Origin of the sequence: Candidatus Poriferisodalis sp. (assembly GCF_965198245.1) — a bacterium.
GTDB lineage: Bacteria > Actinomycetota > Acidimicrobiia > Acidimicrobiales > Poriferisodalaceae > Poriferisodalis.
The window spans coordinates 1-55,439 of record NZ_OZ240249.1 but is presented as its reverse complement, the minus strand read 5'-3'; the positions used below and the strand labels follow the sequence as shown (position 1 = coordinate 55,439).

Here is a 55,439-nt window from a genome sequence, read left to right as displayed (position 1 = left end):
GGCATGGACCTCGGCGCAGTCGGGATGATGCTCTATGGCTGGCGCGAGCGCGAGGAGATCCTTCGATTCTTCGAGAGCGTCACCGGCTTGCGGATGAACCACAACTACATCCGCCCTGGCGGTGTGGCGGCCGACCTGTCCGACGGCTGGCAGGACGACGTGGAGCACATCTTGGCGGTGCTGCCCGGACGGCTCTTGGAGTTCGACACGTTGATGACCGGCCAGCCGATCTGGCGAGACCGCACTCAAGGCGTCGGCGTCATCACTGCCGACGAGGCCATCGCCATGTCGGCCACGGGGCCGCTGCTGCGCAGTACCGGCGAGGCGTGGGATCTGCGCCGCACCATGCCGTACTTGGCCTACGACGAGGTGGAGTTCGACGTCGTCGTAGGTGCCTACGGCGACACGTTCGACCGCTTTTCGATCCGCCTGAACGAGATCCGCGAGTCGATGCGCATCGTCGAGCAGTGCCTCGACAAGATGCCGAAGGGTCCCTACCGCACCGAGGACCGCAAGATCACGCCGCCGCCTCGGGCTCGCATCGACGAGTCCATGGAAGCGCTGATCCACCACTTCAAGCTCTTTACCGAGGGCTTCAAGGTGCCGCCCGGAGAGACCTATGTGGCGGTCGAGTCGCCGCGCGGCGAGCTGGGCTGCTACCTGGTGTCCGACGGCGGGCCCAAGCCGCAGCGGGTGCACATCCGGGCCCCTTCGTTCGTCAACCTGCAGAGCCTCCCGCACCTCATGTACGGCGGCCTGCTCGCCGACGCCATTGCCGTCATCTCCTCAATCGACCCGATCATGGGGGAGGTCGACCGGTGAGGGTTCGCGACCGCCGCGTTGTGCAGGGTTCGGTGTCCGACGGAAGTGGGGAGGTCGACCGGTAAATGGGTTTCTTTAGTGAGGAGAATCGCACGCTGGCGCGCGAGATCATCGGCCGCTACCCGAAGCGTCGCTCTGCGATGATCCCGCTCTTGCATGTCGCGCAGGCACAGGCCGGCTGGGTCTCCGAAGAGGCAATGGTCGAGATTGCTGAACTCGTCGACACCACGCCGGCCGAGGTGCTCGGCACCTGCTCGTTCTACGAGATGTTCAAGCGTGAGCCGGTCGGCAAGTACCTCGTGAACATCTGCGCCACGATGTCGTGTGCACTCGCCGGTGCTGCCGATCTCATGGAACACGCCGAGGAACGCTTGGGCGTGCGGATCGGCGGCACCACTCCCGACGGCATGTTCACACTGGCCTCCGCAGAATGCCAGGCCGCCTGCACCGAGGCCCCATGCCTGCAGGTGAACTACCGGTACCGCTACCGGTTCGACGCGACGCAGTTCGATCAGCTGATCGACGACTTGGCGTCGGGTGCCCTCGATGACGAGATCCCGTCGCACGGCGTCACCGCACGCATTCGGCAGCGCATCCCGGCCGAGCGAGCGGTCAGGGCCGTGCCGCCAGACGAAGTCCACGAAGCACCCGTATGGCTGGCGCCTTCAGCAGCAAACGGAGCGTCCGGCGGGGGAGCGGGCTGATGGCGTCGTACACGATTCCTCATGCACCCGGATTCGTGGCGAACGACTCGCCGCGCATCGTCACCGAGCGCTTCGACCATCCCGACAGCTACACGCTCGAGCGCTACCTGGCCACGGGCGGCTACGAAGGTTTGCGTGCTGCGCTGGAGCGCGCGCCGGCCGATGTCCACAGCGAGGTACGCGACGCGACCTTGCTGGGCCGTGGTGGTGCCGGCTTCCCTGCGGGGGTGAAGTGGGGCTTTTGTCCGCCAGGCGTGTGGCCCCGCTACCTCGTCGTGAACGGCGACGAGTCCGAACCAGGGACCTACAAGGACCGCCTGCTCATGGAGCTCGATCCGCACCAGCTCATCGAAGGTTGCTTGATTGCCTGCTACGCGGTGGGGCTGTCGCAGTGCTTCCTGTACATCCGCGGCGAGATGGCGCTGGCACAAGAACGTGTCGCGCGGGCTCTCAACGAGGCCTACGACGCCGGCTGGGTGGGCCGCAACATCTGTGGCACCGATTTCTCGGTGGACATCGTGCTGCACTCCGGTGCCGGTGCGTACGTCGTGGGCGAAGAAACCGCCCTCATCGAGAGCCTCGAAGGCAAGCGGGGCATGCCGCGGCTGAAGCCCCCGTACTTCCCGGCCGCGATCGGGCTGTACGGCCAACCCACCATCGTCAACAACGTCGAAACCCTCGCGAACCTGCCGTGGATCCTGCGCAATGGAGCGGCGGCTTTCACCGCCATCGGCACCCCCACCTCGCCCGGCACACGGATGGTGGCCGTGAGCGGGCACGTCCAGCGCCCCGGCGTCTACGAGATCACTAACGGCACCACCACGTTCCGCGATCTCATCTATGGCCCCGACTACTGCGGCGGTCTGCGCCCGGGCAGGGAACTGAGAGCCTTTGTGCCCGGCGGCGGTTCCGCGCCGTGGTTCACGCCCGCGCAGCTGGACCTGCCCTTCGAGGCGTCCGAAGTGGGTCCGCAGGGATCGATGCTGGGTTCGGGAGCGGTGATGGTGATGGACGACACCACCGACATCTGTGCCGCGGCGCTCACGCTGACGAAGTTCTATGCCCATGAGTCATGCGGCAAGTGCGTGCCGTGCCGGGAAGGTGCGACCTGGTTGGAGCGGGTGCTGCGGCGAGTCTGCGACGGCACAGGCACGCCGCGCGATCTCGACCTGCTGTTCGAGGTCGGAGCCTCGATCTGCCCCGGCGATTTCCCGCACGCTGCCGTGCCTGAACGCGGCCTCGAACCGAAGCCGTTCCCGTACCAGATGACGACCATCTGTTTCGTGGGCCCGTCGGCCTTCGCACCAGTGCACTCAGCGATGACGCTGTTCCCGGAGGAATTCGAGACCCGGGTGGCGCCGAACGCCCACCTCGACGCTGAGTTGTCGGGCAGCCCGCAATCGAACTCAGTCTCGGAGGTGGCCATCCGTGTCTGACGCCACTGCTGCCCAAGCGGCACCGAGCACGATCGAGGTGACGATCAACGGCATCGCCGTCGATGCGCGGCCGGGCGAACTCGTCATTGCGGCTGCGGACCGCGCCGGGGTGCACATCCCGCGGTTCTGTTACCACGAGCGGATGAGCCCGGTGGGCATGTGCCGCATGTGCCTCGTCGAGATCGACACCGGTCGTGGGCCCCAGCTGCAACCCTCCTGCGTGGTCTCGGTCTCGCCGCAGATGGTGGTCGACACCACCAGCGAGCGCACGCAGCGGGCACAAGAAGGCGTGCTGGAGCTGCTGCTCATCAACCACCCGCTGGACTGTCCGGTTTGCGACAAGGGCGGCGAGTGCCCGTTGCAGGACCAGACCATGGCCTACGGCCCGGGCGAGTCCCGCTTCGTCGAGGAAAAGCGGCACTTCGAAAAGCCGATCCCTATCTCCGACCTGGTGCACCTTGACCGGGAGCGCTGCATCCTGTGCGACCGCTGCACCCGATTCGCAGACGAGGTGGCTGGCGACCCGCTCATCGATTTCACCGAGCGTGGCAACGAGACCCAAGTGCTCACGTTCCCCGGCGAGCCCTTCTCGTCGTACTTCTCGGGCAACACGGTGCAGATCTGTCCCGTCGGCGCGCTGACCGCAGTGCCGTACCGCTTCAAGGCGCGGCCGTGGGATCTGATCCAAACCGAGTCCACCTGCACGACGTGCGCAGTCGGCTGCCGGATTGCGGTCCAGTCGTCGCGAAATGAACTGGTGCGCTATCTGGGGGTTGACATCGACCCGGTGAACCATGGCTGGCTGTGCGACAAGGGCAGGTTCGGCTACGGCTCGGTCGCAAGCCCCGATCGGGTGACGACGCCGCTGGCTGCCCGTGCGCCATCGGCTGCCGGTACTTCCGAACTCGCCGATGCTGAGCCGCTGCGTCGCTTTCAGCCGACCGACTGGGCGAGCGCCCTTGGCGCTGTGGCCGCCGCCGTGACCGCCGCCCGACCGGGAACGATTGCCGTTCTCGGCGGAGCCCGCGGCACCAACGAAGACGCGTACGCATGGTCGAAGCTGGCACGCACGGTGCTGCGAACCGATCACCTCGACGCTCAGCTGGGCGACGGTTTGCCCGCGGAGCTTGTCGTCGGCCTGCCGGGCGCGACGATCGACGACGCATGCAGCGCTGACACCACGCTGCTGGTGTGCGGCGACCTTCGCGAGGAGCTGCCGGTGCTGCACCTGCGGCTGCGCGGCGCAGCACGAGCGGGCACGACTCGCCTGGTCGAGATTGCTCCGACCGAAACCGGTCTGACCCGCAATGCAGCGCGGAGCGAGGAGTGCCGCGGCGGCGAGGCCGCATCGGTGCTGCGGGACTTGCTCGACGGCGACGATCCGTTGGCTGCCGAGCTGGCGTCGGGATCGGTCGTGGTGGTGCTGGGCCGTTCGTCGGTCGCGGAGTCCGCCGAGGCAACGGCCGAGGCGGCTTCGGTCATCAGTGCTCGCGTCCCCCACGCCCGCTTTCTCGTTGCTGCACGCCGCGGGAACGTTCGTGGCGCGCTCGACATGGGCCTGGCGCCAGGGCTGCTTCCGGGGCGCACGCTGAGCACTAGCCCGTCGCCGACTTTGACGGCAGCGTGGGGCGAGCTGCCCACTGAACGCGGGTACGACGCAGCGGGGATCCTCTTGGCGGCCGCTTCAGGAGAGATCGACGTGCTCTTCCTGCTCGGCGCGGACCCCCTGACCGATTTCCCCGACAGCATGCTGGCGCGCCTCGGCGTGGCGGGCGCGGGCACGGTCGTGGCGGTGGATTCGTTTGTGAGCCAGTCCGTAGCAGAAGCCGACATCGTTCTGCCTGCCGCTGTGTTCGGAGAGAAGTCAGGCACTACGACCAACCTGGAGGGACGCGTCTCGGCCGTCGGCGAGTTGGTGACTGCACCCGGCTCGGCCCGTCCCGACTGGATGATCGCCGCCGAGCTGGCGGTGCTCTGCGGGGGGGACCTGGGCTTTTTGTCCACGGAGGACGTCACCGCCGAGATTGCCGCCCTGTGCGCCACGCACGCTGGAGCGACCGGCGCTGAGCTTGGGGCTGACGGCGTGGTTGCATCGGGAGCGGCTTTCGAGCCCGAGTTCCCGGCTGAACACGTCGCACCACCTCGAGACGCATATGGCCTCCGGTTGGTGTGCGGTCGCAAGCTCTACGACGGAGGGGTGGCCGTCAATCAGACGCCGGCGTTGGCGTCGCTGCAAGCCGACACGGTCCTGCGCGTGCACCCGGTCGACCTGGAGCGTGTCGGCGTCGACTCGGGAACTGAGGTCGAAGTTCACTCTGAGCGCGGTGCGCTGCGGTTGCCGATCGTGGCTGATTCCGGCGTCGCTCGTGGGAACGTCGTGCTGGCGTTCCCCTCGTCTGATGTCGACGTGGGCGCTCTGATCGACGCGACTGCTCCGGTCACCGACGTGCGGGTCGAGACCCGAGCGGGCGGTGGGGCCTTGCGATGACGGGTGACCCTCTGTTCGCGGACGGGGTCGACTGGGGCGACATCGCCGTCATGGGCGTCAAGATCCTGGTGGCCTTCGGTGCCCTGCTGGTCGCCACCATGTTCATGATCTGGTTCGAGCGCAAGCTGATCTCGGACATGCAGCACCGCATCGGTCCCAATGTGGCCGGACCGTGGGGCCTGCTGCAGGCCTTCGCCGACGGTGTCAAGTTCTTCTTCAAGGAAGATCTCCGCCCGGCCAACGCAGACCCGCTTGTCTTCCGGCTGGCGCCCTACATCTCAGCGGTTACTGCGTTCGTCGCATTCGCGATCGTGCCGGTCGGCGGCGTGTTCACCGACACCGGGTCCGCAGCAGGTGCGCCCCGCACGGGCACGGTCACGCTCTTCGGCAAGGAGACCATTCTGCAGGTGGCCGACCCGCCGGTCGGCATCTTGCTGCTGTTGGCCATGTCCTCGGTGGCCGTGTACGGCGTGATGCTGGCGGGCTGGTCGTCGGGATCTAAGTACCCGCTCATCGGCTCAGTTCGCGCGTCGGCGCAAGCCATCTCCTACGAGGCGGCGTTGGGCATGGCGGTAGTGGCGGTGGTGATCGGCGCAGGGACGCTCTCCACCCAGGGAATCGTGGCGAAACAAGCCGGTGGTGTGAACACCTGGTTCGTGATCTCCAGCGGCATCGTGCCGTTCGTGGTGTTCCTGATTGCTGCAACTGCAGAGCTGAACCGCCCGCCGTTTGATTTGGTCGAAGCCGAGCAGGAGCTGGTCGGCGGATTCCACACCGAGTACTCGTCGATCCGCTTCGCCCTGTTCTTCCTTGCCGAGTTCATGAACGTCATCACGATGTCGGCGATCATGGTGACGCTGTTCTTCGGCGGACCGGCCGGACCCGTCTTTTTCGGCTGGACCTGGCTGTGGCCGACAGTGTGGTTCTTGGTCAAGGTGCTGGCGTTCCTGTTCATGTTCGTCTGGTTCCGAGCCACGCTGCCGAGGCTGCGTTACGACCAATTGATGTCGCTGGGCTGGAAAGTGCTCATCCCCGTGATGCTGTTCTGGCTGATGTTCCTGGGTCTGCGACAGCTGGCCAACGAGGAGGGCTGGAGCCAGATTTGGACATTGATCGCAAGTGCGATCGGATTCGCGATCGGATGGGCGCTGCTGTCGGCGGCGCTGCGGGCCGCCAAGCGAAATGTCGGCGACGTCACAGACGAACCGCCACCCCGCCTCAGCTCGAGAGAGGGACGCTGATGGGCTACCTCGACGGCTTCAGGGTTACGTTCGCCAAGCTCTTCGATGAACGGGTCACCACCGAGTACCCGCACGAGAAGCGACCGAAACCGCCGCGCTTCCACGGGCGTCATGTGCTCAATCGGTACCCGGACGGCATGGAGAAGTGCATCGGGTGCGAGTTGTGCGCCGGGGTGTGTCCGGCTCGTTGCATCTACGTCCGTGGGGCGGACAACCCGCCTGACGACCCGGTGTCTCCGGGGGAGCGCTTCGGCTACGTCTACGAGATCAACTACCTGCGCTGCATCCACTGCGACCTGTGCGTGGAAGCGTGCCCGACCGAAGCGATCACCGAGACAAAGGTCTTCGAGTTCAGCTTCCCCACCCGGCGCGACGCCATCTACACAAGAGACGAACTGCTCACCGACGACGACGGTCGGCCCCGGCGCCAGCCGTGGGAACTGTGGCACGAAGGCGACGACGAGCACACCTCGGGCTGGATGCGGGCTACGTCGCCCTCAGGCCAGCCGGAGTACGAGGGGCGCGTTGGGTGGAGCAGTGAGCTGGGATACGGCGTGAGAGCGCCCGAGCAAGGCCAGCACGCCGACTACGACGTCGCCGATGACGATGAGACTCCTGAAGACGACGGGTCCTCCGACATCGACGAACCCTCCGACACCGACAGTCACAGCGGCAGCCATGCAACGGGGGGCCACCACTGATGGTTGAAGTGGTCGTGTTCGCGGTGGCTGGTGCCGCATGCCTCATCGGCGCGCTCGGCGTGGTGCTGTCGCGCAATCCGGTGCATGCGGCGCTCATGCTCGTGATGACGCTGTTCGGAATAGCTGTGTTGTTCGTCGCGCAGCAGGCGCACTTCATCGCGGCTGTGCAGGTCATCGTCTACGCGGGCGCCATCGTCGTGCTCTTCCTGTTCGTCATCATGCTGCTCGGCGTCGATCGAGCGGCCGAGCTGTCACTGGGGGCGCTGCCGGCGCAGCGCTGGACTGCAGCTGCGTTCGGCATCGGCGGCGCCGCTGTGCTGGTCTGGCTGGTTGCGGCTGTCGACCGTCTGTTCATGGGTGCTCATTCCTATGAACTCGAGAAAGCGGGTGTTCTCGGCAACGAGGTTGAGCCCGCCGCCACGAGCTACCTCACCGACGTCGGCGCCATCGCCCGGTCGCTGTTCTCGGAGTACGTGTACGCGTTCGAGCTGACGTCACTGCTGCTCATCGTGGCGGTCATCGGCACGGTGATCCTGGCCCGGCGCAGCGGATACGGCGATGCGCACAGCGCGCAGAGTGACCCGACACCGCAGGAGGCTCGTCGATGAGCGGCCTCGAGGTAACGACCGGCTGGTACTTGACGCTCGGTGCGATGTTGTTCCTCATCGGCGGCACCGGGCTGCTGCTGAGGCGCAACCCGCTGATCATGCTCATGTGCGTCGAGCTGATGCTGAACGGTGTCAACCTCAGCTTCATTGCCTTCGCCGATCGTTTCGGCGATGTGCATGGGCACACGGTGGTGCTGTTCGTCTTGGTCGTCGCAGCCGCCGAAGTCGTCGTGGGTCTCGGCTTGGTGGTGGCGGTGCTACGAGCCTCGCCCCGCGCGACGGCGGACGATCTGTCGGCTTTGAGGGGCTGAGGCAATGGTCTCGGTGGTCTGGCTCATCCCCGCGCTGCCCCTCGCGGGGTTCGCGATTCTCCTGCTGGCAGGCCCGCGTCTGGGCGAGCCCCGGGCTGGCTGGCTGGCCACTGCAGCTAGCGCTGGGTCGTTCGTGCTTACCCTCATCACGTTCGGCGGGCTGCTGGGTCTCGATTCAGCGGCCGAGGGCGGTGCCGGTGGGCACGGCGGGCGCTGGTTCATCTCGACGCTGTTCGAGTGGATGCCAATTGGAGGTCTCGAGGTAGACGCAGCGCTGCTGGTGGACCCGCTCTCGATGACGATGGCGCTGTTCGTGACCGGCGTCGGGACGCTCATCCACCTCTACTCAGTCGGCTACATGGCGGGCGACCCGAAGTACTCCAAATTCTTCCTGTACCTCAACCTGTTTCTGTTCTCGATGCTCATGCTGGTGCTGGGCGAGAACCTCGTGGTCACTTTCCTGGGCTGGGAAGGCGTGGGCACCTGTTCGTACTTGCTGATCTCGTTCTGGCACGAGCGGCCTACTGCTGCAACCGCCGGCAAGAAGGCGTTCGTCACCAATCGCATCGGTGACTTCGGCTTCATGGTGGCCATGTTCCTGCTGTGGACCACGCTGGGCACGGTGTCCTACACCGGGCTCGCGGCCGCCGCGCCATCGCTGGCCACCGGAACCGCAACCGCGGTGTCGCTGCTGCTCTTGCTGGCCGCTGCGGGCAAGTCGGCGCAGCTGCCGCTGTACGTCTGGCTGCCCGATGCCATGGAAGGCCCCACACCGGTCTCCGCGATGGTGCATGCCGCCACGATGGTGACCGCCGGCGTGTACCTGCTGGTGCGGCTCAACCCGGTGCTGACCGATACGGCACTGCTCATCATCGCCATCGTGGGTGCGGCCACAGCGCTCTTTGCTGCGCTGGCCGCCGTGGCTCAGCACGACATCAAGAAGGTGCTGGCGTACTCCACCATCAGCCAGCTGGGCTATATGTTCCTGGCGATCGGCTCGGGAGCGTACGTGGCGGCGATCTTCCACGTGGTCACGCATGCGTTCTTCAAGGGGTTGCTGTTTCTGGGCTCCGGCTCGGTCATCCATGGCCTCGGAGACGAGCAGGACATGCGCCGCATGGGCGGCCTGCGGTTAGCCATGCCCATCACCGCGGTCACGTTCATCGTGGGCTGGCTGGCGATTGCCGGTGTGCCGCCGCTGTCGGGCTTCTGGTCGAAGGACGAGATCCTGCTTGCCGCGTGGGAGCAGCCCGACATCGGGCCCCTGCTGTGGATTGTGGGCCTGGTCACCGCCCTGCTGACCGCCTACTACATGAGCCGCCAGACCTTCCTGGTGTTCTTCGGCGGCCAGCGTTGGGACGATGACGTCCACCCGCACGAGTCGCCGGCCACCATGACGCTGCCGCTCGTGGTGCTGGCCGGTGCGGCGGCCATCGGCGGTGTCGTGAACCTGCCGCTGGTGGGCGACTGGCTGGTGCTTGAGCACTTCCTGGAACCGGTCCTCGCTCACCCGCTCCACTTCACCTCGGGTCCTGTCACGAAGGTGCTCTTGGCGTGCACTGCGATTGTCGTGGCACTCATCGGTGTCGCCATTGCGGTGTTGGCGTGGCTGCGCTCGCGTATCCCGACCGATCAGCTCGAACCTGCTCTGCTCGAGAACGTCTTCTACGTCGACGCCACGATCTCCAACTTCGTGGGCGGGTCCGGAACTGCCGCATTCGAAGCAGCCGCCACTGCTGACCGGCGTTTCGTGGACGGTGCCGTCAACGGGGTCGCGCGACTGGTTCGCATGATCGGCGAAGCCGTTCGGCCGCTGCAGTCGGGCTACCTGCGGCACTACGCGTCAGGTGTGGCGGTCGGCGCGATCATCCTCGTCGTCTGGCTCGCGTTGCGGGGCGTCTCATGAGCATGAGCAGCCTGCTCGCCGCTTCGGGTTCGGGCAGCGATTTCCCGCTGCTGAACGCGCTGATCTTCGTGCCGGTCGTGGGTGCGCTGGTGGTGGCGCTGCTGCCGCGGAGCCGCCCCGACCTCGCCCGCCCGATCGGCACGCTCTTCGCTGCGATCGGCGGGGCGCTGGCGTTGGCGCTGGCATGGCAGTTCGACACGAGCGCCGCAGCCGCCCAGCTCAGCAACGGCGATCCGGCGTTCCAGTTCGAAAGCACGGTGTCGTGGATCCCGGCGCTCGGCATTTCGTGGAAGGTCGGCGTCGACGGCATCTCGTTGTGGCTGGTGGTGCTGACCAGCGTGATCGTGCCGATCGTGCTGGCGGGGGTAGACCCGCATCACAATCCCAAGCCCTACACGGCGTGGATGCTGCTGTTGCAGGCCGGTTCGGTCGGCGCGTTCGTGGCGCTCGACCTGTTCCTGTTCTTCGTGATGTTCGAAGTCGTGCTGGTGCCGATGTACCTGCTGATCGCCGGCTGGGGCTACGAGGGACGCCGCTACGCCGCCACGAAGTTCTTCATCTACACGATGTCTGGCTCGGCGCTGTTGCTCGTGGCGATCGTGGCCACCGCCGTGCTCGGCAAACCCGACAGCGGCATCACCTTCGACCTCGTGACGCTGGCTGAAGGCCAGCACCTGGCGACCAACACCGCACGCCTGTGCTTCGTGGCGTTTGCGATCGCCTTCTTGGTGAAGGTGCCGGTGGTGCCGCTGCACACCTGGCTGCCCGATGCGCACACCGAAGCACCCACGGCGGGTTCAGTGGTGCTGGCGGCCGTGCTGCTGAAACTGGGCACCTACGGCCTGCTGCGATTTGGCCTGTACCTGTTCCCGGAGGCTGCCGACTGGGCTGCGCCCGTGCTGGTCACCGTGGGCGTAGTGGGTGTCATCTGGGGTGCGATCACGGCTGCCATGCAGCGCGACCTCAAGCGGCTCGTGGCGTATTCCTCGGTGGCGCACATGGGCTTCATCGTGCTGGGCATCTTCGCCTTCACTGCCCAGGCCGTCGGCGGCGGGGTGATCCAGATGGTGAACCACGGCATCAGCACCGGTGCCTTGTTCCTGCTGGTCGGGATGCTGTACGAGCGGCGCCACACCCGCCAGATCGACGAGCTGGCGGGCATCCAGTCGGCGGCGCCGGTCTATGCCGGTGTGTTCACGCTGATGATGCTGTCGTCGGTCGGCGTGCCGGGCCTGAACGGTTTCGTCGGCGAGTTTTTGATTTTGATCGGTTCGTTCGAGACGCGGCGCTGGTGGACGATCATCGCTGCCACCGGGGTGATCCTCGCGGCGCTGTACCTGCTGTGGGCGTACCAGCGTGTGTTCCACGGCCCGCCCACCGCGGCCGACCGCCAGACCGCCGATTTGCGCCGGGGCGAGTTGCTCACGCTGGCACCGTTTGTCATTGCCGTGGTTGCCCTCGGCGTGTATCCAAAGCCGCTGCTCAACGCCGTCGAGCCCGCGTCCGACAACCTGCTCGAGCACTTCGCCGAGCACAGCGGCTTCGACCTGCCCGCGCCCAATGACCCGGTCGAGGTTCCTGCTTCAAGTGAGCACTCTGATGCTCCCCATTCCGATGCTCCCCACGACGAGGACCGTCACTGATGACGTCGCTCGAAGGGCCGTTCGTCGCTCCGGCGGTCGACTGGTGGGTGCTCGTCCCGCAGATCATCCTCGTCGGCGCCGCGCTGGGACTGCTGCTGGCGTCCTCGCTGACAACCCGGGCGTTGCCTGGATGGGTATCCACGGTCATCTCGATCTCAACCGGCGCGGCCGCGGCCATCGTGGCAGCCATCCAGTGGAGCCTGTGGGGGTCCACGCCTCGACTCACGCTGGCAGGCGCATTCGTAAGCGACGGCTTCAGCCTCCTGCTCACGGTGCTGGTCGGCGCGGGCGTGGTCATGACGGCGCTCATCGCCCATTCCGCGCTCGACCGGTACGCCATGTCGCCTCCCGAGTTCGCAGCGCTGCTGCTGGCGTCTGCAGCCGGTGCCGTCGTCATGGCTGGCGCGAACGACCTCATCGTGCTGTTCCTCGGCCTCGAATCCCTGTCGATTGCCCTGTACGTACTGATCGCGCTGGCAGGCCGGCGAGCCTCGGCACGCGAGTCAGCGATGAAGTACTTCGTGCTGGGGGCGTTCAGCTCGGCGTTCTTCCTCTACGGCATCGCGCTGGTCTACGGCTCCACGGGCAGCACAAACCTCAGCAGGATCGGCGACTTCCTCTTCGACTCGGTTCGGTACGACGCCGACTACCTCCGCCTGCAATACGACTACCTGCTGCTCGCCGGTATCGCGCTGCTGCTCGTCGGCTTGGGGTTCAAGGTGGCCGCTGTCCCATTCCACTTCTGGGCACCCGACGTGTACGAGGGTGCGCCCAGCCCCGTGACCGGCTACCTGGCATCGATCGCCAAGGCAGCGGGCTTTGCCGCGATGGCGCGCGTGCTGTACGTGGCTGTCGGGGAGCAGAGCGTCGCCTGGACCCCGATCCTCGTCGGTTTGGCGTTCGCCACCCTGGCAGTAGGCGCGGTCATGGCCATCTGCCAGACCGACGTCAAGCGCATGCTGGCGTTCAGCTCCATCAGCCATGCCGGATTCGTGCTCGTCGGATTGTCAGCAGTCGAATCGGGAGATGGGGTCTCGTCGGCCGTCTTCTACCTGGTCGCCTATTCGTTCATGGCGATGGGCAGCTTCGCGGTGCTGTCGGTGTTCGGTACTGAACCTCGATCACTGGAACCCGACCCGAGCCCCCATTCCCTCAGTCACTACAGCGGGCTGGCACGTCGCCGACCCGTTCTGGCGCTCGCCTTTGCGGTGCTGCTGCTGGCACAGGCAGGTGTGCCGCTGACTGCGGGCTTCGTGGCGAAGTTCGAGGTCATCCGCGCAGCGATCGGCGCTCGTGGCTACATCCTGGCTGCGGTTGCCATGGTCACTGCCGTTGTGGGCGCCTTCGCCTACCTGCGCGTCGTGCTGACCATGTACGCCCCTGAGGGACCGGTTGATGACGGCGACAGCATTCCCGCCGCCCGGGCCAGCCGACCGCGCTGGGGAGGCCTGCCCCTCACCTCTGTGTTGGCCATCACGCTTGCTGTTGCAGTCACCTTGGTTGTCGGCGTCCTTCCCCAGACGCTCCTTGAGTGGAGCAGCGATGCCGTCCTGTCGATCATCCCGTAACCAGTCGATGTTCCGAGTTGAGGTGCGGAGCCAAGCCCCCAACGACAGAGAAACCAGCCGATGGGTGCCATCGCGGGACAAACCGGCCCTGGGTGTGGCTACACAGCGCATCACCGTCGTCGCGGTGCTGGCGCTAGTCGCGGTGCCGCTCACCCGGTCCTGATCGAAGCGAGTCCTGCCGGGGCTCATCCGCTGGAGCACTGCTTCTTCGGATGGACCGAAGTAGATGGCGTCGCCGTCAACGGGAGCCCTGAGGAGCCTCGACACAGCTGTCGCAACGAATACCATCGTCACGCTGATCGGTTGGCGCCTATGGGCGCGCAAGCGGCGGCCGGGCGATGCAGCGGCGACGGTGCGCACCATGACCCGCGGCGAGACGCGTTCGGCCGTTGATAGCGAAACATCTTGACATCAAGTAAATGAGACATCATGATGTCTCACATGAGGACGACGTTGACGCTTGACGATGACGTTGCCGATGCCGTGCGGGAACGGGCGCGGTTGCTGGACCAGCCGTTCAAGCGGGTGGTGAATGAGGCCTTGCGGCGCGGCTTGGGGCCGGCAGCGTCGGTTGAACGGCCCGTCTACCGGGTCAAGCCGCATCGCAGCGCGTTGCGTGCCGGAGTCGATCCGCTCCGGCTGAACCAGCTCAACGACGAGATTGACGCAGCGGCATCATTGGGCGAGACGGGCGGGTGATCGTCCCCGATCTGAATCTGCTCGTCTACGCGCATGCTGATGGAATGCCGTCGCATGAGCCGGCTCGGCGGTGGTGGGAGGACCTCGTCAACGGCACCGAGCGCATCGGCGTTCCATGGGTCGTGGTGGCGGGTTTCGTGCGCCTGCTCACGCACCCGAGCGTCCTGGCCGACCCGGCCCCACCTCGTGCAGCCGTGGATCTCGTGCGTGAATGGTTCCATTCCCCGGCAGTCACAGCTCTGAACCCTGGTGCGCAGCACCTGGAGATCTTCGGGCGCTTGCTGGCTGATGCTGGTGTCGGGGCGAACCTCGTCACCGACGCGCACATCGCAGCGCTGGCCATCGAGCACCAAGCCGAGGTGCATTCCAACGACACCGACTTCGCTCGATTCGCAGGCCTGCGTTGGCGCAACCCGCTCTGACGGCCCCGGATCTCTGAAAGATGCATGCCTTTGGCTAGGCGCACTCGGCTCGTTGTCAAATTGGAGCGTGATAAATCGACTGCTGGTCGCTGTCGCGCTCTTGGCGACCGCTGCTGCCGCGCTGTGGCTGTACAAGCTGGCGCGGCAGCATGGCCTGTTTCGGCGCCGGGGTGTGCCAACGCATGCCGAGGCGCGTGCTGCCGCGGATTGCCGGGCTGTTGCTGCGGGAAACTTCCCGCGGGTCAACCCCGGCGACCGCGCTTCAGCTGTCTGACGCCGGGCTGAGTTCCAATGTCAGAAGTAGAGACCATTCGACGGTTGAAGTCTGCGCGTCGCGATTTTGGCGAGTGGAGCGGGGCAGCTGAGGAGTTGCGACGCATCTTTCCCCCGGCCGGCCGGCACAGGATCACTCGAGACGGGCGACGCATCGGGCGCGACGGAAGGATCAAGCCACGCACGAAGATTAAGTCACGCAAGTTGCCACGACGTGCGCGTCGCGCAGTGCGTCGGGCCGCGCAACCGTCGATGCGACGGTTACGCGGCCATGATGGGTCTTCTGGTCAGCAGCTGTGCGCTCGTCGATGGAGGATCGGCCGGGTGTGAGTCCGCGGCGTGGGCACAAGCCGACGCTGAGCAACGCTGGGGCCAAGCGATAGAAGCACACGATGCGGCGCAACTTGGTGTGGGCCCGAGCCATGCCGGCTTCGTGAGTTGCGATCATCGCAAGCACTTCCACCAGCAGGCGCCCGTTGTGTGTTCTAACGCCGTCGGGAGCGTCGAGAGTGAGGATCTCCCAACCGGATCGCTCTGCGCGGTCGAACAGCAGGAGCGTCTCCAGTGTGTCGCGGGCGAGGCGGTCGATGGGCGTAGCGATAAGCGCATCGGCGTCGCCTCGTTCGAGCTGCGCGAGCGCGGTACTCAGCCCAGGGCGTTCGCCGACGGGCACGGATCCCGACACTGCTTCGTCGGTGACGCACGCGACCACCTGCCATCCTCGAGCGGCTGACGCGTCGGTCACCGCTCCGTGCTGGGCGGCGATGCTGAGCCCGGAGGCTGCTTGGACGCCCGTGGACACGCGGGCGTAGGAGATGATCCGTCTTGCTTCTTTTGCATACATTCGTTCATTCACACAGCGCAACGTAGTGGATGCGAACGAGTGATTTAAGAATGAATGTTCGCAAGCGACAGGTCGGAGCAGGGACGTGTGTGGCCCTACGGAGGCATTTGGGTGTCTCGCCGTGGTCGGAACCAGTGCCTCGCAACTGCCGCGAAACCCCTCGCGCTCAGCCGTCTGACCTGCGCTCGACAACGAGGTCGTTGATTCGGCGCAGGCGGTCCCGCAGTCGCTAGCGTTGCGGTCCGTGTCCGATCTCTTGCGGAGTTATCTGACTGTCGCAATCTTCGGCGCAGCGGCAGTCCTGATGGCCGGGGCAATGTTCGGCGTCGCCCGGATCCTGCGGCCGCAACGACCGACACCTCAGAAGCTGATCGCGTATGAGAGCGGCGTCGACCCGGTCGGCAGCGACTGGACTCAAAGCCAGATCCGCTACTACGTCTTCGCGGTTCTCTTCGTCTTGTTCGACGTGGAGGCCGTGTTCATTTTCCCCTGGGCGATGCGGCTCGACGTCTACGCCCTGTTCGGCCTGGTCGAGATGGCGATCTTCATCTTCATCCTGGTCCTTGGCCTGTTCTACGCATGGCGCAAAGGCGTCTTGCGCTGGGTGTGAGCGGGAGCGCGTAATGGCACTGGTCGACAAGGTCAAACTGCCCAAGCCGCTCACCTGGCTGCTGAACTTCGGCCGGGCCCGCTCGCTGTGGGTGTACCAGTGGGGCTTGGCTTGCTGCGCCATCGAGATGGGCGCCGCGTTCGGCTCGCCCCGCTACGACGTCATGCGCCTGGGCGTCATCCCGTTCCCCGCCAGCCCCCGCCAGGCCGATCTGGTGGTGATCTCGGGCACGGTCACCGACAAGATGGCACCGGTCATCCGACGCCTGTATGAGCAGATGCCCGAGCCCAAGTACGTGATCTCGATGGGCTCGTGTGCGAACTGCGGCGGTCCGTACTGGGACAGCTACTCGGTCACGAAGGGCGTCGATCAGATCATCCCCGTCGACGTGTACGTGCCCGGCTGCCCACCCCGGCCCGAGGCACTGCTTGAGGGCATCGTGCTGCTGCAGGAGCGCATCCAGCGCGAGGACATTCAAGAACGCTGGCGAGGTGAGCCCATCGTGGTGCCGCCCTCGGCACCAGCGCCGGCGTTGCAGGCCAACCCCGCTCGGGTGCCGGCGTAGCCATGGCGGACGACACCGACGACGGCACCGAAACGCCTGGCGACGAGGCCCGCGAAGCCCTAGCTGCGGAGCTGGCAGAGCTGCTGGGTGACGCCTTGGTCGAAACCCACATCGAAGCGGGCCAGAACCTCTGGCTGCGCCTCGAGATCGAGCACTGGCGCACTGCGATGACTGCGCTGCGCGACGCCGGCTTCGTCTATTTCGGCTTCCTGTCGGCCATCGACTGGACGGATGCGCCTGAAGGCCGCTACGAGGACACCGAGTTCGACGGCGCTGGTGTCGGCCAGGACGAAGAAGAGACCACGAGCGCCACCGCCTCCGACACCGTGCGCTTGGGCGGCGGCGACACACGCTTCCAGCTGCTTGCACATCTGCACGCCCCGGCACGACACGCCGCCGTCATCCTCAAGGCCGACGTGACTGATGTCGACGGTGCCCCGGCATCAGTGCCGTCGATCATCGACGTGTTTGCCGGTGCTGACTGGCACGAGCGCGAAGCCCACGAGATGTTCGGCATCCGCTTCGAGGGTCATCCGAACCTGGAACACATCTACCTGCCGAGCGAGTTCGAGGGTCATCCGCTCCGCAAGGACTTCCCCCTGCTGGCGCGTGCGGTCAAGCCGTGGCCCGGTGTGGTCGACATCGAAGAGATCCCGCCGGAGCTCGAAGCCCAACTCGAGGCCGAGGTGATGGCCTCCTTTGAGGCGTCGGGAGCGGGCGCATGAGCCCCGCAACTGCGTCCGATGGTGCTCGCAGGTTCGCATCCGGAGCCGCCGCGCTGCGCGAACAGCAGGCCTACGTGGCAGGGCAGGCTGCCGATGCTCGTGTCAACGTCGAACTCGACACGGGCGACATGACGCTGAACATCGGACCGCAGCACCCCGCCACCCACGGGACGCTGCGCATCGCCTGCCGGCTCGACGGCGAGCAGGTCATCGCAGCCGAGCCGTTGATGGGCTACATGCACCGAGGCTACGAGAAGCTCTGCGAGGTCCGTACCTACCCGCAGTGCACCACGCTGATCAACCGCATCGACTGGTTGGGCAGCTTCGCGAACGAGGTGCCGTTCATCCTGGCCGCGGAGCAGCTGATGGGCGTCGAGGCCCCGCCGCGTGCGCAGTGGATCCGAACCATCCTGTTCGAGCTGAGCCGCATCGCGAATGTGTCGCTGTTCCTCGGCGACATGGGTGTGCAGATCGGCGCCCTCACCCCGGTGTTCTTCGCCTTCCGCGACCGCGAGCGGGTGCTCAACCAGATCGAAGAAGTGACCGGCGGTCGCTTCCATCCCAACTTCGACCGCATCGGCGGCCTCAAGGACGACCTGCCACGGGGCTGGATCGCCGAAACCCATGCCGTCATGGCCAAGATGCGCGGCTTCTGTGACGAAATGGAAGACCTGCTCATGGGCAACGAGATCTTCCAGACTCGCTGTCGAGGCGTCGGCGTGATCCCCAGTGATGTGGCTCTGGGCTATGGCCTCTCGGGCCCCAACCTGCGAGCCAGCGGCGTCGACTGGGACCTGCGTCGCGACGCCAACCCGGGCCTTGCCTGGGATCAGATCGACTGGCGGGTGTGGACGCACCCCGACGGTGACTCGTTCGCCCGCTACTGGGTGCGGATGCAGGAAACCCGCGAGGCCACCAAGATCGTCGACCAACTGCTCGACGCCATCCCGTCGGGGCCGATCATGGCCAAGGTGCCGCTCATCATCAAGGTGCCAGCCGGCGAGGCCTATGTCTCCACCGAGAACCCGTTGGGCGAGATGGGCTACTACGTGATCTCCAAGGGCGGCCTGGGGCCGTTCCGGGTGAAGATCCGCACGCCCAGCTTCAGCAACATCTCGATCGTGCCCTGGGTCATGCGGGGCACCTACGTGCCCGACATCATCACCATCTTGGGCTCGCTGTACTTCATCCTCGGGGACATCGACCGGTGAGCGCGATGGGAGACCTGAGCGCCCTGCTGGGATTGGCGTACTGGGCGGAGACCAGCATCAAGCTCGGCGTCGCGCTCATCGTCATCCCGACGGCTGCGCTGATGCTCGGCTACCTGTTCCTGCTCAAGATGATGGCCTTCATGCAGAGCCGGCTGGGTCCCCAGGACGTGGGCCCTTCCGGCTCGCTGCAGCTCATCGCGGACGCGATCAAGTTCCTCCAAAAGGAAGACATTCACCCCGCCGCCGCCGACCGGCGCGTTTTCCGTGCAGCACCGGTGGTGGTGCTTGCCTCGTCGTTCCTGCTCTTCGTCGTGCTGCCCACCGGCCCCGACGCTGTCGTGGAAAGCCTCGACACGGGCATCTTCTACGCGCTGGCGGTCTCGTCGCTGTCGGTGCTGGGCGTGCTGATGGCCGGCTGGGCCTCAGCCAGCAAGTACGCACTGCTCGGTGGCCTGCGAGCTGCTGGCCAGCTCATCGCCTATGAGCTGCCGCTGATCCTCGCCGTCATGGGCGTGGTCATCCAAGCCAACTCTCTCAACCTGCAAGAGATCGTGCGGGCACAGGCCACCGGCGAGATCTTCGGCTTCGGCCTCATCGGAAACCCGTTCATCCTGACCCAGTTCATCGGCTTCTTGATCTTCATGATCTCTGCCCAGGCCGAGCTGACCCAGACGCCGTTCGACATGCCAGTGGCCGAGACCGAGTTGGTCGGCGGCTTCCACGTCGAATACACGGGCTTCCGCTTCCTGCTGTTCTTCATGGCCGAAGTGGCCACAGCCTTCGCCTTCTCGGCGTTGGCCACCGTCATGTTCCTGGGTGGTTGGTGGATTCCTGGCTTCGACATCGACGCTCCGATACTCAATGTGCTCGGCCCGGTCGTGATGCTCGTCAAGATCCTGCTGGTGGCCTTTGTCATCTTCTGGATCCGCTTCACCTATCCCCGCCTGCGCGAGGACCAACTCCAGAAGTTCGCTTGGAAGGTCCTCATCCCGCTGTCGCTCGCCAACATCGTCGTGACCGGAATCTTCAAGGTGGTGCTCTAGATGCCGCAGCTCCCCGGATTGCTGAAAGGCCTTGGAGTGACGGCGCGCACCGCAGTGCGCACGCTGTTCCCCAAGCGAGGCATGCGCACGCTCATCCCCGCGCCGCAGCAGGGCTCGGTCACCGTGCAGTATCCGCACGAGAAGGAAGCCCCGCCCGACCGCGCCCGGGGCGTGATCGCACTGCACGAGGAGAACTGCACCGCCTGCATGCTGTGCTCGAGGTCGTGCCCCGACTGGTGCATTTACATCGAAGGCCACAAGGTGAAGGCTCCGCCTCGCCGAGCCGGCGGCAAAGCTCGGACGGTCAACGTGGTCGATCGGTTCGACATCGACTACGCGCTGTGCATGTACTGCGGCATCTGCGTGGACGTGTGCCCGTTCGACGCACTGTTCTGGACGCCCGAGTACGAGTATTCCGAACCGCACATCGCCGACCTGCTGCACGACCGGATCCGGCTCGGCGAGTGGATGGAGACCGTGCCCGAGTTCTTGGCCTACGAGCCGGGCTCGGAGCAGAAAGTGCGCACGGTGCCCGACTTCGGCCCCGACGACATGGCGCCGGTGCGCAAGCTCGGCGCCGGTGAGGCAGGGCCGGTGCGCAAGCTCGGCGCCGGTGAGGCCAGCGCCACTGGCGGAGCTGGCGGCTAGGCGGGCACCATGGTTGCGCAGAACATCGCCTTCGGCATCATCGCGGCCGCCACCGTGCTGGCCGCGCTCGGGATGGTGACGACGCGCAACATCGTGCATGCGGCCCTGTTCCTGGTGGCCGTGCTGGGCGGTCTGGCAGCGAACTACATACTGCTGGCGGCCGAGTTCATCGCCACGACGCAGGTGCTCGTCTACATCGGCGCCGTGATGGTGCTGTTTCTGTTCGGCATCATGCTCACCCGGGCGCCGATCGGGCGAATGCCCCAGATGACCGGGGCCACGTGGCCGGTAGCGGCCCTGTCGGCGCTGGCGCTGGGCGGGGTCACCGTCTACGCCCTCATTGACCAATTCGGCACCGACTCGCTGGCCACCGACAACACGGTCTTCGGCACTGCCGACGTGGCGGACTCAGTCTTCTCGCAATACATCATTCCGTTCGAAGCCATCTCGGTGCTGCTGTTAGCCGCGCTGATCGGTGCCGTCGTGCTGGCGCGCAGGGACTGAAGCAGGAGACGGGTCGATGCTGCTGAACCAGTTCCTGCTCCTGGGCGCGCTGCTGTTCGCCGTGGGCGTTTACGGCGTGCTGGCACGCCGCAACGGCGTCATGGTGCTGATGTCGATCGAGCTGATGCTGAACGCGGTCAATCTCAACCTGGTGGCGTTCGGGCTGCAGCACGACGTCGTGTCTGGGCAGGTCTTCGCCCTGTTCATCATTGCGGTCGCAGCCGCCGAGGTCGGCGTGGGCCTGGCCATCGTGCTGCTGCTGTACCGCAACCGCCGATCGATCGCGGTCGACGAGTTCGACCTGATGAAGGGCTGATCGCACGCGCATGTGGATCCTTGAGAACGCGTTCCTCATCCCGCTGATCCCGGCGGTCTCCTTCGTCGTCATCCTGCTGTTCGGCCGCACCGTCATCGGTGTCGAGCGGGTCCAGAAGGTGGGCATCGCCGCCGTAGGCATCGTGTGGATCTTCTCGATGATCGCGGCGGTCGCGTGGATCACCCAGGTGGAGGATGGTGCGTCCTCATCGAAGTCGAACGACGCCGAGCACGCGCTTGTCGAGGTCAATGAAGGGCTGAGCGCGTCGAGCTCGAGTGCTGGCCTCGACGGTGAGCTGCATCTCGCCGCCGAAGACGACGGGCACGCCGAAGACGACGGGCACGGCGCGGCGGGCCCCGAGCCGGTCATCTCCACGTTCACCGGTTGGTGGTCGACTGGCGGCGTCGACTTCGCCGTGGGCACGCTCGTCGACGGCCAGACCGTGCTGCTGCTGGTGGTGGTCACGTCCATCTCACTGCTCGTGCACATCTATTCCAGCGAGTACGTGAAGGGCGACAGGCGCTTCGTCCACTATTTCGCCTTCTTGAGCCTGTTCACCGCCGCGATGCTCTTCTTCGTCATGGCCCAGAACCTGATCCAGATGATCGTGGGCTGGGAGCTGGTGGGCGTCTGCAGCTTCGTGCTCATCGGGCATTGGTGGGAGGAACGTCCCAACTCCGATGCCGCGGTGAAGGCGTTTCTGACCAACCGCGTCGGCGACATCGGCCTGATCGTCGGCGTCATCATCCTGTTCGGCACGTTCGGCACATTCGGCATTCACGACATCAACGTGAAGATCGGCGAGGCGAGTCGCGTCGCGAGCGAAACCGGGACCGTCAACCCGTATCACTTCGCCCTGTTGATGGCGTCGATCGCGCTCATGGCAGCGGTGTGCTCCAAGTCGGGCCAGTTCCCGCTGCACACCTGGCTGCCTGACGCCATGGCCGGACCCACGCCGGTCTCAGCGCTGATCCACGCGGCAACCATGGTCGTAGCCGGCGTGTTCATGATCGGCCGGCTGTACCCGGTCTTCTACGAGGGCTTCTCCATCGGCACCTCGTCGATCAACCTCATGGCGTTCATCGGCGGCTTCACGGCCCTCGTCGGCGCCGGTCTGGCGTTCGCCCAGTGGGACATCAAGAAGGTGCTGGCGTACTCCACGGTGAGCCAGCTCGGCTACATGGTGATGGCGCTGGGCGTGGGCGCATGGACCGCCGCCATGTTCCACCTGTTCACGCACGCCTTCTTCAAGGCCTGCCTGTTCCTGGGGGCCGGATCGGTCAGCCACGCAGCGCATCACACCTTCGACATTCGCGAGATGGGCGGCCTGCGCAAGTACATGCCGCACACGTACAAGACGTTCGTGATTGCGACGCTGGCGCTGGCGGGCATCTTCCCCTTTGCGGGCTTCTGGTCGAAGGATGAGATCCTGCTCGGGGCGCTCGCGGGCCAAGAGAACGCCTACCCGCTCATGCTGATCTTCGGCTGCGTCGTGGCGCTGCTCACCGCCGCTTACATGACCCGGGTCATCTGGTACACGTTCTGGGGCGAGTACCGGGGCCTTGGCCACCCCCACGAGTCACCCAAGGTCATGACCGTCCCGCTGTGGATCCTGGCGGGCATGGCTGTGGTTGCGGGCGTGTTCAACCTGCCCACCGGGGTGCTCTCGCCCTTCGGGCTCGAGGGCTTCGCCCACCGTGTCCAGACCTACTTCGAGCCGTCGCACTACCTCAATGCCATCGGCCTGTCACATCCGGACCCGTCGCTGGTGTTGGCCCTCGTGGGCCTGGCGCTGGCGCTGGCCGGCATCGCCATCACGTTCATGTACTTCTGGCGCAACGCCGGACCGCACGGACTGACCGAGCGCAACCGCTACGCCAAGGCCGGGTACACGTTCCTCGAGAACAAGTACTACCTCGACCACCTCTACACCGACATCGTGGTGGGCTCGATCAAGGCGCCCATCGCTCGGGCTGCCAACTGGGTCAACGACAACGTGATCGACAAGGTCGTCAATACCGCCGGTGAATCGGCCCGCGACGGCGGCAAGTGGGTGTATCGCTGGATCGACCAGGGCACCATCGACAACACCGTCAACGCGCTCGGCACCGGTGCCGATGCTGGCGGTCAGGGTCTGCGGGTGATGCAGACCGGCAAGGTCCAGAACTACGGCTCGCTGCTGTTCGGCACCGCGGCCGTGGTTGCCATCGTGTTCGTGATCGTCCTGTGACCAGTGAAATGACGCAGAGACATGTATCAGAGTCCTAAGCAAGAGGGAGCTTCGTAGTGGACGCAACTGGATTCGACGCTTGGGCGCTGAGCCTTGCGGTGTTCCTGCCGGTCATCGGCGCGCTCGTGATGATGCTCGTGCCGCGTGCGCGCGAGGTCGAGCTGAAGCTGATCGCGCTCATCTCGTCGCTGGCAGCACTGGCTGTCGGGGTGTACCTGCTGTTCGCCTTCGACTACGGCAATGCGGGGTCGCTGCAGTTCGTCGTGGAAAAGGGATGGATCAACGCGATCGACGCCGACTACATCCTGGGTCTCGACGGGCTGTCGATGCCGCTGTTGATCCTGTCGATGGTGATCATTCCGCTGTGCGTCATCTACTCGTGGGAGCACATCCCCGAGCCGGGCAACGCCAAGGCGTTCCTGATTCTGATACTGATCCTGGCATCGGGCATGAACGGCACCTTCGTGGCGCAGGACCTGATCCTGTTCTTCGTCTTCTTCGAGGTCGTGCTGTTGCCGATGTACTTCATGATCGGCGTGTGGGGCGGCGAGAACCGCCGCTACGCCTCGCTGAAGTTCTTCCTGTTCACGCTGTTCGGCTCGGCGCTGATGATTGTCAGCTTCGTGGCGCTGTACTTCGTGTCGCGCAACGACAACGGCCTGCTGCTGCATACGTTCGACATGCGCGAGCTGGCCGACGTCGCTGGCGTCGGCTTGACCCGGGGCACTCAGGCGATCATCTTTGCCGGCCTGTTCATGGGCTTCGGCATCAAGGTGCCGATGTTCCCCTTCCACACCTGGTTGCCCGATGCGCACACTGAGGCACCCACGGTGGGCTCGGTGATCCTGGCGGCGATCTTGCTGAAGCTCGGCACCTACGGCTTCGTGCGGATTGCGCTGCCGTTCCTGCCCGAGGGTGCCGCAGCGTGGGCGCCGTGGATCGGCCTGCTGGCGGTGATCGGCATCATCTACGGCGCGTTGGGATGCCTCGCACAAACCGACATGAAACGGCTCATCGCGTTCAGCTCGGTGGCCCACATGGGATTCGTGATGCTGGGCATCTCCACGCTGACTGACTTCGGCATCAACGCCGCAGTGTTCGGCATGGTGGCCCACGGGATCATCACCGGGATGCTGTTCTTCCTGGCCGGTTCGGTGAAGGAGCGGTACCACACGCTGGAGATCAGCCGCTTGGGCGGGCTGCTCAAGGCAGCGCCCCGGATGGGCTGGATCCTGGGCATCTCCGCCATGGCATCGCTGGGCCTGCCCGGCCTGGCCGGATTCTGGGGCGAGTTCCCGGCGATCCTGTCGGCCTACAACCCCGGCGCAGGACTGCCCGAAGAGACCTTCCGCACCTACATGGTGATCGCGGCCGTGGGCACGGTGTTCGCCGCCGGCTACCTGCTGTGGCTGTTCCAGCGCAGCGCCTTCGGCGAGCCGCAGGCCGAGTGGGAGGGTCACGCGATTGCCGATGTAAACCGCTACGAGTGGGCGGCGTGGGCACCGCTGATCGTGGCGATGGTGCTGTTCGGCATCTTCCCGGGCCTGATCTACGACATGGTCGATGACGTGTCGGTCAACATCGTCGACAAGATCAACGCTGCCGTGGCGCGGAGCTGACGATGGACCTCGGGGCGATGCTCGCGTTTGTACGGCCGGCACTTGACTGGCACGCGCTCGCACCCGAGCTGACCCTGCTTGGCGTCGGCACGCTCGTCACGGTCACCGACATCGCGTTCGACGATCGCGCCAAGCGGATCATGCCGACGCTGGCCGGCATCGGCCTGCTGGTCACGCTGATACCGATCCTGACCCTCGCGGCCGACGGTGCGGAGCGGTCCATGTTCGGTGGGGCCTACGTTGTCGACGACTTCTCGCTGGTGGTCAAAGCGCTGTTCATCGTGGTCGGCTACATCGTGGTGCTGATGTCAGTCGACTACGTGCGTGACGGCGACTACTACGAGAACGAGTACTACACGCTGCTGCTGACGTCACTGCTGGGCATGGTGATGATGGCCAGCTCGCGCGACTTGGTGAGCGTGTTCGTGGCGCTGGAGCTGCTGTCGATTCCCGCGTACATGCTGGCTGCGTGGCGCAAGGGCGGCCCGCGCTCCAACGAGGCCGGCCTGAAGTACTACCTGATGGGGGTCTTTGCCTCGGCGGTGATGCTGTACGGCATGTCGCTGCTGTTCGGCGTGTCCGGCGGCACCGACTTCGGGACGATTGCAGCAGCGCTCAAGGGCGAAGGTTCGAGCCCGATCGTCATCGTGGCGATCCTGTTCGTGCTGATTGGCTTCGCGTTCAAGGTGTCGGCCGTGCCGTTCCATACCTGGGCGCCCGACACCTACGAGGGTGCCCCGACGCCGGTGACAGCGTTCCTGTCGGTGGCATCCAAGGCGGCGGGAATGGTGGCGCTGCTAGCGCTCGTGTTCGCGGCCTTCGAGGGCGCCAAGGACGTCGTTCAGCCGTTCTTCTGGGCACTGGCTGTGGTGACGATGACGGTGGGCAACCTGATTGCGCTGCGCCAAACCAACATCGTGCGGATGCTGGCGTACTCGGGCGTGGCACAGGGCGGCTTCATGCTTGTGCCGTTTGCGGTTGCCTACGAAGAGAGCACCGCGGGCACCCTGGCGAGCGCCCGCGAGGCCGTGATCGTCTACCTCATCATCTACGCCTTCATGAACCTGGGGGCGTTCAGCGTGGTGCTGGCGGTGTCTCGTCGCACCCGCTCTGGCGCGATCGACAGCTACGCCGGACTGTTCAGCTATGCGCCTGGCATGGCGGTGCTCATGACCCTGTTCCTGGCGGCACTTGCCGGCATCCCGCCGGCAGGCGGATGGTTCGCCAAGTTCGTCGTGTTCCGGGCACTGGCTGATGCGAGCACACCTGCGGGCTGGGTGCTCGCCGCGATCGTGGCCGTGAACGCAGTGATTGCCTTCGGCTACTACGCCCGGGTGCTGGTGCAGATGTGGATTCAGCCGGTGCCCGAAATGGTGGAACTCGGCGTGGACACGCGTGACGACACCGATGACGAGCTGGCTGTCGAGTTGCCAGCCGAGACAGGTGCCGACGAGGGTGGCCTTGTTGCCGTCGAGACTCGCCCGGCCACGATGGTGAGGTTCACCCCAGGACCGATACCGATGACTGGGGCCCTGGCGGCGGCACTTGCCATCACCGCGATCGCCACGCTGGCGCTCGGGATCTTCCCCGGGTTGGTCAGCCACTTCGGCGACATCGCAACATTCGACTTCGGCGGCTGAGCGCTGGCGGAGCGCTGTGCTCCGCTGTGCAGACTGATGTCGATGGCTGGGGCTCAGCGCTTCGACGCGTACATGGACGAAGCGCTGTATGGCGATTCGGGCTTCTACGTGCGAGGGGGTCATCCCGGAGCGCGCGACGGCGATTTCGCCACCTCGGTGGAACTGGGATCGCTGTTTGCTCGGTGCCTGGCTGGATACTTGGACCGCACGTGGCATGAGCTGGATCGCCCCGACCCATTCGTCGTGGTCGAGGGAGGTGCCGGCCGCGGGACGCTGTGCAGCAATGTGCTCGCCCATCTTGGCGAGTGCCGTGAAGCGCTGCGCTACGTGATGGTCGAGCGCGTGGGCTCTCAGTGTTCCGAGGCTGAGGCGCGGGTCGGCGCCCAGGATGTCGAGCAGCCGGTAGCGGCGGTGCCAGATCTTCCGTCGGGTCCGCTGGTGGGTGTGGTGCTTGCTAACGAGCTGCTCGACAATCTGCCGTTCCGCCTGCTCGAACGGTCCCACGACGGGTGGCAGGAAGTGCACGTGCAGCGCAGCGAGTCTGCTGCCGTCGAGGTGCTTGTTGCCGCCGGGGCGGACGCCGTCAACATGGCCGCTGCACTGGCTCCCGAAGCGGGCGTCGGCGCACGAATCCCATTGCAGCTGCGGGCAGCTGTTTGGATGCGACGTGCGCTGGGCCTGCTGAGCCGCGGTCGCGTGTTGATCTTCGACTACGGGGTGCGCAGGACTGCCGAACTGGCAGCGCGGCAATCGGGCGACTGGCTGCGGACCTACCGCTCCCAACGCCGAGGGCACGACCCGCTGCGCGAGCCCGGCACTGCAGACATCACCTGCGAGGTGGCCTTCGATCAATTGCCGCCCGGTGCCGCATTGAGCTCCCAGGCCGACTGGCTCAGCGCAGCCGGCATCGCCACGCTGACCGCCGGGGCACGGGCACTGTGGGAACGCAGCCGGACGGCCCCCACAGCCGAAGCCCTTGCTGCGAGGGCCCTGCTTGACGAGGCATCGGCGCTGACCGATCCCGATCGCTTCGGCGCCTTCTGGGTTGCTGAGTGGCGCACCGGCTGACCAGATTTGGGATATCTCTCATGCGTTGCGTCTCGCTGTGGGCCGCTTGGCGGGCGGCAACTACTCTGCGAATCTGACTGAGCAGCCCGGGCGTTGCCGATCCGGGTCATTCGGATGCAGCACGACGAGACAGGGGTACCGATGGCTGACGCAACTACTCAAGCGACGATCGAGGACTACTACGTCGAGGACCGCGTCTTCGAGCCCGCCGGGGAGTTCCGATCCGCTGCGCTTGTGGCAGACCAATCGCTGTACGACGAGGCAGCCGCTGACCGGCTGGCGTTCTGGGCGCGACAGGCACGCGAGCACGTCACTTGGTTCCGCGATTTTGACACCGTGCTCGAGTGGGATCTGCCCTTCGCCAAGTGGTTCATCGGCGGCACGCTGAACGTCTCGTACAACTGCCTCGACCGTCACGTCACCGCCGGCCGCGGCGACAAGGTGGCGTACTGGTGGGAGGGCGAGCCCGGCGACACCCGCACTATCACCTACGCCGACCTGCTCAACGAGGTGTGCAAGTTCTCCAACGTGTTGAAGAGCCTCGGCGTCGAGCGCGGCGATCGCGTGTGCATCTACATGCCGATGATCCCCGAACTGCCGGTGGCGATGTTGGCGTGTGCCCGCATCGGCGCCGCCCATTCGGTGGTGTTCGGCGGGTTCTCGGCCGACTCGCTGTCGGACCGGATCGACGACGCCTCGGCCAAGTTGCTCATCACCGCCGACGGCGGCTACCGCCGCGGCGAGCCGTTCGGTCTCAAGGACACCGCCGATGCCTCGGTGGCCGCGACGAGTTCCATTGAGAACGTGGTCGTCGTGCGCCGCACCTGCCAAAACGTCGCTTGGAACGACAGCGTCGATCACTGGTATCACGACCTGATGGCCGACGCCTCGGCCGACTACCCGCCCGAGCACATGGACTCAGAGGATCTTCTGTACCTGCTGTACACCTCGGGCACCACGGCCAAGCCGAAGGGCATCATGCACACCACTGGGGGCTATCTCGCGCAGGTGGCGTTCACGCATCGCTACGTGTTCGACCTCAAGCCCGACGCCGATGTGTTCTGGTGCGCGGCCGACATCGGCTGGGTGACCGGGCACAGCTACATCGTGTATGGGCCGCTCGCCAATGGCGCCTCGTCGATCATGTACGAGGGCACACCGGACACGCCGCGCCCGGAGTTCCGCGACGGCGACCGAGCGGCCTGGCCGAAGGACCGGCTGTGGGACATCATCGAGCGCTACGGGGTGACCCAGCTGTACACAGCGCCGACAGCCATCCGCACGTTCATGAAGTGGGGTTCAGCAGAGGTCGAGCGGCACGACCTGTCCAGCCTGCGGGTGCTCGGCACGGTCGGCGAGCCGATCAATCCCGAAGCCTGGATGTGGTACCACTCCAACATCGGCGGGGGCACCTGTCCAATCGTGGACACTTGGTGGCAGACCGAGACTGGCGGCCACATGATCACCCCGCTGCCGGGCGTCACCACCACCAAGCCCGGTTCTGCCACCCACCCATTGCCCGGCATCTCGGTGGAGCTGGTCGACGATGCCGGCAATGTCGTGGAGCGCGGCGGCGGCTACCTGACCATCACCGAGCCGTGGCCGTCGATGCTGCGTGGCATCTGGGGTGACCCCGAGCGCTACCGCGAGACCTACTGGAGCGCGTATGAGGGCCGCTACTTCGCCGGGGACGGCGCCAAGATCGACGATGACGGCTACCTGTGGCTGCTCGGGCGTGTCGACGACGTGATGAACGTCTCTGGCCACCGGATCTCGACCACCGAGGTGGAATCGGCGCTGGTCGACCATCCGTCGGTTGCCGAGGCCGCCGTGGTCGGCGCGACCGACGCCACGACCGGTCAGGCCATCGTTGGTTACGTCATCCTGCGCGGCGGCCACGACGCCACCGACGAGCTGCGAGAGGAAGTCCGCCAGCACGTCTCCACCAAACTGGGGGCCATTGCCCGCCCCAAGGCGGTGGTGCTGGTGCCGGACCTGCCCAAGACCCGCTCGGGCAAGATTATGCGCCGCCTACTCCGTGACGTTGCCGAAGGGCGCCAGCTCGGCGACACCACCACGCTCGCCGACGCCGGCGTGGTGGACGAGATCCGCACCCGCGCGGCCGAAGCCCCGAGCGAAGACTGAGCTACGACGCCTCGCTTCTCCGGCTTCGAGGTCACTGACGTGCATCACGACGGTCACTTGCCGGATCGACGCCGTGCGTGCGCGGCGATGGATGTCCGGTGAGCCCGTGGTAACCGAGCAGGACGACTGGCCGTCGTACTGGTGGTGGCGGGCCGATCCAGTGCCGCCCGGCGATTGCGTCATCGTCGACATTGACGGCGTGCTGGCCGACGCTGCGCACCGCCAGCACCACCTGGACGGCCCCTGGCGCGACTGGGATTCGTTCTTCGCCGACGTCGGCGGCGACGACGTGCTCGAAGAGGTGGCCGAGCTGCTGGTACTGCTGGTCCCCAAAATGGTGGTGGTGGCGCTCACGTCACGGCCGACATGGGTATCCGACGCGACCCTCACCTGGCTGGTACAGCACAAGGTCCGTTGGGACCTGCTCATCATGCGGCCGATGGGCGACTTCCGCCCCTCGCCCATGTTCAAGAGCGACCAGACCATTGCCTTGCAGGAACAGGGCTTCAACCCCCGCCTCGCCATCGACGACGACATGCGCAACGTGCGCATGTACCGAGACCTCGACCTGCCGACCCTCTACATCGACAGCGGCTACCACCCCCACTGACCTCGAAACGCGGTTTGTGAGTCGGGTCTTCGACCACGGGCATCGAGGACTGGTCCCGTCCAGCGCGCGAGCGAGAATTCCTGCTGATCGTCCTCAGGCAGCGCGGTACCCTGCGGTTTCGAGCGAAACCGGCGGTCCGACATGTCAGACGACACCGACACAAACGGATTGCACTTACCGTCGCTGTCGATCCGCGGTTTCCGCGGCATTAACCGCCTCGACATAGAGCGCCTCGGCCGGGTCACTTTGTTCGCAGGCAAGAACGGTGTCGGCAAGACCACCGTTCTCGACGCAGTTCGCCTTTTCGCGCAACGCGGTCATGTACTCGCGCTTCACGACGTCCTCACACGACACGAAGAAGTCGAAACGAATTCGAATGATGACGATCCCGATGAACGCGCAACGTTCGAAGCCCTCTTTTTTGGCCGCCGACCCTTGCTCGGGAACTGCATTCAAATTGGTTCAGGCACGGCGGACTGCGAGCTGCGGGTGGGTATCGCGGCGGTGCATGAATTGAGCGAAGATTGGCAGAAGCACCTGCGGCAACGCGTACCCGTGCTCGACGGTCCCGTACTGCAGATTTCGTTTTCCGATCACTCCGAGTACCAGCCTGTGTTCGATGAGGACGTCGGAGTTCGGCGCGCCCCTTCGATGCGCCATTGGTCAATGCGACGCGGAATGATGCGGGGCGACTGGCCCGAGGAGGCTGCGCACGTACTCGTGGGTCCTGGTCTCATGGATAGCTGGGAAGTTGCCCTGCTCTGGGATGATGTGGTGGCCACGCCCAACGAAGACATGGCACTTGAGGCGTTGAGCATTGCGTGTGGGCGAGGTGTGGACCGAGTTGCCGCAGTAGCCCGCAAACGCGAATCATTCGGTCGTCGCCTGGTCGTCGGCCTCTCGGGGGGTGATCGGGTGCCACTGCGCAGTCTTGGCGATGGCGCCGCCCGCATCTTCGCCGTGATGGTGGCGGTGGTGAGTGCCGAAAATGGGTTTCTGTTGATTGACGAAGCCGAGAACGGCATCCATCACACGCTGCAGCGTGACTACTGGGCCATGGTGTTGCGCGCTGCACGGAAGTTCAACGTCCAGGTGCTTGCAACGACGCACAGTTGGGATTGCGTCGCTGGGTTTGCGCGCGCAGCCTCGGACGATGAGGAATCGGAGGGCCTCGCGGTCCGGCTAGAAGCCGACGATGACGTGGGCGGCGTACGCGCTGTCGAATACACCGAGCGGATGCTGAAGGTCGCCGCTGAACAAGGCATCGAAGTTCGATAAGAGCTGAGATGTCGATGCTGAATGCTGGACCCCAGCAGGTGCTGCTCGTAGAGGGCGATGATGATGACAGCGTCATCTGGCACCTAAACGACAAGTCCGGGCAGCCCCAGAGTTTCGAGATCGTCAACAAGCGCAGCGTCGAGCAGGTTTTGGGGAGTGTGGCAACCGAGGCCGTGGCACCGGGCCGGACTGCGCTCGGCATCGTCGTGGACGCGAATTCGAATATCGCTGGTCGATGGCAACGCATCGGAGACCAACTGGGAGATGCCAAGATCCGGTTGCCACGACAGCCGGATCCACTGGGCACCGTCGTGCCGCCGAGTCAACCTGGCAAACCGAAGATCGGTGTGTGGTTGATGCCCGACAACGTGAATCCGGGTGAGTTGGAGAACTTCGTCAGCGATCTCATTCCGGCTGGGGACGGAGTGTGGCCGCAGGCACAGAACTACGTGGCACAAGTTCCCGCGGCTGATCGACCGTCGAAGCCGGCGAAAGCCGAAGTCCATGCCTGGCTCGCCGTACGAGCTGAGGGTGACCGTATGGGCACGTCCATTGGTGCAGGAACATTCGATCTCCAGCGACCTGCTGCGCAGGCATTTCTGGACTGGCTGAGGCGAGTCTTCGGCTGACCAATCCAGCTCGACATTCGGCGCCTGGCGAGGCATTTGTATTGCCAGTCGGATTAGCCAGTACGAGCCGATGTGAACGGTTTGCCAGCAAGCAACGAGCGCAGCCATGTGATCGCGGCACCCGCGCCGGATCCTGCGCTGAGCACAACGATCATCGCGACGATGCGGAACCCTGAGTGGTCGGGCCACGTCAACAAGGCCATGAACGCCATAATGATCGCCCCGACGCTCAGAACGAGCGTCGTCCCGATACCTGCCTTCGATGTCCACCATCCGCTGAGCGCGACGCCCTGTCGGCCGCGAGCTGCGGCAGCGACGACCTCGAAGCGTGTACCCATCACGACGCCAACCACGGTGATGACTGCGACGGCGATCACGACCCGGCCGACATCACTTGGGGAAGATTTGACGAAGTCCATCAGATAACCGAAGAGCCCCATTCCTACGATCATCGTGACCCAATAGCCGGCCGACAGTCCCGTGGAGTGCCGTGTCTCGCGCCGCGAGAGGCCCGAGTCTCGAGCGTTCCGGACCCACTGTCTTCGCTTGCGCAAGTTAGGGATGACGCTGACGACGACTACTCCAAGTCCGATGAACCGAAGCGCAGTCGCCGAGCCCGACGAGATTTCGCCTTCTAGGAGCCAACTGCCGAGCATCATGGCAACCCCGACCCAGATACTGACGAGCACCCAACGCTGCCGGTTCGGCCGGTGACCGTCGGGCGGAACTGACAGCATGAGCCGATGGTATCTACGGCGTTGGTGATCGGAGGCACGGGGCCGACGGGTCCCGGCGTCGTCAATGGCCTGATCGAACGCGGATACGAGACGAAGATCCTGCACACCGGGCGCCACGAGGTGGACACGATCCCGCCGAGCGTGGAGCACATCCACACGAACCCATTCCGCGCCGCCGAGGTCGAAGCAGCACTCGACGGTGCCACGTTCGATGTCGTCTATGCGATGTACGGGCGGTTGCGCGACTTGGTGCCATTCTTCGCCGGTCGCTGTGGGCAGTTCATTGCCGTCGGAGGAGTGCCGGCCTACAAGGGCTTTGCCCGCCCCAAGCTCAACTGGCCGCCCGGCATGCTCGTGCCGATCCGTGAGACCGCCGAGCGCGCCGTCGACGATTCCAACGACAAAGTGGCCAAGATCGTCGCCACCGAGGACATCGTCTTCGACCATCACCCCAGCGCCACCATCTTCCGCTACCCACTCATCTACGGACCGGGCCAGATCAACCCTCGCGAGTGGCTGATTGTTCGGCGCATCATCGATGGTCGCAGGCGGGTCATCATCGCCGATGGCGGTCTCACCCTGCGCACCGCCGCCTACGGCCCGAACGCCGGGCATGCGCTCACCCTGGCCGTGGACCGTCCCGAGGTGGCTGCCGGCAAGGCGTACAACATCAGCGACGAGCACGTCCTCACGGCTCGTCAGACGGTCGAGATCATCGCCGCCGCGCTCGATGTCGAACTCGACATCGTGAACCTGCCCGAAGACCTCGCCACCCCGGTCCGACCGTTCCTGGGCGGAGAGCACTCGCTTCACCAGATGACCGGCCCTGACCTGCTCATCAGCGAACTCGGCTACCGCGACCTGGTGCCTGCCGTTGAAGCCATCGCCCTGACGGCCCGCTACCTGCGCGACAACCCCATCGAACGAGGCAGCATCACCGAGATGCGACTGCAGGACCCCTTCGACTACGACGCCGAGGACGCGCTCATCGACGCCTACCGGGCTGCGGTCGGCCGCGCCAGCGAGCTCGCAGCCAACTATGACCCCGAGTTCAGGGACCGCTACGCCCCGGGCTCTGACGACTGGCGCCTGGTCGAAGCGAAGAACTGACCAGCACCCACAGCGGCGCCGGCACTGTTGCTCACGACCACTTCGAAGCTGGTCGTCATTAGCCTGAATCCCGACCGGCGCATCCACCGCGGAGCGACGGAAAAGAGGCAGCGAACAAAGTGCGCAACACGGCCAAGACCACCGTTCTTCTTGCTGGCCTCGCCGGCCTGATCCTGTGGATCGGCAGCTTCTGGGGCCAAAGCGGCCTCATCATCGCCGTCATCATCGCCCTGGTCATGGTGGGCGGCAGCTACTGGTTCAGCGACAAGCTGGCGATCCGCTCCGCCCGGGCTCAGGAAGTCCAGCCGCATCAGCTCCCTGAGTACCGGACGATCATGCGCGAGCTCACCGAGCTGTCCGGCCTGCCCATGCCCCGGCTGTATGTCTCGCCCGACCCGCAGCCCAACGCCTTCGCCACTGGCCGCAATCCGCGCAACGCGGCGGTGTGCGTCACCGAGGGGCTCATCCGCCACCTCAGCTGGTACGAGATCCGCGGCGTGCTGGCGCACGAGATGGCCCACATCCGCAACCGGGACATCCTCATCGGCTCGGTGGCCGCAGCAGTCGCCACAGCAATCACGTTCGCAGCCCGCATGGCGTCATTCGCCTTGATCTTCGGGGGCGGCGGACGCGACAACGACCGCAACCCGTTCGGCGAGATCCTGCTCATCATCCTTGCGCCGATCGCCGCGATGCTGCTGCAGATGGCCATCAGCCGCAGCCGCGAGTACCAGGCAGACCGCACCGCAGCCCGGATGATCGGCGACGGGGAGCCACTCGCGCAAGCGCTTGCGAAGCTGGACGTGGCCTCGAAAACGGTCCCTAGCCTGGCCGACCCCAACCAGGCCCAGATGTACATCGCCAACCCGTTGGCCAGCCGCCGGATGGGCTTCAAGGGGCTGTTCACCACGCATCCGCCGATGGAAGAGCGCATCCGCCGCCTGCGTGACGGTTCCTGGCAAGAAGCGATCTGAACCGGCTTTCTCGACCGGCGAGCTGAGACGGCGAGCTGAGACGGCGAGCTGAGACGGCGAGCTGAGACGGCGAGCTGAGACGGCGAGCTGAGACGGCGAGCTGAACTCGGGCGTCAGTCCCGGAAGTTCTCGAACTGCAGCGGCACGTCGAAATCGCCAGCCTTGAGCTCGGCGATGACCGCCTGCAGATCGTCCCGCTTCTTCGACATCACCCGCAGCTGATCGCCTTGGGTCTGCGACTGCACGCCCTTGATGCCCAGCCCCTTGATGAACTTGTTCAGTTCCCGGGCCCGGTCCGATGAGATGCCTGCTTGCAGAGCGGCTTCCTGGCGAACTGTCCCACCGGAGGCCTCCTCGACGTTGCCGTAGTGGACGGCCTTCAAGCTGACCTGGCGGCGCACGAGCTTCTCTTCGAGCACGACCCGCATCGCCGTAAGCCGATCTTCAGTGCTTGAGCGCATGGCGATTGCGCCTTCGCCCAGCTCCACGGCACTGCCGGTGTCGCGGAAGTCGTACCGGTTGGCGACCTCGCGGGAAGCCTGATCCACGGCGTTGCGGATCTCCTGCATGTCCACTTTGGAAACGACGTCGAATGAAGGCACAAGCGCAAGCTACCGACGCGAATCAGGCAGCAGACCGTGGGTCTTGTGGTGCTCTGGGCCTTACCGACGGTGTCGCGTGCGCCGGTAGCCTGCCCACCTCTGGGGTCGGTGCCCGAGCGGACAAAGGGAGCGGGCTGTAAACCCGTCGGCTACGCCTACGGAGGTTCGAATCCTCCCCGGCCCACCAGTGTGATTCAGCGGCCGGCGGTGAAGCCGCCGTCGATGGGGTAGAGGCTGCCGGTGATGTAGCTGGCTTCGTCGGAAGCCAGGAACGCCACCAGCGCAGCGACTTCGTGGGGTTCGCCGTAACGCTGCACGGGCAGGCGTTCGGCGAATCTCTTGCGGATGTCGTCAGCGTCGTCGCCACCGATGTAAGCCTCCAGCGACCGCATCATGCGCGTCTCAATGGGCGCAGGGCACACGGCGTTGACCCGCACGCCAGAAGTCGCCAGTTCCAGCGCGGCCGACTTGGTGAGCCCGGCGACAGCGTGCTTGCTCGCCGAGTACGGAGAGATGCCCCGGGAGCCAAGCAGGCCAGCCACCGATGCCGTGTTCACGATGGACCCGCCGCCGCTTGCGATCATCGCCGGGGCGGCGTACTTGATGCCGAGCCACACGCCGCGCACGTTGACCGCAATGACTTGGTCGAAAGACTCTTCGGAGTACTCGATCATCGGGGCGTAGGTGCCCTCGATGCCTGCGTTGTTAAACAGGACGTCGACGCGTCCGAAGGCCTCACGGGCAGCGTTGACGTAGCCGGCGACTTGGGCGGAATTGGTGACGTCGGCGGGCACGGACAGCGCTGTGCCACCAGCGCCTTCGATCGCTGCCACCGCGGCGCCAAGGTCGGCAGAGGCCAAGTCCACAGCCACCACCGACGCCCCTTCTGAGGCAAACCGGGCACAAGCCGCCAGTCCGATCCCTCCGGCCGCTCCCGTCACAATCGCCACCCGACCCGTGAACCTGCTCATCAATGAGCTCCCTGTCGTCGATCCAAGGATCCCGCCGACCGTACTGCCGCTATCAGACCCGCGTTGGCCTAGTCGGCGTGACGGCAGAGGACCATGCGTGTGGGGGAATACACCATCACGAGCTTGCCGTGCTGGTTGAAGACCTCGTTGCGGGTGGTCACGATGCCGCGGTCGCCCCGTGAGGTGAGTCGGGCCGCGGTGACCTCGGCGACCACCTGCAGGGTGTCACCGACGAACGTGGGCCCCTTGACTTCGACAGTGGCGCCCAAGTAGGCCACTCCGGTGCCGGCAATGGCGCCGCCACTGATGATCAAGCCCTCAGCCAGCGACATCACCAGGCTGCCCGGCACGAGTCTCCCGTCATAGCCGGCACGCTCGGCGGCGGTGGCATCCAGGAAGAGCCCCTCGGCGAAGCCGAACTGCGTGGCGTACACCACTAGGTCGGTTTCGGTGATCGTTCGGCGGCTTGTGCTCCAGCGCTTGCCGACGGGTTGCTCGTTGAAAGTCCAGCCCCGATGCGGCCGAGGCGGGAGTCCGGGGATCGCCCCCGAACCACTGCTGCTGCTCTGATCGTCGCTCATGTCGCCTCCTCGCCCTGAGTCTGGCAGTGCGGTGCACCCATCGTGTTGACTTGGTGCTGACGACAGGGGACGACGATGAGCGACACAGTGCTTGATCGATCGGGGCTTGATCAACCGAGGCTTGATCGACCAGCTCAACCGATCGTCGACGAAGAAACCATCGAGCGGTTTCGCGCCGATGGTGTCGTCGTACTCCGCAATGTTGTCGACGCCGAATGGGTGGAGCGACTGCGCGAGGGCGTCGCGCAGGAGATGGCGAACCCGAGTCCGACTGCACACGCCTATGAGTCGACCGGTTTCTTCGGTGGGCTGGACCTGTGGCGGTTCCGTTCGGTGTTCGAAGAGTTCGTTCTCCGCTCGCGTTTGGGCGAGTACGCGTCGGCCATGTTCGGCTCGCCGACGGTGCGCATGTACTACGACCAGCTCTTCGTCAAGGCACCTGGCGCGAGCCAGCCGGTGCCGTGGCACAACGACCAGCCTTACTGGCCGATCTCGGGACGCCAGGTGATGTCGTTCTGGATCGCCCTCGACGAGGTAGACGCCACCAGCGGCCGGGTCGAGTACGTGCGGGGTTCGCATGCCTGGGACCGCTGGTTCCAGCCCCGCACCTTCGCACCGACCAACGCTCACGACTACACGCAGAACCCTGACTACGAGCCCGCGCCCGATGTCGAGGCTGACCGCGACGCCTACGACATCGTGTCGTTCGATCTTCAGCCGGGTGACGCCATCGCGTTCTGGGCGATGATCCTGCACGGTTCGCGGGGCAACTCGAACCCCGGCCGCGCCCGCCGGGGCTACGCCGTGCGCTACATCGGCGACGACGTCCGCTACGACCCCCGCATCGGCACGGCCGACGCGCTGCACTATGCCGAGCTGGAACCCGGCGCGCCGATGGCGACCGACCACTACCCGGTCGTCTGGCCCCGCCCGGTCTGAGCGGCCACGCCGTCAGTCCGACGGCGCTCGGCGAGCCGCCGGATTCCACCCCTTCCACGAACTGAACAGGAGCTCTCGTGCACAAACACGCTTCGACCGCCCAGATTGACGCCGTTGCGGAAGGCGACCCCGACGAGCCGGTCGTGATGCTCAATCTGTTGCGCTACCGCGAGACCGCAGAATCGGGCTATGGCGTCGACGGCATGTCCGGCGAGGACGCCTACCGGGAATACGGACGCCGCTTTGCCGAGCTGCACCCACGCTTCGGTGGCGAGCCGATCTGGATGGGGCATGCCGGGCACACGGCGATCGGCCCGAACTCGGAGCAGTGGGACATTGCCATCCTGGTTCGCTATCCCACGCGCGTCCAGTTCGTTGCGATGTTCCGCGACCCTGACTACTTGGCCATCGCGCCTATCCGCGCGGCAGCGCTGGAAGATTCCCGCATCATCGAGACCACCCAGCTTCTGCCAAGGGTCTGAGCGCGACGGCAGCTCCGCCGACCCTGGGCTGTCAGCCGATGCGGACTGCTACGCGTTGACTAGAGCGCTGTTGTGGCTGCCGATGGTGCCGGACTGCATCGTCACGGCGACCTGAAGCACCGCGTCGCTGCCGCCGGCGAAGTTCTCACCGAGACTATCACTCATGGCGAACATATCGATCCCCTTGGCCCCGTAATCACGGGTATGAGGCCGAAATGAGTGCGGGCGCGATGCCGCTCAGCATGTCCGCGGGCACGCGTTGCTCACAGGGTCCAGAATGACGAAATGGACGATGCGAATGAAGCGACGAGCAGTGCACTGACACCGTCCGACGAGACGCTGATCGACCGATTGGGGGCTCGCGGCATCGAGCCGATGGAACCGATCATCGCCAGCGTCGCCGTGGTGGCCCCGCCTGCCGACGTCTGGGCGGCCATCAGCGAGTCCGGCAACCTCACCAACATTCACCCGTTCTGCGAGCGCAATGAGGTGAAGCGCTGGGACGGTACACGCAGCCGCGATCACGTCTACTACTACAGCGGCGTTCACTACCAGCGCGAGTTCCTCGACTGGTTCGACGGCGCCGGTTACGACCTGGTGCTCGGCCCGCCACAAGCCCGCACTGCGCTCGTCCGTTGGCGCATGACCGAGCCGGCGCAGAGTAGGACGTCGGCGGACAGCGCCGGATCACCCGGGTGCGAGTTCACCATCAAGGTCGTGGCACTGCTGCGCGACGACGTGCCGGCCGCTGAGCGAGACCACTATGCCGAGCACATGATCCGGCGAGCGCTGCCGTCATATCTCGACTCGGTCGTGCGCGGCACGGCGTTCTATGCCGAGACCGGCACACCCGTCACGAAGAACCAGTTCGGCACCCACCCCATCTACTCGCCAGCCGACTGATTGCGCCGGTGCCCCGCAGCGCCACCAAACCGACCCGCGCCGAGAACGCGCCGGCCAACGCTGAGCGAAGCCGAGAGGGGACTACTAAGTTCGCCCGGCATGGGTGAATTCTGTTATTCGGAACGCGACGGGCACCTGTTCGTCGTGACGATCAACCGGCCGGAGCGGATGAATGCACTGCACCCGCCGGGCAATGCCGAGATGTCGGACCAGTTCGACGAATTCCAGAACGACCCGGATCTCTGGGTCGCGATTGTGACCGGCGAGGGTGACCGGGCGTTCTGCGCAGGCAATGACTTGAGGTACCAGGCCGAGGGTGGTGATCGTTCGGCTATGCCGTCGTCGGGTTTCGGCGGATTGACGTCGCGCTGGGACCTCGACAAGCCAGTGATCGGAGCCGTGAACGGCGTAGCGATGGGCGGCGGCTTCGAGATCGCGCTGGCCTGCGACATCATCGTCGCATCGGAGAACGCGCTGCTGGCGTTGCCAGAGCCGAAGGTCGGTCTCGCTGCGCTTGCGGGTGGCGTTCACCGGCTGCCGCGACATATCGGGCTGAAGCGGGCCATGAGCATGATGCTGACCGGCCGCCACGTGCCCGCAGCTGAGGCTAAGGAGTTGGGCATCGTCGCCGAGGTGGTCCCCCAAGGCGAGGCGTTGGCATGCGCCCGCCGCTGGGCCGAGATGATCCTCGAGTGCTCGCCGATGTCCATCCGCGCGACCAAGCAGGCCGCGATGCAGGGCCTCAACGAGGCCAGCGTGCGAGCCGCGCATGAAGGCCGGTACGAGGCGGTGCGAGCCATGAACAGCAGCGCCGACTACATCGAGGGCCCGCGCGCATTCTCCGAGAAGCGCCCACCCCAGTGGCAGGGCCGCTAGCGGATGTTCGCAGGCCTGGGCCGAGTCAATTGACGCCGGGCACCCAGCTCGTGCCGGCCAGCGGCACCTTGGCCATGGCGGCAGCCTCGACTGTGAGCGCAGCGAGGTCTTCGGGTTCCAGGTTCAGGACGTGGGACTTGCCGTTCGCGCGGGCCAGGATCTGCGTCTCGATAGTGAGCACCTGCAAGTAGTTGGCCAGGCGCCGCCCGGCCAGCACCGGGTCGAGCCGGGCCGACAGCTCAGGGTCTTGGGTGGTGATGCCGGCCGGGTCGGTGCCGGCTTGGAAGTCCTCCCAGAAGCCAGCTGAGGTTCCTAGCGCCTGGTATTCGGCTTCATAGGCGGGGTCGTTGTCGCCGATGGCGATCAGTGCAGCAGTGCCGATTGACGCAGCGTCGGCGCCCAGCGCCAGTGCCTTCGCCACATCCGCGCCCGAGCGGAAGCCGCCTGCTGCGATGAGCTTCACCTCACGGCGGTGAACGCCGAGCTCGCGCAGGGCCCGTACGGCTTCGGGAATCGCAGCGACCGTCGGGATGCCGACGTGCTCGATGAACACGTCCTGTGTCGCGGCGGTGCCGCCCTGCATGCCGTCGACCACCACCGCGTCCGCGCCGGCCTTCACCGCCAGCGCTGTGTCGTAGTAGGGGCGGGCCGCGCCCACCTTCACGTAGATCGGCACCTTCCAGTCGGTGATCTCGCGCAGCTCGCCGATCTTGATCTCCAGGTCGTCGGGACCGGTCCAGTCAGGATGCCGGCACGCCGAGCGCTGGTCGATCCCGGTGGGCAGGGTGCGCATCTCGGCAACCCGTTCGGTGATCTTCTGGCCGAGCAGCATTCCGCCGCCGCCCGGCTTGACGCCTTGGCCCACCACTACCTCGATGGCGTCCGCCGCTCGCAGATCGTCCGGGTTCATGCCGTAGCGAGACGGCAGGTACTGGTAGACGAGCACCGACGAGTGCTCGCGTTCCTCGGCGGTCATGCCGCCGTCGCCGGTGGTGGTGGAGGTCCCCGCCGCCGACGCGCCCCGGCCGAGCGCTTCTTTGGCTTGGGCCGACAGCGAGCCGAAGCTCATGCCGGCGATGGTGACCGGGATCTTCAGGTGCACTGGCCGCTCGGCCCGGTCCTCGCCGATCACCACATCGGTGCCGCAGGCCTCGCGGTATCCCTCCAGCGGGTAGCGCGACATCGACGCCCCGAGGAACACGAGGTCGTCGAGGGTGGGCAGGTGGCGCTTGGCCCCCCATCCCCGGATGCGGTAGATGCCGGTGTTGGCAGCCCGACGGATCTCGGCGATCACGTTGCGGTCGAACGTGTACGACTCGCGCAGGTGCCAGTAGTCAGGGTCAGTGTTGGCGAGAGGCGCCGAGTTGCCGGTCGGTGTGGGGCCGCCGTTCGGTGTCCCAGCCGGTGTCCCAGTCATCGGATGGCCGTCGCCGTGCCGGCTGCGGCGGCCGCATGCAGTGCGTCCACGTCGTCGATGATGAAGTTGTAAAGGCGCCGGGCCGAGCCGTAGCGGCGAAAGTCGCCGGCGTTAGCCCCATCGGTCGCCCCGCCAGCCGCGGCCAGCAGCCGGGCCAGCGTGTCGAGATGTTCGGGCCGCATCTCCTTGGGTACACAGTCCGCGCCCAGCGACTCCACGTCGCCCCGTACAAAGATCTGCGCCTCGTAGATGGAGTCGCCCAAGTCCGCCGCAGCATCGCCACACACCACCAGGTTCCCGGCTTGGGCCATGAACGCACTCATGTGGCCGACGTTGCCGCCTACCACGATGTCGACGCCCTTCATGGAGATGCCACACCGGGCGCCCGCATTGCCCCCCACAACCAGGAGGCCACCGCAGCCCGTCGCGCCCGCTGACATGGTGGCGTTGCCGGTGATGCGCACCACCCCGGACATAATGTTCTCGGCCAGCCCAGTGCTGGCATTGCCCTCCACCAGGATCCGGCCGCGCTGGTGCATGCCAGCGCAGTAGTAGCCCACCGAGCCGCGCACCACTACGTCGATCGCGGCAGCGATGCCGCACGCAACCGCATGGGCGCCGCGGGGATTGACAATCTTGAAGGACTCTCCGTCGGGGGCGTTGTGCAGTGCCTGATTGAGTTCTCGCCGGCTCACCTCGGCGAGATCGAAGACGCGCGCGGCCCCGCTCATGCCGCCCGGCCCCTCACGCCGCCAGACTCCACGCGTAGATGCGGGCCGGCTCCGGCTCCCATATTTCGGCATCGGTCGCGCCGGGCAGGCGCGCAATGGCTCGGTACTCCGACGACATGGCCACCCAGTCGTCCGTCTCGGCCACCACCGCAGGCTTGCAGGCGATGGGGTCGCGCAGGATGGCGAATCCGTCGGCCACGCCAATCGCAAACGTGTAGAAGCCGTCCAGGTCGCCCAGCGCACCCTCAAGTGCCTCGGAAATGGTGTTGCCCGAGCGCATCCGCCACGACAGGTAGCCGGCCGCCACCTCGGAGTCGTTCTCGGTCTGGAACGATTCGCCCTGGGCCTCCAGGAATCGCCGCAACCGGTTGTGGTTCGACAGCGATCCGTTGTGCACCAGGCAGGTGTCTGCGCCGGTGACGAACGGGTGCGAGCCGTTGGTGGTCACCGCCGACTCGGTGGCCATGCGGGTGTGGGCCAAGGCATGGGTGCCGGTGCGCCCGGCAAGGTCGTAACGCTCGGCCACCAGGTGCGGGTCGCCCACCGCCTTGTACAGCTCGATCTGGTCGCCGTAGCTCAGCACCGACGCGCCCGCCACGTTGTCGATGATCCATTGGCGGACGGTGCGGCCATCGCCGCCAGTGGTGAACACGGCGTGGTCGTGCACCGCCCGTACCGTCACCTCAGCGTCCAGCACCACTTCCAGCGCGGCCGCAACCGGGCCCCAGTCCACCTCGCGCCCCTCGGCCAGCACGGTGACACGGGTGCGACCGTCGGTGCCCGGGTCGTAGACGGCGAACCCGGCACTGTCGGGGCCGCGGTCGCGCATTTCCCGCAGCATCACTGCCGTGAGCCGGCCCAGCTCGTGCCGGTGGGTCTCGGTTTTGCAGAACAGGCCCACGATGCCGCACATGGCGCTCCTCCGCCCGACGGTCCTCGTCGCCGTCAGTCCAGCCCCGAACCGTAGCGCCCAGCCAAATTCGGCCACGCCGTTGAGTACTGTCGGCGGCGGGACAGCGCTCAGGTCGGGCCGATGAGGGTTCGGACAGTGAGGGCACGATCACAGGGGGAACGCCATGAGCAACGGCACTGACGCAGTCGACGAGATCCGCAGCCGAGCCGAGGCCGAGGGCGTGGAGTTCATCTACGCCATGTTCGTGGAGATGCACGGAAAGCCGTGCGCCAAGCTGGTGCCGATCAGCGCCTTGGACGGTCTGATGAGCGACGGAGCCGGCTTTGCAGGCTTTGCGGCTGGCCCGATGGGCCAGGACCCCTCCAGCCCCGACATCCTGGCCCTGCCCGATCCGTCCTCGTATACACAGTTGCCATGGCAGCCGAACGTGGCCGCAATGCAGTGCGATCCCACCGTGGAGGGCGAGCTGTGGCCATATTCGCCCCGGGTGATCCTGCGCCGGGCGCTTGAAGCGGCGGCCGAGCGCAACCTCGTGCTGAAGTGCGGCGTGGAGGCCGAGTACTCGCTGGTGGTGCGCAACGACGACGGCTCCATCTCGGTGGCCGACGAACGCGACAACATGACGCTGCCGTGCTACGACGCCAAGGGCCTCACCCGAATGCTGCCGCACCTGGTGGCGGTGTCGAAGAACCTCGACGCCATGGGCTGGGGCAACTACGCCAACGACCACGAGGACGCCAACGGCCAGTACGAACAGAACTGGCTGTACTCCGACGCGCTCACCACTGCCGATCGGCTGATCCTGTTCCGGCTGATGGTGCACACCCTGGCTCAGCGCGATGGCCGCTACGCCACGTTTATGCCTAAGCCCTTTGCTGACAAGACCGGCAACGGGCTGCACACCCATCTGAGCCTGTGGACTGCCGACACGGACGAGCCTCTGTTCATCGGCGGCAGTGGCGGCGGGCCCGACACCAAGGGACTGGGCCTGAGCGACCTCGCCTACAAGTTCGTGGGCGGGATCACCCGCCACGCCCGCTCGCTGGTGGCGGTGGTCTGCCCGATCGTCAACTCCTACAAGCGCATGGGGGTGGGCGCACCCACCTCAGGAGCCACCTGGGCACCGGCGTACGCGGCGTACGGCGGAAACAACCGCACGCAGATGATCCGCATCCCCGAGCCCGACCGGATCGAGATACGTCTGGGCGACGGCGCCGCCAACCCGTACCTGATGTTCGCGACGTACCTGGCCTGCGGGCTCGACGGCATCGACAACGACATCGACCCGGGCGATCCGAACACCGACAACCTGCATGCCCTGTCTGCCGAAGAGGTGTCAGCCAAGGGGATCGAGGTGCTGCCGCCCACCCTGCTGCACGCCGCCGAGGAACTCGCTTCCTGTGACGTCATCGGCGCCGGGCTGGGGGACACCGCCGAGGGTCCTTATCGCGACTACTTCGTGAAGGTAAAGAAGGACGAGTTCCTTGCTCACCACAGCGTGGTCACCGCTGGCGAGGTCGACCAGTACCTCACGCTGTTCTGAGGGGAGAGCCATGAGCGCAACAGATATGGCGGCAGAACGGGCTACCGAGCGCGCTGTCGCGGTCGCAGACGCGATGGACGACATCGCCAAGATCGACGCGCACGGCCGTGAGCACGGCGGTATCGACCGTGGCGGGGTTGAGCGCATCCGCGAACGGCTGCTGCAGCTGGCCGAGCGCGACGACCTGTTCCCGCTCGAGGACTTCCCGCCGCCGACCGAGGGGCGCAGCACCCGCATGTACCGGATCGCACAGAACGACGACGACGAGCTGGCGCTGTATGTGCAAAGCGTGCGCGACGGCACCGCCGCGCCGCCGCACGAGCACACCACGTGGGCGGTGATCGTGGGCATGCGCGGCCAGGAGCTGAACCGCTTCTACGACCGGTGCGCCGGCGAGGGAGAACCGCAGGCCGTCCGTGAGGTCATGGTCGAACGCTGCACCGGCGTGGCAATGCTGGGCCACGATCTGCACTCGATCCATATCGAGGGCGCGTCGACCAACTTCCACTGCTACGGCTTGGCGCTGGAACGGCTCAAGGGGCGACGGTTCTGGCACGCCGACCAGGGCGAGTGGCGTGAGTACTACGACGTGGGTCACATCGTCGAAGCCCGCCCGAGCCATCGGTCGACCGCCGTTGCCTGAGGTACGCATGCGCCCTGGCGCAGCCCCGACCCGGAGAACTTGATGGCTGACGTCCGCGCCGTGACGGCGGCTGAGCTGATGGAGCGGCACCGCGGGTTGCTGCGCCGCGACGGCACTGAGTTGGCGCTGGTGGATGCCCGCGAGCCCACGGAGTTCACCCGCCGGCACCTGCTCTATGCCGCGAACCTGCCGCTGAGCCATGTGGGGCTCGAAGTTGCGGCGCGCATCGGACGGCCAGGTACATCGGTCGTGGTGTGCGACGACGGTGGGGGAGAGGCCGCGGCGGCGGCGCTGGAGCTCACCGTGCTCGGTTACACCGACACCGCGGTGCTCGACGGCGGCATCGACGCCTGGGCGGCTGCAGGTGGCGAGCTGTACTCGGGCATCAACGTGCCGTCGAAGCTGTTCGGCGAGTTGGTCGAAGGACACTTCGGCACTCCGCATGTGACCGCTGAGGAGCTCTCGGGCTGGCTGGTCGACGGTCGGGACTTGGTGGTGGTGGATTCGCGCACCCGCCGGGAGTTCAACCGCATGAGCATCCCGACCGGCCGGTCGTGCCCGGGCGGCGAATTGGTGCGCCGGGTCCACGAACTGGTCGACGACGGCACCACGGTGGTTGTGAATTGCGCCGGGCGGACCCGCAGCATCATGGGAGCGCAATCGCTGCGCTCGGCTGGGCTGGAGCGAGTCGTGGCGTTGAAGGACGGCACCATGGGATGGGAGCTGGCTGGGCTGCAGCTGGAGCATGGCTGCGACGAGTTGGTTCCCGAGCCGGGCGTTGGCGGGCGACAGCAGGCGCTCGCAGCGGCTGGGGCAGTGGCCGAACGGTGCGGCGTGCGCACGATTGACCGCGACCAGCTGGGGGTCTGGCTGGCCGAGAGCGACCGCACGACGTACTTCATGGATGTACGCACACCCGGGGACTACGCCGCCGGGCACCTGGCGGGAGCGCTGTGCGCACCGGGCGGCCAACTCGTCCAGGCCACCGATGAGTACCTGGTGACCCGAGGGGCGCGGGTGGTATTGGCTGACCACGACGGCATCGGCGCCACCATGTCGGCCTCGTGGCTCATCCAGATGGGCTGGGACGCCTGGGTGCTCGAGCCCGATTGGCTGGACGAGCCAGGGTTGGTGACCGGCAGCAACGACGACGCTGAAGCAGCGCGCCGCTCACGTCAGCCGCCGCTGCCCTACGACCCCGAAGACGCCGAAGTGGCCCGAGCCGCCATGCAGGCCTACCTCGACTGGGAAGTGGCCCTGCCCGACCAGTACGCCCGCGACGACCTGGTCGAATTCCGTTTCTGTTCGTGATCCGTCCGCGTCTACGCTGGCGTCATCGCGCGATGCGAGCGGGACGGCCCCGGGCGCACGGCTCTATGAGATAGCCCGGGTCCGTCCCGCCGATCGCGCAACGTAGTTCTTGCGCACTATTGGTGAATCTCGATTTATTTCGAGCTACCCCAAACAGCGGCGGCTCTTATAGACCCGCGTAGCGCTGGATGGTCTCGGCCCACGAGCTGGCGTCGTCGGGCGTGGCGATCACGGTCTGCAGACCGGCCATTGGTGACACCGGCACCGCGATCCGGCTGACCCCCCGACGGGCGAGTTCCGGTATCTCATCGAGGTCCGCAGGCACTGACACCGTGATCTCCAGCGCATCGGGATCCCGTCCGTGCTCTACGGCGGTCTGGCGGGCCAAGTCGATGAGGTCCCAGGGCGCACCGCGGGCGGGGAAGTAGCCGTCACCGAGCCGCCCCGCCCGTCGCGCAGCAACTTTGGAATCGCCGCCCACGATGATCGGCACCGAGCCGTTCACCGGCTGCGGCCGGCAGTACGCGGCATCGAAGTTCACGAACTCACCCCCGAATGTGGGCCGGTCGGCCGACCACAGCTCTCGCATCGCGGCCACGTACTCGTCGGTGCGCCGTCCGCGGTCGTCAAAGTGATCGCCGACGCCGATGGCTTCGAATTCCTCGCGCATCCATCCCACACCGATGCCCAGCAGGACCCGGCCGCCGGACATGTGGTCGAGCGTGGCGATCTGCTTGGCGCACACCACCGGACTGTGCTGGGGCACGATCAGGATGCCGGTGGCGAAGTTGATGGTGGACGTGATCACCGGCCATGTAGGCCATCCACATCAGCGGATCGGGCAGCAGCAGGTCCTCCACGCCGCCGGCCATCTTGCCGTCAGGGCTGTAGGGGTACTGCGACTGGTAGCCCGACGGAATCACGGTGTGCTCCACCGTCCACGCCGACTCGAATCCGGCGGCCTCGCCGGCCTGCACGAGCTCGGTGGCAAGCGCTGTGTCCATGGCGAACTTGCCGGTGTTGCAATACCTGAGCCCGAAACTTCATGCCACTTGTCCCTTCGATGCAGGCCCATCGCTGGGCGCCGAGTCCGCAGTCTCGCGCGCAACCCCGCTCGCCGACCGCTCAACCACTTCCTTCCGGGGCCACGCGGGCCACGGCTTCGCCCATCGGTTCAGCCTCGTGCCCGCAGCGACCGGTGCGGTGTCCCGATCCAATACCGTGCCCTCGTCGCCCGCACCGGGTTCACTGCGCTCACCCGGCCGGCCTTGGAGCACCCATGCCGTTCTTGCCACACGTCTCGGACATCTTCGATCCCTCACGATGGGATGACGTCGACGGTTTCGATTTCACCGACATCACGTACCACCGCAGCACCGAGCAGGGCACAGTTCGCATCGCGTTCGACCGGCCCGATGTGCGCAACGCGTTCCGGCCTCACACGGTCGACGAGCTGTACCGGGCGCTCGACCATGCCCGCATGACGCCCGATGTGGGCTGCATCCTGCTGACCGGGAACGGTCCGGCGCCGGCCGACGGGGGTTGGTCGTTCTGTTCGGGAGGCGACCAGCGCATCCGCGGCCGGGACGGGTATCGCTACGCCGACGGCGAGACCGCTGCTGACATTGATCCGGCCCGCACCGGGCGCCTGCACATCCTGGAGTGCCAGCGCCTCATCCGGATGATGCCCAAGGTCGTGATCTGCGTGGCGAGCGGCTGGGCGGCAGGCGGCGGCCACAGCCTGCACGTCGTCTGCGACCTGACCATCGCCTCGGCCGAGCACGCTCGCTTCCGCCAGACCGACACCAACGTGGCCAGCTTCGACGGCGGCTTCGGCTCGGCCTACCTGGCCCGCCAGATCGGCCAGAAGAAGGCCCGGGAGATCTTCTTCCTCGGCCGCACCTACACCGCCCAGGAGCGTTTCGACATGGGCGATGTGAACGCGGTGGTGCCCCACGCCGAACTGGAGTCGGTGGCGCTGGAGTGGGCGGCCGAGATCGTCTCCCGTTCGCCGACGGCTCAGCGGATGGCCAAGTTCGCGCTCAACCTCATCGACGACGGGCTCATCGGCCAGCAGGTGTTCGCGGGGGAGGCCACCCGGCTGGCCTACGGCACCGACGAAGCCGCCGAGGGCCGTGATGCCTTCCTGGAGAAGCGGGACCCCGAATTCGAGCAGTTCCCCTGGCACTTCTAGGCTGGCAGCGGTCAGAGTTCACCATGTACGAACAAGCGCGCGCTATAACTCGTGATGTGCCGTCAATTGTCACCGCGCTGGCGGTTCTACACGCAACTGCAATTCGTGGCCGCCTATGCTGCGCCGCCGCCTGCCTCAATTTGGGCGGGATCGGCATGACCCGAGGACTGCGATGATGACTCAGCAGATGCCCGAAGCGTTTGTGCCGGTGCTGACAATGCTCCACGAAGCTTCACAGGAGAGCTACGAGGCGCTGCGCGCGGCTGTTGAGGTGCTCGGCAAACCATCGGGCATCGGCGATTTCGCTGATCAGGCAAGCCAGTTAACTGAGATGACAGGCGATGAAGCACAAGCGTTACTGTCGATGCTGCTGTCGACCGTCGCGCGTGCTGAGACGAGCGACTTCGAACTGGACGACCTCATTGACGAGATGGTCGCGTCGGAGAAACTCGCTCTCGAAGGTGATGACCAGCAGCGTCTCGCTGAGAGAGTGCTCCGTCTGGCTGATCGAAGGTCGACCCGCGTCCTGCACAAGAGTCTGGAACTGATGCACGAGCATCACAGTGTTTTCTTGGACGCCCGGATTGTGACCGATATTCGGCCTGTCTTTGGTGGTGACGTATCCGAGGGAATGGATGCGGTTGTGCTGACGCATTCACTCAAGGTTGACTTTGTGCAGGAAGGCCGACGCAAGAGCTTTCATACTGCACTTGACCAATCTGATCTTCGCGTCCTGAAGGACGTGCTTGAGCGAGCGATCGACAAGGCCACATCCCTGAGGGAGTCACTGGAGTCCGCCGGGCTCTCGAATCTCACACTGGAGGCGTGATGGCGCTGGTACAAGCCGAGAAAATCTACGCTCCTCGAGTCCTGAGCGATCAGGAAGAGAACATCCGAGACGACAGCGGTTGGTCGATCGCATCGCGGGACTCAACTCGAAAGCTGCCGATTTACCTTGGTGAGTTCATCCATGAACCGCGAATCAAAGCCGGATTCGACTTCTTCCGAACGGTGAATTCGCCGCGTATAGCTGCGGCGACACTCGCGGCCGAGCGTACGCGGGGCAGCCTGCAGTCACATGCCGACTTCGCAGGCTTGTTGCTTATCGAGAAGGCGCTTCGCCATCGCTGTCAGCGCGGAATCGGCGTCGATCGGCAACACGAGGAACTTGGTCAGCAAGAGGACCCAGGTCTCCGCAAGGCCCTTGATCGGCACATACGGAATCAGCTCGTTTCGATCGCCTCGCACAGCGCTCAGATGTTGGGACGACCCCGACGTCTTGGAAGTCACGCGGAGACTGATCGACAGACTCAGCGTGCTGCTTGACGAGTCCGAGCAAGTGCTCGCGGCCCCGGCACGTCTAAGAGCCGCTGTGCGCCGCCAAGTGCTGGAAGAGCCGATGTTCAGCGAAGACGAAGTCGTTGAGGCCGGCCGTGTCCGGCTGGACATCCGAGACATCGACACATGGCGTGCCGACTCGATGCTGCTGGCGTTGCCCACCGGCGACGGATATCTGTACCCGCAATTCCAATTTGATCAAGACGGCTCTCTCTATGAGGTGGTGCAGCGAGTCAATCAGCACTTGAGGGCAGCAGATGACCCTTGGGGCGTCGCCTCATGGTGGTTCTCAGAGCACGTCCGATTGGGAGGCCGTCCGGCCGACCTAATGCGCACGGCCGTAACCGTCGGCGAGGGCGTGGATTCCTCCGATGATGGGGCTCGCCGTCGAGCCGCTGCTCTGTTTGCGGCGGCGCAGGCGATGACCGGTCCGGTCCGATAGCTGCGCTGACGGGTCGCCAGGTTTTCGCGGCAACCGGCGGAACTCGTACCGATGGGTTCCGCCCAGACACCGCGCACGCAGTCGCTCCCAGCACCGCCGAGTCAATTCAACGGCGCTCCGAATCGTCTCCCGCTGTTGGCCGGAACTCCGCTTTGGCGCGTACACGACGAGGAATACCCTGCCGATGGGTTCAATCCGAATTCGGTTGCCCAAGGCCTAGAGGGCGAGTTTGAGGGAGGCCGCTTCGACTCCACAACGGAGGACCCATACCCGTTTCTCTACGCTGCCGGAGACGACAGTACTTCAGTCGCTGAGAAACTACTTCGAGATCTGCCAGCCGACGAATCCGGAATGCGCGAACTGCCCTCCCAGGCTGTTGCCGGCTTGTGCGTCAGCCGGATCAACGTTGAATCAGATCTTGAGTTAGTCAGCCTACGTTCTGGTCGTGACCTTGCCGCCGTCGGGATTGACACCCGCTTGACCGTCGGGCCATCAACTGAGTACCCCGTGACGCGCAAGTGGTCCGCGGCGATCCGCGAGTGGGCCACTTGGGCACAGGGACTCACATGGCGCTCAGGTCGGGAGCCCGACGGCTTCGCGTTTGTCTTCTTTGGCGACCGCATTCGCTCGGGCGAGATCGGGGCAACGGCGGACTCGGTATGCGGTGCAGACGCATTCGATCTCATCACGCTGATCCTGTCGTCGTACAACGTTGCAGTGCGTGATCAGACGTGACCGCAGCTCGATCCGAATCGCCTCACTTTGGGCGTAGACGCTGCATCAGCGTGACATCGAGCCAGCGGCCGAACTTGCGACCCGACTTCTCGCTCCACGCCGATGAGCTCGAAACCGTGCTTGGCGTGCAGCGCTACTGATGCCGGGCCGGCGTCGGCGATGCGCGCGAAGATTGCGTGAAACCCGTGCTCGTCGGCGAGGGCGACGAGGCTGCCGAGCAGCAGGTCGCCCACGCCGCGCCCCTGGTGATCGCGATGGACGTAGACGGAGTCCTCGACGCTGGTCGAGTACGCCGGCCGAGTCCGGTACGGCGACAGGCACGCCCAGCCCAGCACCGTGTCGTCAGCTGTTGTGTCGTCAGTTGTCTCGGGGACCGCCACGATGCACGGGTAGGCGCCCGAATGGTCTCGCATCCAGGCCGTCTGCTCGGCAGCCGTGCGGGGGACCATGTCGAACGTCGCAGTGCCCTCGGCGACCTCGCGGTTGTAGATCTCCGCGATCGCATCGGCATCGGCCATCGTGGCCAGCCGGATTCGCATGGCAGCGAAGCTATCGGGGGTCCACAGCTACACTCCGGACCCCACAAACCTCCGCGCACATCGCTCGGGATGCGCACGGACGTCGCCCCGTTAGCTCAGTAGGTAGAGCACAGCCATGGTAAGGCTGGTGTCGCCGGTTCGATTCCGGCACGGGGCTCGCCGCGCGAGGTCCCGGCTAGGGCGCATATCGGTGCTATCAGTAGGCTTCGCAAGACACTTTGGCGGGATAGCTCAGTTGGTCAGAGCGCACGGCTCATAATCGTGAGGTCCCGGGTTCGAGCCCCGGTCCCGCTACCACCGGCAGCGGCGGCCGCTTGCGGTCGCCGCCATGATGCGCAGCATCGTGAGGTCCCGCTGCGCCGCAGCTTCGCTGCGGGCATTGGGCACAGTGAGCCCCGGTCCCGCTACTGGATCTGGACGCGACCCAGATTGCTGCCGGTAGCGTGTTGCGGCGGACATTCGCCCAGAAGGCCCGCACTGAGTGTCACCCGCGCATCGCCAGCGATGCGCCGACGCTGAGGGCAGTAGCTCAATTTGGTAGAGCACCGGTCTCCAAAACCGGCGGTTGCGGGTTCAAGTCCCTCCTGCCCTGCGCTTCCGCCAACCTGTTGACCGTCAGCCGGGCGGACCGAACTATGCCCAAGCCCCTGAAATTCTGAGCCGGAGACCTTCCCGATGGCCATGAACCGACGGACACGCCGTCACCTGCAGCGTCAGGGCGAGATGACGGGTGACGGCGCGCCGGCTTCGAGGCGCGAACGGCGTCAGCCTGCGTCGGCCTCGCCGACCACAGAACGGGCCCGGGCCTGCGCAGTTCGTGGGCGAGGTTCGCTCCGAGCTCAAGAAGGTGATCTGGCCGACCCGCGGCGAGATCGTCAACTACTCGATCGTCGTGTTCATCACCATCGTGATCCTGACCGCGATCATTGCCGGCCTCGATTGGATTCTGGGTGAGGGCGTCCTCCGCCTTTTTGATGTGAACTGACGAAGATCTGAACTGACGAACATGAGTGACCTGACCGATACCTCCGCACAACCCGAGACCGACCCGATGGCAACCGCTCGCCGGTTGCTGAGCTCACAGACGGCCACGACCCTGATGGGGCCGGGCACCGAGACCGCCGAAGCCTCTGAGACCGCAGGACAGCGCCGAGGGAGCCACCGATGAGGCGGGCATCTGCCAACGTGCTCACCGAGGACGAGCTGCTCGCCTCCGCCGACGAGCCCGAGGCGAAGCGTGTCTCGCCCTATGACCAGCCGGGCCGCTGGTTCCGTCGTGCACACCCAGTCGGGCTACGAGAAGAAGGTCAAGCAGAACCTCGAAGCCCGCATCGGCACATTCGACATGGAAGAACAGATCCTCGAGGTCGCGATCCCGATGGAGGACGTGATCGAGTTCAAGGCCGGCCGCAAGGTCCGTCGCCAAGAAGAAGGTCTTTCCCCGGCTACCTGCTCATCCGTTGCCGCCCCAGCGACGAGGCGCACCACATGATCCGCAGCACACCGGGCGTCACCGGGTATGCGGGGCCAGGCGGCAAGCCGTCGCCGCTTCGCCGCAGGGAAGTGGAGGCCTTCCTCGCCGAACCCGAAGACGGGCCCGAGGTGCCGCGCCGCACCAAGCCGTCGATGATCTTCGAAATCAACGAGAGCGTGCGCATCAAGGAAGGTCCGTTCTCGGACTTCCAGGGTCAAGTGATCGAGATCAACGAGGAGCAGCTGAAGGTGAAGGTGTTGGTGAACATCTTCGGCCGCGAGACACCTGTCGAACTCGACTTCATCCAGGTCGCAAAGATCTGAGCCGCGCCAGCGGCCGTCAAAGACCTGAACACCTGCGCAGGCAATTTCCGAGGAGCAACCCATGGCAGACAGCCGAGCAAGGTCCGCGAGGCGCAAGAATGTCGTTGCGGTCGTGAAAATCCAGATTCCCGCCGGGCAGGCTTCGCCAGCACCGCCGGTCGGCACAGCGCTGGGCCCGCACGGCGTGGCAATCATGGACTTCTGCAAGGAGTACAACGCCAAGACCGAGAGCCAGCGCGGCACGATCGTGCCGGTCGAGATCACGATCTTCGAGGATCGGACGTTCACGTTCGTGACCAAGACGCCGCCGACATCGGTACTGCTGCGTCAAGCGGCTGGGCTCGAGAAGGCGGCGAACAATCCCGGTCGGGAGACGGTGGCACAGGTCACCGAGGCGCAGGTCGCCGCGATCGCCACCACGAAGATGCCCGACCTCAACGCCCGTGACCTCGACGCCGCCAAGCTGCAGGTGATCGGCACCGCGCAGTCCATGGGCATCGAAGTCAGCCGGCTGAGGCGAACCACAGGAGACCCCCACATGTCAGGGAAGAAGTACGCCGACACCGTCCGTCGCTTTGACCGGCAGATAATGCACGAGCCGAGCCAAGCAATCGACATGGTGCGGAGCTTCGCCACGGCGAAGTTCGACGAGTCGGTCGAGCTGTCGATCCGGCTCGGCGTCGATCCGCGCAAGGCCGACCAGATGGTTCGGGGCACAGTTGCGCTGCCGTCGGGCACAGGCGGCGATGTGCGAGTTGCAGTGTTCGCGCAAGGTGATGCGGCCGCGGAAGCCTCGCAGGCAGGTGCCGATGTGGTGGGCGGCGCCGATCTGGCGGAGCGTGTGGAGGGCGGCTTCACCGATTTCGACGTGGCGATCGCGACGCCCGACATGATGGGCGTGGTCGGTCGCCTGGGCAAGGTGCTGGGTCCGCGTGGGCTGATGCCGAACCCCAAGTCCGGCACGGTGACCCCCGATGTCGGCAAGGCCGTGGGCGAGTTCAAGGGCGGCAAGATCGAGTACCGCACCGACCGCTACGGCAACGTGCATTTGGCGATCGGCAAGGTCAGCTTCAGCGCCGAGGATCTGAACGCCAATCTTGATGCAGTCATGGACGAACTGGCCCGGGCAAGGCCGGCCAGCGCCAAGGGTCGTT

57 protein-coding genes, 4 tRNA genes and 2 pseudogenes (1 of these 63 running past the window's edge) are annotated in these 55,439 nt (G+C 65.8%); 52 read left to right on the top strand and 11 right to left on the bottom strand.

Annotated elements, in window-relative coordinates; all coding sequences use genetic code 11:
* From ACOCMM_RS00315 to ACOCMM_RS00255, 13 genes are all read left to right on the top strand, one after another.
* Window positions 1-822: the 3' portion of an NADH-quinone oxidoreductase subunit D gene (locus ACOCMM_RS00315; RefSeq protein ID WP_419551231.1), read on the top strand. Its footprint begins 492 nt before the window's first position; the window shows 822 of its 1,314 coding nt (coding positions 493-1,314); its start codon lies off the left edge, out of view; its stop codon occupies window positions 820-822.
* A gap of 65 nt (window positions 823-887) precedes the next feature.
* Complete coding sequence (gene nuoE / locus ACOCMM_RS00310) at window positions 888-1,526, top strand: NADH-quinone oxidoreductase subunit NuoE (RefSeq protein WP_419551230.1); 639 nt, start codon at window positions 888-890, stop codon at window positions 1,524-1,526.
* The gene (gene nuoF, locus ACOCMM_RS00305) at window positions 1,526-2,962 is read left to right on the top strand and encodes an NADH-quinone oxidoreductase subunit NuoF (protein ID WP_419551229.1); all 1,437 of its coding nucleotides are present in this window, start codon (window positions 1,526-1,528) and stop codon (window positions 2,960-2,962) included. The genes nuoE and nuoF overlap by 1 nt, the downstream gene beginning before the upstream one ends.
* Window positions 2,955-5,450, top strand: a complete 2,496-nt coding sequence (gene nuoG / locus ACOCMM_RS00300; RefSeq protein WP_419551228.1) for an NADH-quinone oxidoreductase subunit NuoG — start codon at window positions 2,955-2,957, stop codon at window positions 5,448-5,450. Before nuoF ends, nuoG begins: the two co-directional genes overlap by 8 nt.
* A complete protein-coding gene (gene nuoH / locus ACOCMM_RS00295) occupies window positions 5,447-6,691 on the top strand; it encodes an NADH-quinone oxidoreductase subunit NuoH (protein ID WP_419551227.1) in 1,245 nt (414 codons plus the stop codon). The genes nuoG and nuoH (ACOCMM_RS00295) overlap by 4 nt, the downstream gene beginning before the upstream one ends.
* Window positions 6,691-7,392, top strand: a complete 702-nt coding sequence (gene nuoI, locus ACOCMM_RS00290; protein WP_419551226.1) for an NADH-quinone oxidoreductase subunit NuoI — start codon at window positions 6,691-6,693, stop codon at window positions 7,390-7,392. The genes nuoH (ACOCMM_RS00295) and nuoI overlap by 1 nt, the downstream gene beginning before the upstream one ends.
* Window positions 7,392-8,000 carry an NADH-quinone oxidoreductase subunit J gene (locus ACOCMM_RS00285; protein ID WP_419551225.1) on the top strand — a complete coding sequence of 203 codons (609 nt, stop codon included), beginning with the start codon at window positions 7,392-7,394 and terminating at the stop codon, window positions 7,998-8,000. The genes nuoI and ACOCMM_RS00285 overlap by 1 nt, the downstream gene beginning before the upstream one ends.
* A complete protein-coding gene (gene nuoK / locus ACOCMM_RS00280; protein ID WP_419551224.1) occupies window positions 7,997-8,311 on the top strand; it encodes an NADH-quinone oxidoreductase subunit NuoK in 315 nt (104 codons plus the stop codon). The genes ACOCMM_RS00285 and nuoK (ACOCMM_RS00280) overlap by 4 nt, the downstream gene beginning before the upstream one ends.
* Window positions 8,312-8,315: 4 nt before the next feature.
* Window positions 8,316-10,217, top strand: a complete 1,902-nt coding sequence (gene nuoL, locus ACOCMM_RS00275) for an NADH-quinone oxidoreductase subunit L (RefSeq protein ID WP_419551223.1) — start codon at window positions 8,316-8,318, stop codon at window positions 10,215-10,217.
* Window positions 10,214-11,860, top strand: coding sequence for a complex I subunit 4 family protein (locus ACOCMM_RS00270; RefSeq protein ID WP_419551222.1), 1,647 nt, complete (start codon window positions 10,214-10,216; stop codon window positions 11,858-11,860). Before nuoL (ACOCMM_RS00275) ends, ACOCMM_RS00270 begins: the two co-directional genes overlap by 4 nt.
* A complete protein-coding gene (locus tag ACOCMM_RS00265; protein ID WP_419551221.1) occupies window positions 11,860-13,428 on the top strand; it encodes an NADH-quinone oxidoreductase subunit N in 1,569 nt (522 codons plus the stop codon). The genes ACOCMM_RS00270 and ACOCMM_RS00265 overlap by 1 nt, the downstream gene beginning before the upstream one ends.
* A 441-nt stretch (window positions 13,429-13,869) precedes the next feature.
* Entirely contained in the window at window positions 13,870-14,127 is a 258-nt protein-coding gene (locus tag ACOCMM_RS00260; protein ID WP_419551220.1) for an antitoxin, read from the top strand.
* Entirely contained in the window at window positions 14,124-14,549 is a 426-nt protein-coding gene (locus ACOCMM_RS00255; RefSeq protein ID WP_419551219.1) for a type II toxin-antitoxin system VapC family toxin, read from the top strand. The genes ACOCMM_RS00260 and ACOCMM_RS00255 overlap by 4 nt, the downstream gene beginning before the upstream one ends.
* A gap of 463 nt (window positions 14,550-15,012) precedes the next feature.
* Here ACOCMM_RS00255 and ACOCMM_RS00250 read toward each other — a convergent pair whose 3' ends face one another.
* Window positions 15,013-15,678, bottom strand: coding sequence for a recombinase family protein (locus tag ACOCMM_RS00250; protein WP_419551218.1), 666 nt, complete (start codon window positions 15,676-15,678; stop codon window positions 15,013-15,015).
* A gap of 232 nt (window positions 15,679-15,910) precedes the next feature.
* Here ACOCMM_RS00250 and ACOCMM_RS00245 point away from each other — a divergent pair, with 232 nt between their 5' ends.
* The 17 genes and pseudogenes from ACOCMM_RS00245 (at window position 15,911) to ACOCMM_RS00165 (ending at window position 32,507) form a co-directional block, all read left to right on the top strand.
* Window positions 15,911-16,276 (top strand): NADH-quinone oxidoreductase subunit A, encoded by a 366-nt coding sequence (locus ACOCMM_RS00245; RefSeq protein ID WP_419551217.1) that lies wholly within the window; start codon window positions 15,911-15,913, stop codon window positions 16,274-16,276.
* 13 nt (window positions 16,277-16,289) lie between these two features.
* Entirely contained in the window at window positions 16,290-16,841 is a 552-nt protein-coding gene (locus ACOCMM_RS00240; RefSeq protein ID WP_419551216.1) for an NADH-quinone oxidoreductase subunit B, read from the top strand.
* Window positions 16,842-16,843: 2 nt separating this feature from the next.
* Window positions 16,844-17,566 carry an NADH-quinone oxidoreductase subunit C gene (locus ACOCMM_RS00235; protein ID WP_419551215.1) on the top strand — a complete coding sequence of 241 codons (723 nt, stop codon included), beginning with the start codon at window positions 16,844-16,846 and terminating at the stop codon, window positions 17,564-17,566.
* Window positions 17,563-18,777, top strand: a complete 1,215-nt coding sequence (locus ACOCMM_RS00230; protein WP_419551214.1) for an NADH-quinone oxidoreductase subunit D — start codon at window positions 17,563-17,565, stop codon at window positions 18,775-18,777. Before ACOCMM_RS00235 ends, ACOCMM_RS00230 begins: the two co-directional genes overlap by 4 nt.
* 5 nt (window positions 18,778-18,782) lie before the next feature.
* Window positions 18,783-19,820, top strand: a complete 1,038-nt coding sequence (nuoH, locus tag ACOCMM_RS00225) for an NADH-quinone oxidoreductase subunit NuoH (RefSeq protein ID WP_419554788.1) — start codon at window positions 18,783-18,785, stop codon at window positions 19,818-19,820.
* Window positions 19,821-20,468, top strand: a complete 648-nt coding sequence (locus tag ACOCMM_RS00220) for a NuoI/complex I 23 kDa subunit family protein (protein ID WP_419551213.1) — start codon at window positions 19,821-19,823, stop codon at window positions 20,466-20,468. It begins immediately after the preceding gene.
* A gap of 9 nt (window positions 20,469-20,477) precedes the next feature.
* Complete coding sequence (locus ACOCMM_RS00215) at window positions 20,478-20,972, top strand: NADH-quinone oxidoreductase subunit J (protein WP_419551212.1); 495 nt, start codon at window positions 20,478-20,480, stop codon at window positions 20,970-20,972.
* A gap of 16 nt (window positions 20,973-20,988) precedes the next feature.
* On the top strand, window positions 20,989-21,288 hold the full coding sequence (gene nuoK / locus ACOCMM_RS00210; RefSeq protein ID WP_419551211.1) for an NADH-quinone oxidoreductase subunit NuoK: 300 nt from the start codon (window positions 20,989-20,991) through the stop codon (window positions 21,286-21,288).
* A 10-nt stretch (window positions 21,289-21,298) separates the two neighbouring features.
* Window positions 21,299-23,518 (top strand): NADH-quinone oxidoreductase subunit L, encoded by a 2,220-nt coding sequence (nuoL, locus tag ACOCMM_RS00205; protein WP_419551210.1) that lies wholly within the window; start codon window positions 21,299-21,301, stop codon window positions 23,516-23,518.
* A 56-nt stretch (window positions 23,519-23,574) separates the two neighbouring features.
* A complete protein-coding gene (locus ACOCMM_RS00200) occupies window positions 23,575-25,137 on the top strand; it encodes a complex I subunit 4 family protein (protein WP_419551209.1) in 1,563 nt (520 codons plus the stop codon).
* 2 nt (window positions 25,138-25,139) lie between these two features.
* Entirely contained in the window at window positions 25,140-26,777 is a 1,638-nt protein-coding gene (locus tag ACOCMM_RS00195) for an NADH-quinone oxidoreductase subunit N (RefSeq protein ID WP_419551208.1), read from the top strand.
* A gap of 42 nt (window positions 26,778-26,819) precedes the next feature.
* A complete protein-coding gene (locus ACOCMM_RS00190) occupies window positions 26,820-27,845 on the top strand; it encodes an SAM-dependent methyltransferase (protein WP_419551207.1) in 1,026 nt (341 codons plus the stop codon).
* A 141-nt stretch (window positions 27,846-27,986) separates the two neighbouring features.
* Complete coding sequence (acs, locus tag ACOCMM_RS00185; RefSeq protein ID WP_419551206.1) at window positions 27,987-29,990, top strand: acetate--CoA ligase; 2,004 nt, start codon at window positions 27,987-27,989, stop codon at window positions 29,988-29,990.
* A 106-nt stretch (window positions 29,991-30,096) separates the two neighbouring features.
* Entirely contained in the window at window positions 30,097-30,600 is a 504-nt protein-coding gene (locus ACOCMM_RS00180; protein ID WP_419551205.1) for a hypothetical protein, read from the top strand.
* A 141-nt stretch (window positions 30,601-30,741) separates the two neighbouring features.
* A pseudogene (locus ACOCMM_RS00175) lies at window positions 30,742-30,849 on the top strand (hypothetical protein); the annotation flags it as partial.
* 264 nt (window positions 30,850-31,113) lie between these two features.
* On the top strand, window positions 31,114-31,878 hold the full coding sequence (locus tag ACOCMM_RS00170; RefSeq protein WP_419554787.1) for an AAA family ATPase: 765 nt from the start codon (window positions 31,114-31,116) through the stop codon (window positions 31,876-31,878).
* An 8-nt stretch (window positions 31,879-31,886) separates the two neighbouring features.
* Entirely contained in the window at window positions 31,887-32,507 is a 621-nt protein-coding gene (locus ACOCMM_RS00165; protein ID WP_419551204.1) for a DUF3226 domain-containing protein, read from the top strand.
* Window positions 32,508-32,560: 53 nt separating this feature from the next.
* On the opposite strand, the gene ACOCMM_RS00160 is transcribed toward ACOCMM_RS00165, so the two are convergent.
* Window positions 32,561-33,244 (bottom strand): hypothetical protein, encoded by a 684-nt coding sequence (locus tag ACOCMM_RS00160; RefSeq protein WP_419551203.1) that lies wholly within the window; start codon window positions 33,242-33,244, stop codon window positions 32,561-32,563.
* A gap of 6 nt (window positions 33,245-33,250) precedes the next feature.
* Between ACOCMM_RS00160 and ACOCMM_RS00155 the strand changes: the two genes are divergently transcribed.
* Together ACOCMM_RS00155 and ACOCMM_RS00150 are read left to right on the top strand one after the other, a co-directional pair.
* A complete protein-coding gene (locus tag ACOCMM_RS00155) occupies window positions 33,251-34,354 on the top strand; it encodes an epimerase (protein ID WP_419551202.1) in 1,104 nt (367 codons plus the stop codon).
* Window positions 34,355-34,473: 119 nt separating this feature from the next.
* Window positions 34,474-35,328 carry a zinc metalloprotease HtpX gene (locus ACOCMM_RS00150; protein ID WP_419551201.1) on the top strand — a complete coding sequence of 285 codons (855 nt, stop codon included), beginning with the start codon at window positions 34,474-34,476 and terminating at the stop codon, window positions 35,326-35,328.
* Between the two features lie 113 nt (window positions 35,329-35,441).
* On the opposite strand, the gene ACOCMM_RS00145 is transcribed toward ACOCMM_RS00150, so the two are convergent.
* Entirely contained in the window at window positions 35,442-35,930 is a 489-nt protein-coding gene (locus tag ACOCMM_RS00145; protein WP_419551200.1) for a YajQ family cyclic di-GMP-binding protein, read from the bottom strand.
* A 102-nt stretch (window positions 35,931-36,032) separates the two neighbouring features.
* Here ACOCMM_RS00145 and ACOCMM_RS00140 point away from each other — a divergent pair.
* Window positions 36,033-36,117 (top strand) — tRNA-Tyr (locus ACOCMM_RS00140).
* A gap of 7 nt (window positions 36,118-36,124) precedes the next feature.
* On the opposite strand, the gene ACOCMM_RS00135 is transcribed toward ACOCMM_RS00140, so the two are convergent.
* On the bottom strand, window positions 36,125-36,901 hold the full coding sequence (locus tag ACOCMM_RS00135) for an SDR family NAD(P)-dependent oxidoreductase (RefSeq protein WP_419551199.1): 777 nt from the start codon (window positions 36,899-36,901) through the stop codon (window positions 36,125-36,127).
* A 68-nt stretch (window positions 36,902-36,969) separates the two neighbouring features.
* Window positions 36,970-37,482, bottom strand: coding sequence for a MaoC family dehydratase (locus ACOCMM_RS00130; RefSeq protein WP_419551198.1), 513 nt, complete (start codon window positions 37,480-37,482; stop codon window positions 36,970-36,972).
* 75 nt (window positions 37,483-37,557) lie between these two features.
* On the opposite strand from ACOCMM_RS00130, the gene ACOCMM_RS00125 reads away from it, so the two are divergent.
* The 4 genes from ACOCMM_RS00125 to ACOCMM_RS00110 all read left to right on the top strand — a co-directional run bounded on the left by ACOCMM_RS00125 (window position 37,558) and on the right by ACOCMM_RS00110 (window position 40,682).
* A complete protein-coding gene (locus ACOCMM_RS00125; protein WP_419551197.1) occupies window positions 37,558-38,421 on the top strand; it encodes a phytanoyl-CoA dioxygenase family protein in 864 nt (287 codons plus the stop codon).
* A 77-nt stretch (window positions 38,422-38,498) separates the two neighbouring features.
* The gene (locus ACOCMM_RS00120; protein ID WP_419551196.1) at window positions 38,499-38,903 is read left to right on the top strand and encodes a DUF1330 domain-containing protein; all 405 of its coding nucleotides are present in this window, start codon (window positions 38,499-38,501) and stop codon (window positions 38,901-38,903) included.
* 285 nt (window positions 38,904-39,188) lie between these two features.
* Entirely contained in the window at window positions 39,189-39,806 is a 618-nt protein-coding gene (locus ACOCMM_RS00115) for a hypothetical protein (RefSeq protein ID WP_419551195.1), read from the top strand.
* Window positions 39,807-39,905: 99 nt separating this feature from the next.
* On the top strand, window positions 39,906-40,682 hold the full coding sequence (locus ACOCMM_RS00110) for an enoyl-CoA hydratase-related protein (protein ID WP_419551194.1): 777 nt from the start codon (window positions 39,906-39,908) through the stop codon (window positions 40,680-40,682).
* Window positions 40,683-40,707: 25 nt separating this feature from the next.
* Here ACOCMM_RS00110 and ACOCMM_RS00105 read toward each other — a convergent pair whose 3' ends face one another.
* From ACOCMM_RS00105 to ACOCMM_RS00095, 3 genes are read right to left on the bottom strand one after another with little or no spacing between them, the layout of a single operon-like run.
* Window positions 40,708-42,099 (bottom strand): FMN-binding glutamate synthase family protein, encoded by a 1,392-nt coding sequence (locus ACOCMM_RS00105; RefSeq protein ID WP_419551193.1) that lies wholly within the window; start codon window positions 42,097-42,099, stop codon window positions 40,708-40,710.
* A complete protein-coding gene (locus ACOCMM_RS00100) occupies window positions 42,096-42,830 on the bottom strand; it encodes a hypothetical protein (protein WP_419551192.1) in 735 nt (244 codons plus the stop codon). The genes ACOCMM_RS00105 and ACOCMM_RS00100 overlap by 4 nt, the downstream gene beginning before the upstream one ends.
* 13 nt (window positions 42,831-42,843) lie before the next feature.
* On the bottom strand, window positions 42,844-43,743 hold the full coding sequence (locus ACOCMM_RS00095) for a hypothetical protein (RefSeq protein WP_419551191.1): 900 nt from the start codon (window positions 43,741-43,743) through the stop codon (window positions 42,844-42,846).
* Window positions 43,744-43,906: 163 nt separating this feature from the next.
* Between ACOCMM_RS00095 and glnT the strand changes: the two genes are divergently transcribed.
* Genes glnT through ACOCMM_RS00080 form a run of 3 tightly spaced genes read left to right on the top strand, consistent with a single transcriptional unit; the run spans window position 43,907 to window position 47,240 of the window.
* Window positions 43,907-45,286, top strand: coding sequence for a type III glutamate--ammonia ligase (gene glnT, locus ACOCMM_RS00090; RefSeq protein ID WP_419551190.1), 1,380 nt, complete (start codon window positions 43,907-43,909; stop codon window positions 45,284-45,286).
* Window positions 45,287-45,296: 10 nt separating this feature from the next.
* The gene (locus tag ACOCMM_RS00085) at window positions 45,297-45,929 is read left to right on the top strand and encodes a cysteine dioxygenase (RefSeq protein ID WP_419551189.1); all 633 of its coding nucleotides are present in this window, start codon (window positions 45,297-45,299) and stop codon (window positions 45,927-45,929) included.
* Between the two features lie 42 nt (window positions 45,930-45,971).
* Entirely contained in the window at window positions 45,972-47,240 is a 1,269-nt protein-coding gene (locus ACOCMM_RS00080) for a rhodanese-like domain-containing protein (protein WP_419551188.1), read from the top strand.
* Between the two features lie 166 nt (window positions 47,241-47,406).
* On the opposite strand, the gene ACOCMM_RS00075 is transcribed toward ACOCMM_RS00080, so the two are convergent.
* Window positions 47,407-48,048, bottom strand: a complete 642-nt coding sequence (locus ACOCMM_RS00075; protein ID WP_419551187.1) for a TIGR03619 family F420-dependent LLM class oxidoreductase — start codon at window positions 48,046-48,048, stop codon at window positions 47,407-47,409.
* 471 nt (window positions 48,049-48,519) lie between these two features.
* Here ACOCMM_RS00075 and ACOCMM_RS00070 point away from each other — a divergent pair, with 471 nt between their 5' ends.
* Together ACOCMM_RS00070 and ACOCMM_RS00065 are read left to right on the top strand one after the other, a co-directional pair.
* Window positions 48,520-49,434 carry a 1,4-dihydroxy-2-naphthoyl-CoA synthase gene (locus ACOCMM_RS00070; RefSeq protein ID WP_419551186.1) on the top strand — a complete coding sequence of 305 codons (915 nt, stop codon included), beginning with the start codon at window positions 48,520-48,522 and terminating at the stop codon, window positions 49,432-49,434.
* 172 nt (window positions 49,435-49,606) lie between these two features.
* Window positions 49,607-50,263: a hypothetical protein gene (locus tag ACOCMM_RS00065; protein ID WP_419551185.1), complete on the top strand. Its 657-nt coding sequence runs from the start codon at window positions 49,607-49,609 to the stop codon at window positions 50,261-50,263.
* A gap of 245 nt (window positions 50,264-50,508) precedes the next feature.
* Here ACOCMM_RS00065 and ACOCMM_RS00060 read toward each other — a convergent pair whose 3' ends face one another.
* Window positions 50,509-50,649, bottom strand: a complete 141-nt coding sequence (locus ACOCMM_RS00060; protein ID WP_419551184.1) for a hypothetical protein — start codon at window positions 50,647-50,649, stop codon at window positions 50,509-50,511.
* A 100-nt stretch (window positions 50,650-50,749) separates the two neighbouring features.
* On the opposite strand from ACOCMM_RS00060, the gene ACOCMM_RS00055 reads away from it, so the two are divergent.
* Together ACOCMM_RS00055 and ACOCMM_RS00050 are read left to right on the top strand one after the other, a co-directional pair.
* Window positions 50,750-51,214, top strand: a complete 465-nt coding sequence (locus ACOCMM_RS00055; protein WP_419551183.1) for a hypothetical protein — start codon at window positions 50,750-50,752, stop codon at window positions 51,212-51,214.
* A 51-nt stretch (window positions 51,215-51,265) separates the two neighbouring features.
* Window positions 51,266-51,949: an RES family NAD+ phosphorylase gene (locus ACOCMM_RS00050; protein ID WP_419551182.1), complete on the top strand. Its 684-nt coding sequence runs from the start codon at window positions 51,266-51,268 to the stop codon at window positions 51,947-51,949.
* Here the strand turns inward: ACOCMM_RS00050 and ACOCMM_RS00045 are convergent.
* A complete protein-coding gene (locus ACOCMM_RS00045; RefSeq protein WP_419551181.1) occupies window positions 51,940-52,488 on the bottom strand; it encodes an N-acetyltransferase family protein in 549 nt (182 codons plus the stop codon). The genes ACOCMM_RS00050 and ACOCMM_RS00045 overlap by 10 nt on opposite strands.
* Before the next feature lie 84 nt (window positions 52,489-52,572).
* Between ACOCMM_RS00045 and ACOCMM_RS00040 the strand changes: the two genes are divergently transcribed.
* The 8 genes and pseudogenes from ACOCMM_RS00040 to rplA all read left to right on the top strand — a co-directional run.
* Window positions 52,573-52,645 (top strand) — tRNA-Thr (locus ACOCMM_RS00040).
* Between the two features lie 63 nt (window positions 52,646-52,708).
* Window positions 52,709-52,785, top strand: a tRNA-Met gene (locus ACOCMM_RS00035).
* Between the two features lie 221 nt (window positions 52,786-53,006).
* Window positions 53,007-53,080, top strand: a tRNA-Trp gene (locus ACOCMM_RS00030).
* Between the two features lie 138 nt (window positions 53,081-53,218).
* Window positions 53,219-53,473: a preprotein translocase subunit SecE gene (gene secE / locus ACOCMM_RS00025; RefSeq protein ID WP_419551180.1), complete on the top strand. Its 255-nt coding sequence runs from the start codon at window positions 53,219-53,221 to the stop codon at window positions 53,471-53,473.
* Window positions 53,474-53,494: 21 nt separating this feature from the next.
* The gene (locus ACOCMM_RS00020) at window positions 53,495-53,656 is read left to right on the top strand and encodes a hypothetical protein (protein WP_419551179.1); all 162 of its coding nucleotides are present in this window, start codon (window positions 53,495-53,497) and stop codon (window positions 53,654-53,656) included.
* An 81-nt stretch (window positions 53,657-53,737) separates the two neighbouring features.
* Window positions 53,738-54,003, top strand: a pseudogene (locus ACOCMM_RS00015) (transcription termination/antitermination NusG family protein); the annotation flags it as partial.
* Window positions 53,977-54,285: a transcription termination/antitermination protein NusG gene (gene nusG, locus ACOCMM_RS00010; protein ID WP_419554786.1), complete on the top strand. Its 309-nt coding sequence runs from the start codon at window positions 53,977-53,979 to the stop codon at window positions 54,283-54,285. The pseudogene ACOCMM_RS00015 and the gene nusG, both read left to right, overlap by 27 nt.
* Window positions 54,286-54,346: 61 nt before the next feature.
* The coding region (gene rplA / locus ACOCMM_RS00005; protein ID WP_419551178.1) for a 50S ribosomal protein L1 at window positions 54,347-55,439 on the top strand (1,093 nt) is incomplete at its 3' end.

Coding starts and splice junctions, on each gene's coding strand:
- ACOCMM_RS00045 (WP_419551181.1), bottom strand. CDS start 52,488: ATGCGAATCCGGCTGGCCACGATGGCCGATGCCGATGCGATCGCGGAG.
- ACOCMM_RS00130 (WP_419551198.1), bottom strand. CDS start 37,482: ATGAGCGACGATCAGAGCAGCAGCAGTGGTTCGGGGGCGATCCCCGGA.
- nuoL (WP_419551210.1), top strand. CDS start 21,299: ATGTGGATCCTTGAGAACGCGTTCCTCATCCCGCTGATCCCGGCGGTC.
- glnT (WP_419551190.1), top strand. CDS start 43,907: ATGAGCAACGGCACTGACGCAGTCGACGAGATCCGCAGCCGAGCCGAG.
- ACOCMM_RS00220 (WP_419551213.1), top strand. CDS start 19,821: ATGCCGCAGCTCCCCGGATTGCTGAAAGGCCTTGGAGTGACGGCGCGC.
- ACOCMM_RS00020 (WP_419551179.1), top strand. CDS start 53,495: ATGAGTGACCTGACCGATACCTCCGCACAACCCGAGACCGACCCGATG.
- ACOCMM_RS00270 (WP_419551222.1), top strand. CDS start 10,214: ATGAGCATGAGCAGCCTGCTCGCCGCTTCGGGTTCGGGCAGCGATTTC.
- ACOCMM_RS00155 (WP_419551202.1), top strand. CDS start 33,251: ATGGTATCTACGGCGTTGGTGATCGGAGGCACGGGGCCGACGGGTCCC.
- nuoK (WP_419551211.1), top strand. CDS start 20,989: ATGCTGCTGAACCAGTTCCTGCTCCTGGGCGCGCTGCTGTTCGCCGTG.
- ACOCMM_RS00110 (WP_419551194.1), top strand. CDS start 39,906: ATGGGTGAATTCTGTTATTCGGAACGCGACGGGCACCTGTTCGTCGTG.
- ACOCMM_RS00215 (WP_419551212.1), top strand. CDS start 20,478: ATGGTTGCGCAGAACATCGCCTTCGGCATCATCGCGGCCGCCACCGTG.
- ACOCMM_RS00050 (WP_419551182.1), top strand. CDS start 51,266: ATGGGTTCCGCCCAGACACCGCGCACGCAGTCGCTCCCAGCACCGCCG.
- nuoL (WP_419551223.1), top strand. CDS start 8,316: ATGGTCTCGGTGGTCTGGCTCATCCCCGCGCTGCCCCTCGCGGGGTTC.
- ACOCMM_RS00285 (WP_419551225.1), top strand. CDS start 7,392: ATGGTTGAAGTGGTCGTGTTCGCGGTGGCTGGTGCCGCATGCCTCATC.
- nuoH (WP_419554788.1), top strand. CDS start 18,783: ATGGGAGACCTGAGCGCCCTGCTGGGATTGGCGTACTGGGCGGAGACC.
- nuoI (WP_419551226.1), top strand. CDS start 6,691: ATGGGCTACCTCGACGGCTTCAGGGTTACGTTCGCCAAGCTCTTCGAT.
- ACOCMM_RS00065 (WP_419551185.1), top strand. CDS start 49,607: ATGATGACTCAGCAGATGCCCGAAGCGTTTGTGCCGGTGCTGACAATG.
- ACOCMM_RS00125 (WP_419551197.1), top strand. CDS start 37,558: ATGAGCGACACAGTGCTTGATCGATCGGGGCTTGATCAACCGAGGCTT.
- ACOCMM_RS00265 (WP_419551221.1), top strand. CDS start 11,860: ATGACGTCGCTCGAAGGGCCGTTCGTCGCTCCGGCGGTCGACTGGTGG.
- nuoK (WP_419551224.1), top strand. CDS start 7,997: ATGAGCGGCCTCGAGGTAACGACCGGCTGGTACTTGACGCTCGGTGCG.
- nuoF (WP_419551229.1), top strand. CDS start 1,526: ATGGCGTCGTACACGATTCCTCATGCACCCGGATTCGTGGCGAACGAC.
- acs (WP_419551206.1), top strand. CDS start 27,987: ATGGCTGACGCAACTACTCAAGCGACGATCGAGGACTACTACGTCGAG.
- ACOCMM_RS00100 (WP_419551192.1), bottom strand. CDS start 42,830: ATGAGCGGGGCCGCGCGCGTCTTCGATCTCGCCGAGGTGAGCCGGCGA.
- nusG (WP_419554786.1), top strand. CDS start 53,977: ATGATCCGCAGCACACCGGGCGTCACCGGGTATGCGGGGCCAGGCGGC.
- ACOCMM_RS00230 (WP_419551214.1), top strand. CDS start 17,563: ATGAGCCCCGCAACTGCGTCCGATGGTGCTCGCAGGTTCGCATCCGGA.
- ACOCMM_RS00095 (WP_419551191.1), bottom strand. CDS start 43,743: ATGTGCGGCATCGTGGGCCTGTTCTGCAAAACCGAGACCCACCGGCAC.
- ACOCMM_RS00190 (WP_419551207.1), top strand. CDS start 26,820: ATGGCTGGGGCTCAGCGCTTCGACGCGTACATGGACGAAGCGCTGTAT.
- ACOCMM_RS00115 (WP_419551195.1), top strand. CDS start 39,189: ATGGACGATGCGAATGAAGCGACGAGCAGTGCACTGACACCGTCCGAC.
- ACOCMM_RS00235 (WP_419551215.1), top strand. CDS start 16,844: ATGGCGGACGACACCGACGACGGCACCGAAACGCCTGGCGACGAGGCC.
- ACOCMM_RS00260 (WP_419551220.1), top strand. CDS start 13,870: ATGAGGACGACGTTGACGCTTGACGATGACGTTGCCGATGCCGTGCGG.
- ACOCMM_RS00195 (WP_419551208.1), top strand. CDS start 25,140: ATGGACCTCGGGGCGATGCTCGCGTTTGTACGGCCGGCACTTGACTGG.
- ACOCMM_RS00105 (WP_419551193.1), bottom strand. CDS start 42,099: ATGACTGGGACACCGGCTGGGACACCGAACGGCGGCCCCACACCGACC.
- ACOCMM_RS00165 (WP_419551204.1), top strand. CDS start 31,887: ATGTCGATGCTGAATGCTGGACCCCAGCAGGTGCTGCTCGTAGAGGGC.
- nuoE (WP_419551230.1), top strand. CDS start 888: ATGGGTTTCTTTAGTGAGGAGAATCGCACGCTGGCGCGCGAGATCATC.
- ACOCMM_RS00160 (WP_419551203.1), bottom strand. CDS start 33,244: ATGCTGTCAGTTCCGCCCGACGGTCACCGGCCGAACCGGCAGCGTTGG.
- ACOCMM_RS00070 (WP_419551186.1), top strand. CDS start 48,520: ATGCCGTTCTTGCCACACGTCTCGGACATCTTCGATCCCTCACGATGG.
- ACOCMM_RS00080 (WP_419551188.1), top strand. CDS start 45,972: ATGGCTGACGTCCGCGCCGTGACGGCGGCTGAGCTGATGGAGCGGCAC.
- nuoH (WP_419551227.1), top strand. CDS start 5,447: ATGACGGGTGACCCTCTGTTCGCGGACGGGGTCGACTGGGGCGACATC.
- ACOCMM_RS00085 (WP_419551189.1), top strand. CDS start 45,297: ATGAGCGCAACAGATATGGCGGCAGAACGGGCTACCGAGCGCGCTGTC.
- ACOCMM_RS00240 (WP_419551216.1), top strand. CDS start 16,290: ATGGCACTGGTCGACAAGGTCAAACTGCCCAAGCCGCTCACCTGGCTG.
- ACOCMM_RS00135 (WP_419551199.1), bottom strand. CDS start 36,901: ATGAGCAGGTTCACGGGTCGGGTGGCGATTGTGACGGGAGCGGCCGGA.